The organism is Phormidesmis priestleyi ULC007, from assembly GCF_003003695.1.
GTDB classification, from domain to species: domain Bacteria; phylum Cyanobacteriota; class Cyanobacteriia; order Leptolyngbyales; family Leptolyngbyaceae; genus Phormidesmis_A; species Phormidesmis_A priestleyi_A.
This window is the reverse complement of record NZ_PVWG01000037.1, coordinates 1-46,556: the sequence shown is the minus strand read 5'-3', so window position 1 is coordinate 46,556 and position 46,556 is coordinate 1. Positions and strand designations below refer to the sequence as shown.

Below are 46,556 nucleotides of genomic sequence, written 5' to 3'. Positions count from 1 at the left end.
CGGAGGGGAGCAGGCATAAGGAGGGGTTAATTAGAGGGTCTTCCTATCTTATATTTAACTTCACCCTCCTACTTAGCTGCTCAAAGGTTGTGGTTCTCTGACATACACCATTCACAGGTCATACACGATTGAGAGTTCCACCCCAGCCCAACTTGCTGACCGACTTTGAGTTTTTTGACCGCATTGCCTACTTGCGCGATCCTACCCACTTACTTCATGCCCTGGCACTAATGAATACTGCGACGTTCCCCAGTGGTTGTTGATCATGCTCAAGTCGCTGTGGCAAATCTTACATTATTCGACCTTTATTTCGACCTCTTCGCCTCTCAAAGCTCCTAGATCATATTCAAAAGGGAGACGGTTTTTCTATTAAATGGAAGACCGATCGGAAGCAACATTAACACCTATCGAGAACGATGTCCGAGCGATCGGCGAGGCACCTATGCAGTGCTGACTGAAGCTGGATTAGCGATGCAGCAGCAGATGTGGTCTGTCTACTCTGAAGCAATCGCAGAATACTTTGGCTGTCATCTCAATGATGAAGAACTTCAAGTGATGCAGCAAGTGTTAGAGCGAATGCTGACTAAAGCTTGCAAATGAGAACGAAGGTTGTTTACAGCCACTCCCGTTGGTGAACTGTGAACTAGAATCACTATGTAACAGGTGTACTATACTTCCTCCTAAACCATTACCCTGTCGAATCGAACCTTTGTGCAAATCTTGATCTTCAGGATAAGTCACGGCTGAACTTCGTGTAACCGCCGATCGAGAAACCGCCGTTCGCTGTCATTCGTGACGAGTGCAAGTGCTTGCATGTAGCTCTGCGCTGCGGCTTCTAAGGCTCCAACCCGACGCAGCAGATCGGCTCGTGCGGCGTGAAACAGATGATAGCCATTGAGTTCGGTGGCAAGCCCATCCAGGAGTGCAAGCGCCGTCTGAGGACTGTCTACCATCGCGATCGCGACTGCTCGATTCAGCAACACGATCGGCGAAGGCTGGAGTCGTTCCAGTACCCCGTAGAGTCGAACAATCTGTGCCCAGTCCGTCTCTTCCGCCCGTGCTGCCTGACAGTGGAGAGCGGCGATCGCGGCTTGTATGGCAAACGGACTCGGTTCACCCCGCAATGCTTCCTCAACGAGTGGCAGTGCCTCAGCAATCTGCGATCGGTTCCAACGGCGACGATCTTGATCTTCGAGCAAAACCAGATCGCCCGCCTCATTTAGACGGGCATCGCGTCGGGAGTCATGCAGCAACATCAGCGCTACTAGTGCTGTCACTGCTGCGGGCGGTTGGGGTGACATTAATACCCTGACGAGTTGCCCCAGTCGGATGGCTTCTGCACAGAGATCGGCTCTCACCAGTGTCTCGCCCCTCGTCGCCGCGTAGCCTTCGTTGAAAATGAGATAGATCACCGTCAGCACTGTATCTACCCGTTCGGGCAGATTGTTTGTATCCGGCACTATATAAGGAATGCTTGCGTCACGAATCTTGCGCTTGGCACGCACGAGCCGCTGTGCCATCGTTGCCGTGGGCACGAGAAAGGCACGGGCAATTTCGTCGGTTTCCAGTCCGCCCAGCATTCGCAGCGTTAGAGCCACCTGAGTCTCAATCGCCAGTGCCGGGTGACAGCAGGTGAAGATCAGCTTGAGACGATCGTCCGGAATTTCATCGGTGTCATACTTTGGCTCCTCACGGCTCGGAATCAACCCGGATGCAGCATACCATTCGAGTTTCTCGCTTTCGCGCGATCGTCGTCGGAGGCGATCGATCGCTTTAAATCGCGCTGTTTTGATGATCCAGGCACGCGGGAGATCTGGAATGCCTGTGGCTTGCCACTGATTCACAGCCGCCGTAAAAGCCTCCTGTGCTGCCTCTTCAGCGATGTCAAAATCTCCCATCAGTTGGATCAGGATGGCGACGATTCGCCCCCACTCAGTGCGGTAAACGGACGTAATCGCCTGACTGACATCTGAGTTTGTGTTTGAAACCATAGCGGACGATCAAAAAGTTTCTCAAAAATTTTGCTGAGGTGTCGATTTGAGCGATTGCCGTTCGACTAACTCATGAAAGGAACCAAAGGAGGTCAAGCTCGATCGTACTGGATGATAAAAATTTTTGGCAAAGTGTCGATTTGAATCAGCGCTGTTCGACTTAATTACAAAGGAGGCAACCCAATGAAATACATGATGCTGATTTACATGGAGGAAAATGCGCTGAGCGACACCGAGCGGACGCAGTGTTATGCAGAATCCGCACAGCTTGCCCAACAACTCAACTCGAAAGGACAGTATTTGGCAACTGCTCCGCTTCATCCTGTCGCAACGGCAACCAGTGTCCGGGTGCGCGACAGCAAATCACTTGTGACCGACGGCCCGTTTGCCGAAACCCGCGAACAACTGGGCGGATTTTTCCTCATTGATGCCCAGGATTTGGATGAGGCGATCGCGATCGCTGCCCAGATTCCAGGCGCAAAAGTTGGCACGGTCGAGATCCGTCCCGTGATTGAAGTTGCGGGACTGCCAGAGCCTTAATATTTGCCCTCAACCCCAGACCAAACTAAACCTCAAACCAAGGAGATCCTGCAATGACAACCGCAAGCACCATCACATCCAACGAAGCTCAAATCCGTCAACTGATCACCGATCAACAACATGCCATTTGCACCAAGAACGGGGATCAAATCATGTCCCGCTATGCTGCCGAAGTCATCATGTTTGATGTCATCCCCCCATTTCAAACCAAGGGCAAAGCAGCGATTCGTCAAGCGTGGGAAGCGTGTTTACCCTACTTTCCAGATTCGTTTGAAATGGCAACAAGAGACCTCACAATCATCGTGAATGACAATTTGGCAGTTGCCCATTGGCTGTTTCGCTTTACAGGACAGGAAAACCATCCTGCCATGCAAACCTGGATGCGGGTAACGGCGGTTTGCCAGAAACATCAAGACAACTGGCAGATTGTCCACGAACACCTCTCGGTTCCTTTTGATCCAGAAACGTCTCAAGCCGCTTTCACGCTCAACCCGTAATCCAATTCCTGAACCAACTGGAGGAATACACCATGAAACTCAATCCTTATCTGATGTTCAACGGCAACTGTGAGGCAGCGTTCAAGTTTTATGAGCAATGTCTCGGCGGCAAAATTGTCGCGATGATGACCCACAAAGAAGCACCCTCAGCAGAACATGTGCCTGCTGAATGGCATGACAAGATCATGCACGTTTGTCTCGATTTGGGCGATCGTCTTCTAATGGGATCTGATAGTCCATCGGGGTACTTTGAAGCTCCTCAAGGCTTCTACGTGCAGATCAGCGTTGATGAGCCAGCCGAGGCAGAACGCATTTTTCATGCGCTGGTAGAAAATGGCAAAGTGAAGATGCCGATCGAGCAAACCTTCTGGTCTATCCGGTTCGGCATGTTAGTCGATCAGTTCGGCATTCCGTGGATGGTGAACTGTGAGCAAGCGGCTTGATCTCTCCGTTCAGGCGAAGCTTCTCAAATATCGTGCAACAAATCTTACAAGGAGAAACCATGAGTACTCAAATTTTCGTTAATCTGCCCGTCAACAACCTCAAACAGTCGATCGAGTTCTTTACCCAACTCGGCTTCCAGTTCAATCCTCAGTTCACCGATGAGACTGCCACCTGCATGATTGTGAGTGAGAACATTTTCGTAATGCTCTTGACCCACGAGAAATTCAAAACCTTTACTCCCAACACCATTTGTGATGCCACGAAAAGCACCGAAGTGCTGGTGTGTTTATCTGCTGAAAGCCGAGAAGCCGTGAATGACCGAGTTCGGAAGGCAGTTGCCGCTGGTGGCACAACCTACAACGAACCGCAAGACCACGGATTCATGTATGGACATGGCTTTCAGGATTTAGATGGTCACATTTGGGAAGTGGTGTATATGGAGCCAAGCGCAATCAACTAGGAAGCAATTAACTAAAGAGATTTACAATGATCAAGAACGAAATCGCACGTCCAAAAATTGTTGGACGAGACGAGTGGTTGACTGCTCGTAAAACACTCCTTGAACACGAAAAAGAATATACCAAGCACCGCGATCGCATTAACGCCGAGCGACGCAGGCTACCAATGGTCAAGCTTGAGAAAGACTACACTTTTGAAGGATCGAATGGCTCTGTCAAACTGATCGATCTGTTTGCTGGGCGTACCCAACTCATTATCTACCACTTCATGTTCGATCCAACATGGGATAGAGGTTGTATGGGTTGCACGGGCTATGTCGATGCCCTGGGCGACCTGTCAATGCTGAACGATCGAGACACAACATTCGCGCTTGTCTCCCGTGCCCCACTGCCCAAGCTTGAAGCCTACAAAAGGCTCAAAGGATGGACTGTTCCCTGGTATTCCTCCTTTGGCAGCAATTTCAACTACGATTTCTATGTCACGCTAGACGAGAACGTCGCGCCCATCGAGTACAACTATCGGGACAAAGCCCAGATGGAGGAAAGGAGCGGATCTAATGTGATGCAGGGTGAAAGTCATGGACTCAGCGTTTTCTTCCGCATTGGCAACGATATTTTTCACACGTACTCGACCTATGCTCGTGGCGTTGAATCGCTCACCGATGCCTACAGCCTTCTCGATACGACACCCTATGGGCGGCAAGAAGATTTTGAAGACTCGCCTCCAGGTTATCCGCAGCAGCCGACCTATGGGTAGAAATTCTGCTCACGGCTCAAGGTGCCCATGCTGGAAGCGCGGTAACAGGGAACAGCAGATGAAGCGATGACGACAACCGCAAAACAATCGGAGACAACGATGAATATTAAACCGCAGAAGGAACACCACTGGCTTCAAAAACTCGTCGGTGAGTGGACGTATGAGACTGACGCGATTCGCTTCGCAAAGCTAAGGATCGATATTATCCACCACAAAGACAATCAGCAAACCATCTGCTCAATGTCCGCGCATGTGGGGCGGTTTAAAGCTTGCTAGACCCGTCTGGAGAAAGATCAGGTTAAATCTAGCATCCTGTCGAGAAAGCGACACAAAGCCCGCGGCTGACATTTCCTCGCTGAAGCCGAAGTGTTGCTTGACGAACGTCGCTGATGCTGTGACATCAGCGACGTTCGGTGAAATGGCTGAAGCGGTAATCTGCATGTATTCTCCTCTCGCTATAAAATCGTGCTGCGTTAAATTTGTTGAGTTGGAACCCAAGAAACTAACCCATCTCACCTTCAGGTTGTCGCCGTTTGACCATGAGCAGTGCGGGCCCGTCGGGCGTGATCACTTCGCCAGTCGGGACAAATCCAGCTCGTCGGTAGCATCGGATTGCTTGTTCATTCTCAGGAGCAGGGTCAGTCTGTACCTTAGTCACAGTCGGATCTTGGAAAAGCTGCTCTGCAAAGGCGTGAACCATTGCGCTACCCAAGCCTCGACCCATCTGCTCTGGATTAGATAGAAACTGGTCAATGCCTCTCGCACCCGGATCGGTTTCCTGCTCCCACCATCCCTCACCCGATCCCATGACAATATAGGACTGAATAAAGCCAATCGGTTCATTCTCCAATAAGGCAATGTAGCCTCGTGTGGTCGCTTCGTCGGTGGTATAGGGTAGGTAGTCGTGTTTCACCTCAGCGAATGTTCCAGGATCGCCCCACCATTTCGAGACATGCGGGCGGTGTAACCACTCATGCAGCATCATGAGATCTGAATCAGCCAACGGTCTGAAAGAAATCATTTTAGCGATGTGATTCATGATGTTTTCATCTTCTCCAGTCCCCATCAACACCCTATACCCTAGTCGCAAATCCATGAGAAAGTTAGGGTGTTTCTAGAATTTCTGGAGCAAAAGATGAAGGTAACAATATCATCGGCTTCTCTCTAAAAGATTTAGGTGCAAACCGTAGCGCCTAATCTTCTGGCGTTTCTGCTGCAAACCAGGTATTGTAGTCGCGTCTATAACAGTTTTGAGGCTTAAATTTACACTCTACTCTGACACTTTGAAGAGGATGTGGCAGTATGGGAGAAACCTCCTTACTCAACTACTTCGCTAAAAACCAGTCGCATGAGCAATCCATTTTTCGCTCGACGAACCCAGCGATCGCACCTCCTACAAGTTGCTGAATATACCTCGGCCGCCTTCGCTGTAGGGGGAGTTGTGGTTTCAGCTCTATCGCAACAGGTAGCGTGGGCGGCGGCTCCGCTGTCTCTCTCGCTGTGTCTAAATTTAGTCAATCGGCGACGGTTTGAGCAGCAGACAGAGCAGAGATTTAATGGGGCGATCGCGCAGATCGATCAACGCCTATTACACCTCGACTCACGAGTTTTAGAACAATCTACTCAAAGTCTGACAGAGCGAGTTACTGACCTTAGCGAACAACTCACCGCCTTTGGGCAACGTCAAAATCAGACCGCGATCGATTTAAGTGAGCTACGATCGCAGCTTTCTCAACTACAAGAGCGCTTCACAACAACTCAGCAAGGGCAAAACGCGACTGCGACCCATCTAGGTGAACTGCAAGCGCGATTATCTCAACTTAATGCACAGTTAACGGCGAACCAACAGCGTCAGGCTGATGCGGCAACAAGTCAGACAGGATTAGAAGCCCAATTCTCTCAAGTGCGAGAGAACTTATCTCAAGAAATTCAGGACATTCGTCAACAACTTCAAGCGACGACTCTGAATTTGGGGGAGTTTCGAGCGTTGCAACAAGCATTTCCCAGGCTCGCAGAACAAATTGCTCAACTTCAAGAACAACTGAGGGCGATCGAAGCCCAACAAATCAGCGAACCTGCGGATCTGAGAATCGAGAATCGGCTGCCCACGATTGAGCCACCTCCAACTATCGTCGCACCAGAGTTTGTAGACTTGCCGACTGAACTAGAACCTGAAGTTGAGCAGGCTCCGATCAGTCCGGCTGACGTTGAGGGACTTAGTGATTTAGAAGATTTGGTGCTGAATTTGGGGATTGATTTTGGCACCAGTTTTACGAAAGTTTGTTTTCGAGATGTGGCAAGAGATCGCTCAGAGATTGTTACCTTCACCGACGAAGTTACTCATCTGGAAGAAGCCTTACTGCCGACAAAAATCGGAATTCTGCCCGATGGCACGCTAATGACTGGATTGACCACTTCTGAATGGAAACCTTACGAAGACCAAGTTCAGACAACGGTGGAATTTATCAAAATGCGCTTGGCTGATTTAGATCTTTCTCAATGCAACGAGAGCTGGCGACTTGAAGAACTCCCTGAGCTTGACAATCCTGAAACCGTTGAAAATCTTTGTGCTTATTATCTAAGCCGGATTATCGTTCGCGCTCAAACTTGGATTCGTCAAAATAAACCAGAGCTAATCATCAATCAGCAGATTGGATGGTCTGCCAACGTGGGTGTTCCAGTTGAATATTGTGATTCTAAGGCAATTAACCGCTTTGAAAAAGTTCTCTCTCTCGCCTGGTTGTTGAGTCATGAACCTCAGACTGAGCGAATGACGATCGAGAATTTGCACGATCGCTTAAAACCACTGAGAGCAACACTAGAAGAGGCGGCGATCTATTGCCACGCGATTCCAGAAATTGCGGCTGAAGCGTGGTCGCTAATCAACTCTCTTGAAATCGATGAAGGATTTTATGCCCTCTTCGATGTGGGAGATGGAACCCTAGATGGCAGTTCATTTCAATATCGGAATGAGGCCGGCGAGAAGAAGGTTGATTTCTTTTTCGGTAAAGTCGATCCTTTAGGAGTTACTGCCTTTTGTCAACAATCAGCGAAGGAATTAAACCTTTTAGATACTGATGTTAAAGATACGTTGCGTGGCAACTCAACTCGTTATTCCGTCCAACTGAGGAGTAGTAAAACTCGCAGAGAGATTCAAAAACTGATTGCCAAAGTGATTCTAAAAGGGTGCCGGAGGTATGTTGAGCATGGGGGCACTTTGATGAAGCGGGGGTTTGAGAAACCGCTGAACATTTTAATGGGAGGTGGAGGCGGACAATCCATCTTTTATACTCAAGCAATCAAAGATACTTATAGTGACTTTAAACACAAAGATGCTTTGATTCCTGAGTATGAGGTGCGATCGCTGCCAGCCCCCAAAGACTTGGAAACGAACGGCATCAGCAACCGCGAGTTTCATCGATTTGCAGTCGCTTATGGGTTGTCGATCCCTACTGGAGAGCAGCCAGAGATCAGACTTCCAAGCGAGATGGAGCAAATCAAGCCAGCACCCCCTCAAGGAGAAGATCCGATGGGTAAGGCACCTAAAGCCAACGAACCGAGATGAAGTTACCCAGGAGCAAAGGCGTATAGCCAATGAGTGATACTAGTTGGAACCCGGCTATTTCAGGTCAGGAAGTGCGTGTAAAAGCCAATCCGGGGCATCGGGGCATCACGACCGGAAAAACTCGCGCTTCTGGAACTCGGCTGCTGGTGCAAGTTCAATTTAGCCCAAACGAAAAATCCTACAAGCCCTACAACCTTTTAGAACTTTGTGGAGAACCAGAAGGACTTCTTGATCTGCTAGAACAAGGAAAATTTAGCGGAGCCGATGACCTGCGCCGAATTCTCACGTTTGAGAAAGTAAAAGGACAATTAACCAACATTTTCTATAGTATGGAGTCGAGTCATACTGACTTCTACCCACACCAGTTTAAACCTGTGCTGAAGTTTTTAGAATCTCCGGTGGGGCGATTGTTGGTTGCAGACGAAGTAGGACTGGGAAAGACGATCGAAGCCATCTATATCTGGAAAGAACTGCAAGCCAGAGCCGATGCCCGTCGTTTATTAATCATTTGTCCAGCAATTTTGCGGGAAAAATGGCGCGATGATTTGCAACAACGGTTTAATATCATCGCCAAACTCACCAATGCCCAAGCGCTCTTAGAAGAAGTCAAGTACGTTCTGCAAAGCCAATATCAGCATCCCTTTGTGTGCATCGCCAGCTTAGAAGGGCTTCGCCCCAGCGCTAATTGGGAAGATGCAACCACTTCGGGAGCCAAGGCAGAACTGGCAAGATTGTTAGACAACAATAACAACAATCCTGCTGCCGATGAGTCGAGCGTGTTTGATTTGGTGATTATTGATGAAGCGCATTATCTTCGCAACCAAGCCACTGCCAATCATCGACTGGGGCAACTGGTGCGAGATGCGGCTCGTCATCTATTGCTGCTCACGGCAACCCCGATTCAAACTCAGAACAATAACCTCTATCAACTGCTGAAGATTATTAGCCCAGAAGATTTTTTTGACGAGACAATCTTTCATCAAATGCTGGAGGCAAATGCGCCGTTGATTCGGGCTTTGCGATCGCTCTGGAGTCATCCTCCCGATTTTAAGGCGGCAAAACGCGACCTCGATCGTGCCCTTCAGTCCGATTACTTTCAACATAATTCTGTGTTACGGCAAATTCAACACACGTTGGAAACACCTGACGCGATCGATGCAGAAACGCAAGTCAGACTCGGTTACAAATTAGAAAGTGCTTCATTAGTTAGTCAATATCTCACTCGCAGCCGTAAACGCGATGTGCTGCCCAATCGGGTTGAACGCGCCCCCCAAACGTTGAAGGTGCATTTCTCTGCTTTAGAAAAAGAAATTTATGAGTCGGTGACTCAAGCCATTCGCAAACAAAGCAAAGGCAAGCAAGGCGTTCTGCTCTTTCGGTTGATTGCCCGTCAACGGCAAATGGCAAGCTGTCTTGTCGCTGCGCTAAAAACTTGGTCAGAGCAGGGAATTTTGGATGAATTTCAAGATGAACTGTTCTGGGAATCGGGCATTTCAACCACACAGTCAGAAACCGAAACATTGCCCGATCGTGAGACATTGCCATTAGAAAATATTAACTACGCTCAACTCGAATTTGAAGACACCAAATATCAAGCACTCGTTCGGTTTCTACATCGCGAACTCAAGAAACATCCAGATGAGCAATTTGCGCTGTTCGCCTACTTTCGCGGCACCCTTCACTATCTGCAACACCGCCTAGAAACGGATGGAATTCAGACCAGTTTGATTTTGGGTGGCATGGGCGATCAAAAACAAGAAGTGCTGTCACAATTTAAGCAAGGCAACACCTCCATTCTCTTGTCTTCAGAAGTCGGCAGCGAAGGAATTGACCTACAATTTTGTCGCTTTTTGATTAACTATGATCTGCCCTGGAACCCGATGCGAGTCGAACAGCGAATTGGACGGATCGATCGCTTAGGGCAAAAAGCTGATCGCATTTCAATCATCAATTTCAGTTTGGTAGACACGATTGAAGAACGGATTCTCGATCGTTTATATCAACGTATCAATGTTTTTCAAGAAAGCATTGGCGATTTGGAAAACATTCTCGGAGAGGCGACCGAAAAATTGCTCGTAACCCTATTTGAATCCGAATTAACGGATGCCGAACGACTCAAACGCGCTGACGAAACTGCAAGCGCAATCCTCAAACAACGCCTCCAACAAGACCAATTAGAACAAGAATCCGTCAATTTAATGGCGTTCTCAGATCAAATTCTTGATGCTGTTAGCAAAAGCCGCAATCAGGGTCGATGGCTAACTTCAGAAGAATTGCACTCATTTGTTGAAGACTATTTTGCCCGCTACTATTTAGGCACCACCCTTAAACCGATTCAAGGTAAAGAAGCCGTCTTTGAGATCAAGCTAACCGAAGATGCCAAAGTCGGTTTAGAGTTGTTTCTCAAGCACCATCGATTTGCGACTCAAACTCGCTTACATCGATCGCCTGCGTTCTGTTTGTTTGACCCTCGCCTTGCAGAACAACCGGGCAAAGGCACCGGACAGCCAATCGAACTGCTTGATCCCACCCATCCACTGATTCAATGGATTAGGCACAGCTACGACAATGATGCTCAAAAACTTCACCCGATCTCAGCCGTTCGCTGTGAGCAGTCAGACGTTGAAGTTGCGCCAGGAAAATATGTGTATGTGATTCATCGCTGGCTGTTTCAAGGATTGCGTTCTGAGAGCCGTCTTGCTTACAAAGTTGCTCAATATTCGGATGGTAAATTATTGTCTGATGAACAATCAGAACGCCTCCTCTATCGGGCAGCCCGTTGGGGAAAGGCAAAGCTGAATGCCGCTAATTTACTAGAAAATCTCGATCAAGTCCTGGCACTTTATTGCGATTGCGATGATGCACTAGAAGCAGGCTTTGACCAGGCATCAGCAGAATTTGCTGCCGAGAATGACAACCGTTGCGATGTTCAACAGCGCAGTGCCGAAAGCTACGCCGATCGTCGTCGCCAACAACTCGAAGACCGCATTCAAACCTTTCAACAATCAGGCAAACTCCGAATGCTGCCTGCCACAGAGGGACAACTCCGCAAAGTGAACCAAGAATTAGAAATCAAGAAGAAGTTGATCGGCGATCGTCGTAACACCGAACTGAATGTGATCCAGCTTGCCGCAGGTATCATCTTTGTTGAGCCATGATGTTTAGTGAGTTAACTGATATCAGTTCGCTGCGTTCTTCAGCCCCCTAAATTCCCCAATTCTGGGAGACTTCAAGCCCAGAATTTAGGTTCAAAGTCCCCAATTTTGGGGGATTTAGGGGGCAGCCCGGATTTGCAACCGTAGCGAAAAGATCACGAGGGGCACGACATGTTGTGCCCCTCCATCAACCCGCGTTCTGTACGGGCATCATGCGGATCTGTCGCGTTCACAAATCAAATGGGTATGACATCACGGCTCAACAAAAAGGACGAATAGTATTGCGTACAGAACGGGCTTAGTCTAGTTTTTTGGCTGGAATCTCTTGCCCTGCCTGATGCAAAATTAGACGATTTACTTTTCCCTGCCGATCGCTGATGAATGTAATTTGAGCATCCACTTCAGTGATAAAAAATTGGGTTTCTGTTTCTGCAAACAACTCGACTTTGGGCTGTCCTGTTGCTTGAGCATAGAGGCGATTTTGTTCTTTGGTAATGGTGAGAATAAAGTTGGGAGCCAGTTCATATCGCCCAACATAGGCATCAAACAGTTTAGGATCGACCGCAACCGCTTGACGTTGTTTGGGTGGATTGTGTTTTGCTAACTTGTTGCGACGATCGAGCAGATGCAGCCCAATGTCAGCAATATCATTCTCTGAATTGGACAACACAACAACGCCCAGCCGTTTCTGTTTCACAAAGCCAATAAAGCTGCGAAATCCACCCGTACCGCCATCATGGAAGATAATCTCCGTCCCGTTTTGGTTCAAGCTATGCCAACCGATCGCGATTTTTAGACTGGGTGTATCTGTCTGCTTTTGAACAACATGGGTTTTTTGCAGAGTTGCAGTCAAAGGGGATGAGGTCAGTTCTAGATTAGCCGCCAAGAACTTGAGTAGATCGTTGGTCGTCGATCGCAGTGCCCCTGCCCCTGCCAGTGTGGGTAAGTCCCAGTGAGAAACAGGTTTACCAAGCGCATTATGTCCGGTAGCGAAGCGAGCTTGCTGATCAGAGGTGAGATGAATTCGGGTGTCATTCATCTGTAAAGGTTGAGCAATTTGGGTTTTCACCAGCGTTTCATAGTCCACGCCTGCCTTGAGACTGAGAATGTGCCCTAGTAAGCCTGCTCCCAAATTCGAGTATGCGTACTGAGCGCCAATGTCTCGCGGCAGACGGTAGGTTGATAGAAAAGAATATAGCTGTTCGACTGTGTAATCTGCATAGGGATTGTTCATATCAGCAGGTGCAAAGTTATCAGGTAAACGCGGCAGCCCAGAGCTGTGAGTTGCCAAATTCAACAAGGAAATTTCTTTACCGTTTCGCGTTGGCGTTTTCACAGATTTAGGAAGAAACTTAGAAATCGGATCATTCAGCTTCAGATCCCCTCGCTCTGCCATATTCACCAGCGCCAGAGCCGTAAACACCTTGCTAATTGAGCCGATTTCAAATAGCGTATTGCCATCAACCCGACGGGAATTCGTGCGATCGAGTGTGCCATGACCAATAATGCGGCGACCTTGCTCATCAATCACACCCACAACAATTCCAGTACTTTGCTGCTCTTGATCAATGCGTTGTTGCAGAATTGTCCTGATTTCAGCATCCGATCGCACAGATTGAGCATTGGTCATTGTTCCAAACCCCCCTGAACTGAATAGCACCAAAATTAAGATCAACAATTTCCGTTTCACGATCGCACCTCCTTACCTAAAAATGAGTCTTCAGGCGACAACAGTGCACTGACCAAGCACCCTATCTATCGTGCCCCCATCTGATCAAACTAGGCAAATCGGTAACTTTCCGCAAGGTTTTTTGACCACCAGATTGTTTAACTAAGTTAACGCCAACCTCATCCGATCACTGACTTTACTTTCTCAGGCAGACTTGACGGATAAGCGACCAGTTCACCTTTTCTTGTCAGCTTAAACTGGTGGTCGCGCCACTTGATAGTATTGCCAATAAAACCATAGCACCATAGAGCAAAACTGATCAGATCACGCAGCGGCATAAGCCAAAGCAATTTTTCTGCAACCGGATCGCGAATGCTTTTAACCCCAATAAACCACGCCATCGCTAACCGCATTGTCCAGGTAATGATCAAAATAATCCAACCAAAAAGCGATCCGGCTGTGATTAGCAAAAACCAGAGGCTAGCAACCGTGCCGTAGGTAAAAATTAATCCCAGATATCCCCAGGGGCGCGAGGCTCGGATGCCGACCATCCAACGCAGTTGACGCTGCAAAGCACCCACGAATGTGCTGGTCGCCATGACATGATCAACAATGTGATGAGACAGCACGCCTTCATATCCGGCTTGAGTGGGCAAATAACCGAGTTGAAAGTCATCGGCTAAATAGTCAGCGATCGCTGCAAATCCCCCAATCTCTTCTAGCACCGATCGCCGCATGACGATCGTTTGACCCATCGCAAATTTCACGCCCTCTAACTCGTTGCTTACCAAAACCCCCGCCAGAAACTCAGTCGCCGAACTCAGCGCTTCTAACTCAGTTAACCAGCCTTCAGTGATCGATCGATAAAGACACGTCACTACCCCCACTCTCGGATTATTGAGCGGTTGAACCACCTGTTGCAAATAGTTGGGTTCGACATAGACATCACTGTCTGCCAGCAAAATAATTTCACCGTGAGCTTTGGTGATCGCATTAGCAACGTTACTCACTTTTCGGTTAGTGCCGATTGCCCGATCGCTGACCACTAACTGAATGTCGATCGCCGGAAAATCACGAATAATTTGCTTAATTACGTCAATGCCAGAGTCAGCCCAATCGTGTACGGCAAAGATAATTTGGTAGTTGGGATAGTCTTGACCACAAAACGAAGCAAGATTTTTATAGGCATCGCGATCGCTCCCACAAACAGGTTTTAGAATGCTGACTGATGGATGAAAATTAGGATCGATTGGATCTATTTGAGAAAAAAATCTATGCGCTGCATAAATTGCGTAGCCGTAATAGCCGATCGCTGATAGGCACAAAAACAATGGGAGAAATAACAGATAATCCAAAGATTCAACAAGACGTGTCATAGCTGATGCAGCAAATTTTTAGATTAAGAGCGTGGATTAAATAACCTGTCAATCTTGTCATCAAATCTCTTGATTCGTCATGGCTGAGATCTTCGCCCCCTAAATCCTCCCAATTTTGGGGGACTTTGAGCCAAGATTCCCGGTTTCAAAGTCCCCCAAATTGGGGGATTTAGGGGGCACAAGCCGACTCAAACGGAGCAATCAAAGAACTTATACGCTCTAGTTGAGTCCGAGAAGTTGCACCTTAATAAATCCACGTTCTATCAAGATCGCGGCGTAAGGGCATAGCACTGCCGTGCCCATTGTCACTTCAAATAACCGAATTATTTAACAGCCGCTTGATTGCGCCGTTCTTTCAGGTAAGAAAAGAACTCTCCGCCTTCTCGCAGTCGGCGCATTAGGATTTGGCGATCGCCCAACATTTCGCGCACGATCGGCACAATTGCTTTGGGTCGAAAATAGAATCGACGATACATTTGCTCAACCGCATCTTCGATCTCCGCGCTCGACAGATCGGGGTAATGCAGCGTCGAGGTTTGAATGCCAGAGGTGGCGACTAGTGCCTGGTCGCTAAACCAGCCGTTGGCGATCGCCTGTTGATAAAGCTCGGTGCCAGGATAAGGCGCAGCGATCGACACTTGAATCGTGTGCGGACTGATTTCACAAGCAAAGCGAATAGTTTCTTCGATCGTGGCACGGGTTTCAATCGGCAAACCGATGATAAACGTTCCGTGAACAGTGATCCCCAGGTCGCGACAGTGTTTCATAAACTGCCGAGCTGCTTCTAGTTTGATGCCCTTGTTGATGTTGTTTAAAATCTGCTGATTGCCCGACTCAAACCCGACTAACAATAGGCGTAAGCCATTATCTCGCAGTTGCTTAAGCGTGTCATAGTCCAAATTAGCGCGAGCGTTGCAACTCCAAGTGAGTTTTAATCGCTTCATGTGTTCGCTAATGGCGATCGCGCGATGTTTATCGATCGTGAAAGTGTCATCATCAAACATATATTCGCGGACACGATCGCCAAAAATTGCTTTCGCTTCTGACAGTTCGCGCCCCACTACTTCGGGACTTTTCGTGCGGTATTGGTGCCCCCCGATCGTCTGAGGCCAAAGACAAAAGCTGCACTTTGCTGGGCAACCGCGCCCCGTGTAAAACGAGATATAGGGATGCAGCAAATAACCGATGAAATATTTTGTGATGTCTAAGTCACGCGCATAGGTCGGCAAAACGCTGGGCATAGCATCCCAATCGTGGATTAAGTCACGATCGGGCGTGTGCTGAATATTGCGATCGTGATCCCGGTAGCTCAAACCCTTGATTTGATCCCAAGGCTCTCCGGCTGCCAAATCTTTGCAAGTGTAGTCAAACTCATGGCGACAGACAAAATCAATCACCGGATTGTCGCGTAACGTCTGCTCTGGTAAGACTGCAACGTGGGCACCAATCAAACCGACTGCAACTGCCGGATTTTGGGCTTTGAGCGCTTCCGCACACTTTATGTCATTGGCTAACGAGGGCGTGCTGGTGTGCATGATCACCAATTCGTAGTCTTTGGCAATTTTCAGCACATCGTCTATGGTCTGACCATGAGGCGGTGCATCGACTAGCTTACTTCCTGGCACGAGGGCTGCGGGCTGTGCGAGCCACGTTGGATACCAAAACGAGGTAATCTCACGCTTTGCCTGATATCTCGACCCAGCGCCCCCATCAAATCCGTCAAAGGAGGGAGGGCTTAAAAACAATGTCTTTTTCATAAATAACTCTCGTGATGCCAGAGATAACTACTGTGACTCGTGCCACTAGACTATCTTTAGATTGCTCTAAAGAAAAGACATAACAATAGTTAACTAGAGATTGGTTCCTGCGAAAGTGTTGCACTGTGATGGATCGCCACTCTGAATGCCTTTTTTGAACCACTGGGTTCGCTGGGCTGCACTGCCATGCGTGAAAGACTCTGGCACCACATATCCTCTGGCTCGTTCCTGCAAGCGATCGTCTCCGATCGCACTGGCTGCGGCGATCGCTTCTTCAATGTCGCCCTGTTGAAGAACTTGCCGCGATCGCTGGGCACGATTTCCCCAAACCCCAGCAAAACAATCGGCTTGTAGCTCTAACTTGACAGAAAGCTGATTCGCTTCTACCTGACTTGATTGCTTTTGCAGTGATCGCACTTTATCTGAGATACCCAACAGATTTTGGACATGATGCCCCACTTCATGAGCAACCACATAAGCCTGAGCAAAATCTCCCGGTGCCTGGTATTTAGTCTTCAGTTCACGATAGAACCCTAAGTCGATGTAAACCTTTTGATCGCGGGGACAGTAGAAAGGGCCCACCGCCGATCGTGTAAACCCACAAGCAGAGTCAACCGCATCTGAGTAAAGCACCAGGGTTGGCTCGACATATCTGCCACCACTCTGCCTAAAAATATCGCTCCAAGTATCTTCTGTATCTGCCAAAACCACAGATACAAAGTCAGACATTTTGTCGTTAGCGGCCCCCGTTGTTTGGGGCGATCGAGATTGAGACGATGGAGCCGAACGCTGATTAGACGGAGTGTTCTGGTTGAGAATAACACTGGGATCGCCTCCCAAAAAAGTGACTACAAGCGCCAAGAGAATAGTACCAATGCCACCGCCAATGATAGGAGCAGAAACTCCTCTACCGCGCCGATCCTCAACGTTTGTGCTTCTGCGTCCCTTTTCCCAATCCATTGCTTCAACTCTCCAATATTTAAGATTTTGTCAAGCTCGACCAAACGTAAAAATTTAGCTACTTGCTAATTCGCTCAGATTATAGCTGTGTTATTCACAGATCTCATCCCTCTTTAGAACAACAGTTTGAACAGTTCTTTAAAGAAAATCTGCCAATACGGTTAACGATCGCTGCACCTGCTTCTCCCACGTCCAATCTTGCATAAACTGTGCAGCAGCATTGCCTCGACGCTGTGCCTCAGCGCGATCGCCGTACACTTGTTCTAATTGCTCAACGACTTCTTCGACCTGCGATTCTCCCCAGCCTTCGGTGCCTTGATAATGCTCGTTGCCAAAAATTTGACCCTGGGTGCGTAGCGGATAGCAGCGATCGTCGCCAATCAAATCCAAGTGCCCGGTATTCATGGAGATAATTGTAGGAATGCCACACGCAAGGCTTTCCATCGCGACTAAATTGGTGCCGCCTTCACCGCGATTGGTAAACACCGCGACATCGGCTTCTCGCAAAACTTGAGGCGCGATCGCATTCGGAATCATCCCTACATCTAGTACTGCATCGGCCGGAATGCCGTTTTTTGTAAGCCAGTGAGTAATCTGCAACCGTCCGCGATCATCGACGCTAGGAACGTCAGCCACGTGGTTGGCGCGATCAAGTCCGGTCATAGTGTTGACCCAATGATTGTGCCATGCCGTCAACAACAGCGCTTCAGGATGCCGCGATCGAAAGATGCGGAAGGCAGCCACGACAATATCTTGACCTTTGCGATACTCTAGTTTGCCACCCGAAAAAATGACAAAGCGATCGTGCAACAAGCCCGATCTAGGAGCTGGATGAAACAGAGTTGGATCGATGCCCTGCTGAACAGTTTCAACCTGCGTGAGTCCATAGGTTCGCAAGATTTCGGCATTCCAAGTAGAGCCTGCGATGATGCGATCGTAGCGCTGGGCTTGCTCAACTTCGTGCGGCAGAAAATGTGTGTCTTCTGAAAAAATAACGCCGATGTTATGCGTTCCTTGAATACGACGATTTTCTTCACTAGTCGCAAAGTGATTTCCGAGCGGTTTGAGTATGAGCAGATTTGTAGTTAATACCTTACCTGGGTGCTGAGTAAGCAGCGTCTGAATCTGCTGAGAATAATCAAGCACTGAGTTGAGACGCGATCGCAGCACTGGATTCAACTCTGATAATGCAGAAATCGCCATCAATGACACAGGTTCTAAGTTAGAAGTCTTCCATAACTGCAATGCTAGATTTAATCCATAAACGCCCCATCCAAGATTTCCACCGATCGGAAATCCGATCCCAATTTGTTTTTTAGGTGACGAATTAATCACTAAACTTTGATTCTTTCTAGAATCTGGAATTCGAGCAGAAATTTCAACGCTAGAATCTAAATTCTTAGATTTACTTTTAATCAGAGTCACTAATTCATTCTTAATCGATTCGGTCACATTAGACCAATCTCTAAGAGAACGCTGACGAAACAACCGAGCCGTTGGATACCAAGGGCTATCTGCTCGATCGAGAAACCATCGCCAATCAGGAACCGCGCTCAACAAAATCCAAACTGGTTTGCCTATTGCACCCGCTAAGTGGGCCACTGAGGTATCTACACTGATCACTAAATCTAGTTGCGCGATCGCCGCTGCCGTATCTGCAAAATCTTCAAGCTGCTGATCGAGATCCACGATCGCAATTGTGGGATGCGCCGCCTGAAATTGCTGTAACTCCTCAGATCGACCCTTCTGCAAACTGTGAAACTCTACCCCGGTTAAGCTCAATAGCGGCAGCAACTCGGTGAGGGTGATCGAGCGATCGCGATCGTTGCCATTTTTAGAATTTCCACCCCAAACAATCCCAACTTTCAAAATAGGATTGGTTGTAGAAACTTGAGGAGTCGAGAGATAGGGAATCGCCGCCGGAATCGTGTCTAGCGTCGTACCCAACAGATAGGGCAGACTCAACAACAGCGCATAACAATCAAACGGCGGCATTGTCTCACCTTCGAGCACAAGCTGATCAATGCCAGGAGCAGTTTTAAGCAAGCGCATCAACGGAGCCGAACAGCCCACGATCACCCGTCCGCCCCGTGCTGCCACCAGCGGCGCATAGCGGATGAATTGAATCAGGTCGCCAAAGCCTTGCTCATGGCAGAGCAAAATCGTCTTGCCATTGAGATTAGAGCCATCCCACTCAGGCTGAGGAAACGCAGGTGGAGTCAGAGATTGCCCCGCCCAGCGTTGCTCATAGTATCGAAATCCAGCTTCTAAATCGCCCCTCAACAGCAGTAAAAAACCATAGTTAAGTTGAGCATTTGCATAGGTAGGATTGAGTCTCAAAGCGTCTTGATAGCGATCGCTAGCCTCAACAAACTGCCCACAATAGTAGGAGGCAACGCCTAAATTGTTGTATGCCTCCGCGAAGGTCGGATCAAGTGCGATCGCCTGTCTGAGATGCCCGATCGCCGCCTCGACGCGACCCAGTTTTCGCAAAACCTCTCCTAAACTGTTGTGGGCGATCGCGTGGTCGGGTTTGAGTGCCAACGCCTGCTGATAAGCATCTGCTGCCGCCTCAAACTGCTCCAGATTTTGCAGACACGCCCCTAAATTGTGTAGCGATTGCCGATGGTCGGGCTTTAACTTCAACACTTGGCGATAGGCTGCGATCGCGTCTTCATATTGTTGTTGTGCAAGATAGGCATTGCCTAAGTTGTAGTGGCTTTGATAAAAACTGGGATCGAGGGCAATTGCTGCTTGATAATGCTCGATCGCGGCATCAATTTGCTCTATTTTTGAGAGCGCCGTGCCTAGATTGTAGTGAGCAGACACAGAGTTAGGCACAAGGTTGAGAAAGGAGTGATAGTGCGCGATCGCGCGTTCAAATTGTCCCGTTTGACAATAGACGATGCCCAACATCTCAAGCGTTTCGATCTGCTGAGGGTGTTGTTGAATGATTTGCAAACAAAGTTGCTCTGCGGTTTCCCAATCCTCAGCTTGAAAGGCGTTTTTTGCTGCGGTCAACTGCTTAAAAGCCTCGTTCATTGACATTGCTAAGTGCATGACTATTCACCATTTTGCGTCAACAAACCCGATTTGCAACGTCAGGGTGTGATAACCGACGCTAACCCACTGTTTCCAACCTGCAAGACCAGTGAGAACCCTCTAAAATAGAAGTTAGTGCAAAGACATTTAAGCTGGAGCAAGATCGAGATGACAGCCTCAAACCGTGAGTTTAAAATCACCAAAACAGACGACGAATGGAAAAAGCTGCTCACCCCAGAACAGTTTCAAGTGCTGCGAAAACACGGGACTGAACGCCCTCGCACTAGCCCGCTTGACAAGCAATATAGCCCAGGTATGTACGAGTGTAGTGCGTGTGGATTGCCGCTGTTTACCTCAGACACCAAATTTGATAGCGGCACGGGTTGGCCCAGCTTTTTTGCCCCGATCGAAGGCGCGATCGAAACCACAACTGATAAGTCACTGTTTATGACCCGTGTCGAAGTGCATTGCCGCCGCTGTGGTGGGCATTTAGGACACGTTTTTAACGACGGCCCTGCCCCAACTAGACAACGCTATTGCATGAATGGAGTCTCGCTAAAGTTCGAGCCAAAATAAAGTAGAGATTTGTGTAAGGGCATGGCACTGCCGTGCCCCGCTGCAAGTAACCGATATTATCTAATCCCTGATCCCAACGGTAAAATTCAGCCGTAAGATTGAGGAAATTCTCTGTACGATCGCTAAGCTGATAACAGCCTCGGTACAGGAATTAACTTTATGCCTCAGTTGCGATTTAACTTTCTAGAAAAACTAGCGATCGGGTTTGTCACCTGGTTGGCGATCGTCAGCATCGGTTTCGTCATTGATGGATCGCGGACTGCTTGGGCAGCAGGTCAAACCAACGCTGACTCTAACTTTGTTACCGCAGCCGTCGAAAAAGCAGCGGGAGCAGTGGTTCAAGTCAACGTGTCTCGCACACTGGGCGGCGATATTCCTGGGGCACTCAGACCTTTTTTAGGCAGACCGGGGGCATCGTCGCAATCGGTTTTGCGCGGCATTGGCTCTGGGTTTGTGATTAGCTCAACCAATACGACTGGACAAATTATCACAAACGCCCACGTCGTTGATAGCGCCGATCTGGTTACGGTGTCTTTTCAAGACGGACGCATTTTAGCAGGCAAAGTGTTAGGCAAAGACCCAGTAACCGATGTTGCCGTGATTGAAGTGCAAGCCGATCGTTTGCCTACTGTCACAGTGGGCAACTCAGACAAGGTTCGTCAAGGGCAGTGGGCGATCGCGATCGGCAATCCACTAGGGCTGCAAGAAACGGTGACGGTGGGCGTGATTAGCGGCACAGAGCGATCGAGCGCTGACATTGGGGTGCCTGATAAGCGGGTAGGATTCATTCAAACCGATGCTGCTATCAATCCGGGTAATTCTGGCGGACCTTTACTAAACGCTGAGGGAGACGTAATTGGGGTGAATACTGCGATTATTCGTGGCACTCAAGGGCTAGGATTTGCGATTCCGATTAACACGGCTCAGGCGGTTGCTCAACAGCTCATTGCAACTGGGGAAGTGCAGCATCCCTATATTGGTGTGCAAATGGTAGCGCTGACTCCGCAGGTGAAGCAATATATCAATCAAGCGCCCAACAGTCAGATGCGCGTCGAGGAAGAAAACGGCATTTTAGTGGTGCGGGTCAACAAGGGCACCCCAGCGGCTAAAGCGGGGCTACGGGCAGGAGACGTGATTGCAGAAGTCAATCAGCAGCCAGTCGAAAAAGTCAGCACGATTCAGCGATTGGTGGATCAAGTTGGGGTCACAGGTGAGTTAGAGGTGACGGTGAAACGCAGCGATCGCACGATCGCGTTGAAGATTGAGCCAGAGCAACTTCCTACCGCTGAAATGCCCTAGCGAGTGCCATCATCTAAACCTCCAAGATATAGGCTTCCGTGAAAACTTGGCGACTTATTCCGCTCATTCAGGCATCGGGTCAGATGCAAATGGCGATCGACCAGTGGCTTTTGAAACAACACGCTTCAGGCGATCATCCGCCTACTTTGCGGTTTTATACCTGGTCGCCTGTTGCCATCTCGCTGGGCTATCATCAGCATCGATATCCAGACGAGTGGAAGCAGTTGAGTTGGCACGGTAAACCGATTGAATTGGTGCGCCGACCGAGTGGAGGACGCGCCGTTTTGCATCAGGGAGATTTGACTTACGCGGTGATCACATCCGGTTTGTCAGGCAATCGAATGCAGGACTATCAAGCGATCTGTGAATTTTTAATTGAGGGATGGCGATCGCTCAATGTCGATCTGCATTACGGACAAGCGGGACGTAATTATATTCAAAACCCCAACTGCTTTGGGACGGCAACAGTTGCAGATTTAGTCATGTCAGACGGGGCAAAGCTGATCGGCAGCGCTCAATTGCGGCAGGGAAATGCCATTTTGCAACATGGATCGATGCGATTAGAACCGGATGAGGAACTGTTCGATCGGGTTTTTGATAACGAATCTGCTAACCTGCCAAACTTACCTCTGTCAATGCAAGGAGAAGCGTTAATTCAAACCGTGATCGAGACATTAGTTCAATCAGCCAGTGATTGTTTTGATATTCACTTAGAATCTCAACCACTGACGGAAACAGAATGGCACGCAATTCAGGCTACGAATGTTTGAAAATGCTAGAGCGATCGTCAACTTAATTCTTTTGGACACAGCGTTCTAGAAATGTAGATATTTCATCTTTAGTCATATTTCCTTGAGCAACCTCAATCACGAGTTGATATTCCTCTTCATCAGATAGTGTCAACTCATAATCGTTTAACTCTAGAAAAGCCTCCATCGCGGCACAGGCTGTACGTTTATTACCATCAATAAAGGGATGGTTTCTAGAAATATGATAGAGGTAAGCTGATGCCTGCTCATAAATAGTTGAATGCAAAAACTCTCCACCAAACGTTGCTTGGGGTTGGGCTAAGGCTGAGTCAAGTAGCCCTTCATCTCTCACGCCTGTGGCTCCGCCAAATGCTGCAACCATATCTTGGTGTAGTGCTAAGACTACAAATGTAGAGAGAAATTTAGGCATCAGCAAGGCGCTTAAAAACTTCGCTTCTTTTCTGCTTGACAGACAGGTAAGCTAAAAAAGCTTCTACATCTTCAGAGGTGAACTCAGGATGCAGTTTTCTCACTTGTTCTTTAACAGTGTGTTCATCGAATTTAGTCGAATCATCAATGCCTAGCTGCTTTAGAGCTTCTTGAGATAAGAGGATAGACATAGCGAACATCCCAGAATTGCTTTTCTTTAGTGTAGGCGATCGCGAATCGTAAAGACTGAAGGCTAAAACTTAAAACAATTGAGATAAGCGATCGCATGGGTCGTAATAATTGCTGCGATCGCTTGCTCTTTCACCTCATAATCAGGGTAAATAGAGACGCTACCGAAAGGCTTTTTTGTGATGAGTATCGATTTTGGACGAGAGATCTGCGGCAATCTTGCGGCTGCGGAAACACGAGAATGGCTCGTCACCAACGGCATTGGAGGATACGCATCGGGCACGATCGCGGGGCTGCTCACTCGTCGCTATCACGGCTTACTGGTTGCCGCGCTCAAGCCTCCCCAGCAGCGCACGCTACTCGTCACTAAGCTCGATGAAAGCGTCCGCTATGGCAAAGAATTCTACCCTCTCAGCACCAATCGCTGGAAAGGCGGCATCGTTTGTTCTAATGGCTATCGCAACATTGAGCGGTTTTTTTTAGAAGGCACCGTTCCCGTGTGGCGGTTTGCGTGTGGCGATGCCCTGCTCGAAAAGCGCATCTGGATGCAGCAAGGAGCTAACACTACCTATGTGCAATATCACTTGCACCGAGCTACCCAGCCGCTAACCCTGACCCTCAAGGCACTCGTCAATTATCGCGACCATCACAGCGAAACTCAGGGCGACCATTGGCAACTGGGCGTTGACTCGATCGGCAAAGACGTTTGCATTTCAGCCTACCCAGAAGCTACACCGTTTTATTTGCTGTGTCGGGGCGCAAAAGCCACCCCAATGCACGATTGGTATTATCGCTATGAGTTGGCTGTCGAGCGCGATCGGGGACTCAACGATCGAGATGATCATCTCCACGCTGCGACCTTTGAGGCGACGCTGCACCCCGGCGAGTCAGTGACGTTTATCGCCAGCACTGATGCAACGCCCAATCTTGATGGAGAGACAGCACTGCGTATTCAACACGCCTATGAACAAAGATTGCTCGATCGCTGGAAAATTGACCAGGGCAAACAAACCGATTCTGCACCTGTTTGGATTAAACAATTAGTCTTATCTGCCGATCAATTTATTGTGAACCGATCGCAGCCCAATAACCCCAATGGCAAAACGATCGTGGCGGGCTATCCCTGGTTTGGGGACTGGGGACGAGACACGATGATCAGCCTACCAGGATTGACCCTCGCAACGGGTCGCCCAGAGATTGCGCGATCGATCATTCAAACCTATGCTTTGCACATCAATCGGGGAATGCTGCCCAATCGCTTTCCCGATGCCGGAGAGAACCCGGAATACAACACGGTCGATGCAACGCTGTGGTACTTTATCGCGATTCAAGCTTATTACAATGCAACGGACGATCGTGACTTGCTGCACGATATTTTTCCCGTCTTGGCAGAAGTCATTGATTGGCACTGTCGCGGCACTCGCTATCACATTCACCTTGACCCGGCGGATGGGTTGCTCTATGCCGGAGAAACAGGGACACAACTCACCTGGATGGATGCCAAAGTCGGCGATTGGGTCGTGACTCCGCGCATCGGCAAGCCTGTTGAGATTAATGCTTTGTGGTATAACGCTCTGCGAATTATGGCAAAGTTTGCTCGTCAAATTGGCAAGCCGCACCGAGAATATGACGCAATGGCAGAGCGCGTGCTGGCGAGATTTCCGCGTTTTTGGAACGAGTCTAAAGGCTATTGTTATGATCTGCTAGACAGCCCCGATGGTGATGATTCGGCGCTGCGTCCTAATCAGATTTTTGCGGTGTCTCTGCCCGAAAGTCCGTTGACTGCGGCTCAACAAAAAAGCGTAGTTGATGCCTGTTCACGATCGCTGCTTACTTCTTATGGATTGCGATCGCTCTCACCCACTCATGAACATTATCAAGGACACTATGGCGGTTCTCAACTTCAGCGAGATGGAGCTTATCATCAAGGCACTGCCTGGGGTTGGCTGATGGGTGCTTTTGCGATCGCTCATTTGCGTGTTTACAACAACCCGACTAAAGCGCGTGAGTTTTTAGAGCCAATGGCAGCCCATTGTTCAAATCACGGAGTCGGTAGTTTGAGCGAGATTTTTGATGGCGATGCGCCCATGAATCCGCGAGGTTGCATTGCTCAAGCGTGGACGGTGGCAGAAGTGTTGCGGGCTTGGTTTACGATCGCCCATTCCTAATCTTTGACAGCAAATAGAAGAATTAGATCTTCCTCTTCTGATTGAGCAGCAGTAATTTCTGCTGCTCAATCAGAAGAGGAAAGCCTATTCTTTCGATCGTTCTTACCGTCAAAGATTTGAAAGGCTAACAATCTATTTAGTCTTCGTCGATTGGGTCATCGCGATCGTCATCGATCGTCCCACCCAAAATACTTTTAATTAGCTCATCAACGGTAACACCGCGCTTTTGAGCCATATATTCCAACATAGTTGCAACTTCAGTTTTCTGCTCTGCAACTCCAACACTAATCAAAGCAGCCGCTTGACTTGATCTGCTGCGGCTATAAAGCCAAGCGAGAATTGTTATCCAGTCGTCATCATGTTCGCCTAATGGTGGCAAGGTGATTCTTTTTGTCATAGATTAGGGCACATGATTTCGGACTTAAATCACTGCTTCTATGCAGATTAGTGATTTTTCCCACAAGCTGATCACTGATCTGCATAAGCGTGATAATATTCAAGCAAGCGAAAAGCCAGTGCGTCCCGTGGAAAGTTCAGCACTGGCTAAAGCTCCAAACTCAATGGAGACACTCATTATTATGCCCTATCGAGACCGCCTCAATAGGTGGTTAGTCGTGCGATTGCTTCCCAATATGCAGCGCATTGTCGTCGCGCGTTGTCGCAACCGCTCAGATGCTGATGGATATCTGCACGTTTTGCGCCGACTCATGCCCGACGAAACCTTTATTGTCATGTTTGATGGTGATGCCGATTCTTCATTAACGTGAGTTCGATAGAAGTGGTTCACTCCGATGATGAATTCGGGAAGCCCCCTAAATCCCCCAAAAATGGGGGACTTTGAACCGGAAATTTTGACTTGAAGTCCCTCAGAATGGGGGATTTAGGGGGCAGAAGACGCTGAGAACGAAGCGAAAAAACTCGTCGAACTCACATTTCATCAGAAGACAGATGAGAATGATCAAGATTTTGACTGCAAAAACTCTCGAACCACTTGTTTAACATCTTCTTTTTTGCCATCGACTCGATAGTTTAATTCCTGCATTTTCTTCTCAGAAATTGTGCCGCCCAACTGGTCAAGCACTTGCTTTAACTCAGGATGTTTGCGGAGTGTTTCTTGACGCACGATCGCCGCCGCTTCATAAGGGGGGAAATATTGACGATCGTCCTTTAGCACCACCAAATTTAACGTCGGAATCACGCCATCAGTTGTATTACCCGCCACGAAATCGACCTGCTTATCCGTAAGTGCCCGATAGAGCAACCCCAAATCCATCACTTTTGGAGACTCGGCAAATTTGAGATTGTAAGTTTTCGACAACCCCGGAAACCCGTCTTCTCGGTTGAGAAATTCAAACCCAAATCCAGCGCGCCATTGAGGGGTATATTTCGCCGCTTGTGAAAGAGTTTGCAGATTATATTTTTTGGCATCGTCACCCCGAATCACCATCGCAAACGAGTTGTTAAACCCAAACGGAGCCGTCCACTCTAGCTTGTAGCGAGCAGGATATTCTTGTTTGAGTTGCTCAAAAACTTTTTTGGCATCTGCGATCGCCGGAAACTTCAAAATCGTAGTGTAAGCCGTGCCTGTATATTCTGGATAGAGGTCGAGATCTCCAGAAATCATGCCCTGTTGACAGATCAGCGTCCCGCCAAGATTAAAGCGGCGATCGACCTTCAGACTTGTTTTGCCCTCAATTTGTTGGGCCAGAATTTCTCCTAAAATCACTTGTTCGGTGAAATTTTTAGTGCCGATTACAACGCGATCGCCTCCCGAACTACAGGCAGCAATTCCAGTCACCAGAGCAACCATCAATAGAAAAAACACAAAAAATCGTTTTAAGTTCATTTCTTTAAAGTGAGACGACGCTCAACTAAACCCAGGGCAAAATCGGCCGTTAACGCCATTATCGCAGCCGGAATTGCCCCCGCTAAAATCAACTGACTATCGACCACCGCAACACCACGAAAAATAAATTCTCCCAAACCGCCTGCGCCGATCGCCGCCGCGATCGTTGCCAGCCCCACCCCGATCACGGTGGCAAGTCTCACACCGCCTAAAATCACCCCCAACGCTAACGGAATTTCAACCTGCAATAAAAGCTGACGATCGGTCATTCCCAGGCCCATTCCCGCTTCTCGAATGGCCGGATCAACGCCCATAATTCCTAAATAAGTGTTGCGAATAATCGGCAAAAGCGAGTAGAGAATCAGCGCTACGATCGCCGTTCTCGCCCCAATGCCACCAATGAATGGCACCGGAATCAGAAACCCAAAAATCGCTAAACTCGGCATTGTTTGAATCGCATTAGCAAAGCCCAGCACAGGTCTACTTAACGCGGGTTTGCGAGTAATCAAAATACCTAACGGAATGCCAATGAGAACGGCGATTGCGATCGACGTAAACACCAAAAATAGATGCTGTCCACTGCGCTGTAAGATTTCTTCGCCATAGCGATTTAAGAATTCCATTCGCCTCTCACCCTCAAAAACGCTTGGGCTTCTGGATGGGTCGATTTCACAAACTCTTCGGGCGTTGCCATCACCACAAACTCACCCGCTTGCATTAAGCCAATTCGAGAACCGAGGGTAAAAGCCTCTTGAATATCGTGCGTGACAAACACGATCGTTTTGCCGAGACGCTGCTGCAATTGCCGAAATTCTTGCTGAAGCTCAACGCGAGTGATCGGATCGAGTGCCCCAAATGGCTCATCCATTAACAAGATTGGCGGATCGGCCGCCAGCGCTCTCGCGACTCCGACTCGCTGCCGTTGCCCCCCGGATAACTCGTGCGGATATCGTTGAGCAAAGCGATCGGGTTCTAACCCAACGAGTTCTAAGAGCGCTAACACGCGCTTTTTAATCTGTGACGGCTCCCACTTTTGCAGAGACGGCACGACCCCAATATTTCGCTCGATCGTAAAGTGAGGAAATAGCCCGACCTCCTGAATCACATAACCAATCCGCCGTCGTAGCTGAATCGGATTCCACTCGCAAGTCGAAATGCCTTCAACTCGCACCTCTCCTTGAGCCGGAGTCAGCAAGCGATTGATCAGCCGCAGCGTGGTCGTTTTGCCGCAGCCGCTTCGACCTAGTAAAACCAGCGTTTCGCCTGACTCAATTCTAAAGTTGAGATTGAGTACGAGAGAGCGCTGACCTAAATAATAAGCAACCTGTTGAAATTCAACTGCGATCGGCATAACATCCATCTACAACTTGCCTCGGCTGATTCAGACTTCAAACTTCTTGTTTAAACGTCAGTTCGACAGAAGTGGGTTGCTCCGGTTGTGAATTCGGGAGAGCTACCTAAATTCCCAAGTTTGGGGAACTTCAAGCCAAAATTTCCGGTTCAAAGTCCCCCAGAATGGGGATTTAGGGGGCAGAAGCCGCCGACAACGAAGCGAAAAACCTCGTCGAACTGACGTGGTTTAAAGATACGGTTTATTGAAAGTTAGTAGTCGTTGCGATCGCGCCTCTGTCCCAGAATATCAACGTGATAGCGTTCAGGTGCTAACAAAACTTGCATTCCTCTTTCTCCACACAAGTGCGAAAGGGTTTGCAGCAAAGCCATTTTTTCTTGCTGAAGTGCCGTTAGATTGGGATGCAAGGCTACAATTTTGGCAAGCGATCGTTCAAAGAAAGCATCTGTTTTTAGGGTTTCTAAAAAGCCCTCAAACCCAAGACAACTCAGTCCATAAATTAGCCGCTTGCTGAGTTCGGGTTGGGGACGATTTTGAGAGCTAAAAATATATCCGCCGTGAGTATCAATCTTCCCGCTAAAAAAGTCTAAGCTCAGAGAAACATAATCACTAAAGCTTAGAAATGATTTGCCTAAAGCGCGGCTCACGATCCCAACTTCTTTCTCTTGACCTGTTTTAGGATCATGATACTTTTCTTGATAATTGGTGCAGTCAAAATAGGTAAAAAGTTCAGCGATCGACTTCTGATTTTCCTCTAACCCGACTTGCAGTTGTCTCTCCGACAAAGGCTTTTGCTCACGAATAAATAAATAATCTAAAAAGCCTGCTCCTCTCGCATTCACTAATTGACCGTCTTCAGCTTGGTTGACGATACTCGATGAGGCTGATTGACGAGATTCTCTGCCACGTCCTAACCAGTTTCTAACCATCACATTGCCGAGTCGATAGCCGCCATCGCGGGTTTTCGCCGGAAAGCTAAAATAGTTAGCCGAGGTCGAAGCTAGCTTCAGCGCCATGTCTCCTTCATTGCAAAAGAGATAAGCTTCTTGGAAGCGACGCAGTGACGATCGCAGCGTGTTTGCTCGACCCGACACGATCGCTTCTGCCGGAATGTCGGGCGCAACTAAAACGAGTTTTCCTAAACAAAGTGCGTTGCCAATCTCAGAAGAAGGGCATTTGTTTCGATTGTTAACATCCAAGTTTCCGATCGACCCTGGATCGAAAACATCTGACAAAATTCGGACAGCATTGGTCACTACAAAAGCGCCCATACTGTGACCGATAAAAGACAGACGAATCCGGCGCTGCTCATGATGGGCAGTTTGAGTTTGACGATCGTCAGCTCCGACATTTTGCACTAGGGACTGATCTAACTGCCGAATGAATTCAACTAAATCAGATACCCCATAGTTAGCTGCCCGAAAAGTATCTCGAAAGTAACCAGTGAGTCTCAGAGCCACGATCGTTAAAATCGGCGAGATCGCAATTAAAGAGAGAATTAAAAGAACCACAAAAGCCAGTAGAATCTCTACGCCAAAAGTTAGAGACAGCGCTGCGAAAATGCCTGCGATCGTGCCGATCAAACCCACGATAACTCCAACAATTCCTAACTTTGAAATCAAACTCAACAGCCTGGGTAGTGCCTGCTGAGTAAACTTGATTTTATCTTTAAAATTTCCAGAATCACCTTCAGAAATTTTTTCTGAAGACCAGCGATAACCAACTACTAATAAACCTTTAGGCGCTTTTTGATAATGTTGAGAAATATATTCGCAAGCAGTCTTATACCACCATTCTGCCCCCGACTGACCCGTGTTGTAGCCATGAATCATGATTAGAATTTCTGCATCTTCCCCATGATTTTTTAAGTATTGAGTGATTTGTTGAATAAAGATTTCCGGGTCAGTCTGATTCTTAATTTGCGACTGATCTTCAACGTTGATAGGAGCCGTACTGATGACAAAATAGCCTGGAATTTGGCAGTTCTCCAGATCTAACTTTTGAATAATGAGTAGGGGACTGCTCATAAGTCGTTTGGCAATATAACTGCGATCGCATTATAACAATACCAATTTCAAAAACAATTGCGACCGATCGAACGATCTCGAGAGGGCACGACATTTCGTGCCCCTACTGTACGGACATGGCACTGCCGTGTCCTCTCGCGGATCTATCACATCCACAAATCAAATGGATATAACGTGTCGCATTCCGGTCAATCACAAAAAATCCTCCCTGTTGTTAAACGGGGAGGACATTAGAACTAATTTAAGGCGTTCTAGCAGAACTTAAACTTCGTCATCAACTTCAACGTCATCAACCTCAAGGTCGTCATCCTCTACGTCATCCTCTACGTCATCATCGACCCCATCATCAATCAGATCCTCCTCCTCCAAGATGGGAGAGAAAACATCGGGTTCGGCAGCAGGAGTTGTGCCACCGCCAAAGCTCTCGAAGCTAAAACTCGGACGCTCATCAAAGCTATCTAAGCCATAGCTGCGGGCACTGCGATCGTCAAGCACAACCTCGTTAAGATCGGCTTCGTCATCAAACACTGGCGAACCATCATAGGCGATGTCCATATCAGGCGTGCCAGTCTCTTCATAAGCATTAAAGCCCGTCCCCGCCGGGATCAAGCGACCGATGATCACGTTTTCTTTAAGACCGCGCAACCAGTCAGACTTGCCCTCGATCGCCGCTTCGGTCAACACACGAGTCGTTTCTTGGAAACTCGCCGCCGAGATGAAGCTGTCGGTGTTGAGTGAAGCCTTGGTGATGCCCAACAGCACTGGCGTATATTCCGCAGGGGCACCGCCAGTAATCGACATCGCCTCGTTGACTTGATCGATCTGATAGAGTTCGACCAATTCACCGGGCAGCATCGTAGTGTCTCCACCATCATCGACCCGCCCTTTAGAAGTCATCTGCCGCACGACGACTTCGATGTGCTTGTCAGAAATATCAACGCCTTGAGACTGATAGACTGACTGCACTTCATTCACCAAGAAGGTTTGCACCTCTCGCAAACTAATCATTGAAGCGTCGTGAATTCCCAGAGTTTCTTTGTTGGCCCGGAACAGCACTTCAAGCAACTCGTGAGGGTTAGCTGGGCCGTCAGTCAGTCGTTCTCCAGACAGCACTTCTTGACCATCAGAAATGATCAAGTTTTGACCCGGGCCGATCGGATACTCGGTGACCAGTCCTTCTTTATCGACGACCTTGACTTCTACCGAGTCGTCTTCGCCGTAGACCACTTGTGCGGTGCCCGGTCGTTCAACCAAAACACAGGCTTCTTTAGGTTTCCGGGCTTCCAGGAGTTCCTCAATTCTCGGTAGACCTTGAATAATGTCTCCTGTTTTAGTCCGCTCAAAAATCAGCAGCACTAGGTTGTCACCCCGTTGCACTAAGTCACCGTCATCGACGTGCAGCACCGCACCCGGCGACACTCGATAAGGGCGAGCAATTCGCATCGTCACCTGAGTGTCACCGACCTCAAGCACCTGACCCGACTCTACTAGCTTAAAGCCAGATGCCAGATCAGAACCCGCTACCATCAAGTCGCCTGGTTTGACTGTGGGTTTCTTGTTTTTCGTCTCAATCACAACCTTGTCGGCTTCTCGAACGACCAAGATGCGACGAATCGCCTCGGCTCCTTCACGAATCCCCTGAATTTCACCCGCTTCTTTACACTGAATTTCAGTTCGAGCGATGACTGCCCCCGGCGTGATTTGATCGCCATCGTTGACTAAAACGTGAGTGTGGGTGCTGCCTTGGGTGGTATCTGCCGCAATGTCGCGACGAATCACTAGCGATTCTAGGATCACCAGTTGTAGGCGCATTAACTCAGGATCGGTTTCATCGGGAATTAGCTCAATATCGGCGGCTAACTGAGGCGCGTCTTTATCGATTTCTAGCAGCAGTTGAGTTCGCAGCAAGTCTACTCCTTCTACTGACCGAACCCGCTCACCATCTTTATAAGGTAAGCGCTGAATGGCACGTAGACGAATAGCGCGCCCAGACTCTTCGCTCACAGATTCCTGGCTCGGAACAGAAGGCTCATTGGCAACCTTGAACTCCGTTACCGGACGCAGCAAGATCGCCGGGCCTTCAGGGGTTTCAACATACTCCGCGTAGCGCAATTCATCCACCGTCAATCCAGGCATCACCTGTTGACCGGGATTCACTAGCGTGGCTTCTTTCGTCACAACCGCATCCAGATTGTCGATCATGTGGAGGTCACCCGGCTTAACCACAATCTCTCGAAGAATGTCGTTCTTTTGAGTCACCTCAATTACGCCATTGCTTTGACAGAAGATGTCTTTAACCACCTCGGTGCCTGCCTCAACGTATTGACCATCTTCCACAAGCAGCAAGGAGATGTCTTTGTTGACTTCATGAGCTTCTTCAGGAATCCAGAGCAGAGTGCCGCCTTGAATGACTTCATAACCCTGCTTGGCTTTGCCTCGTTTGGCAATTTCGACCCCTGAATATTTAATGATGCCGCCCGTTTGAGTGCGATAGCGATCGTCCACCAACTCGGCGACGGTTTGACCATTGGTGACCTGACTTCCAGGAGTCGCCTTTAGCAAAAAGGTCTGATTGCTGTTAGTCTCCAGCATATATTGATCGCCGCCACGCCCCTGATGGGTTTCAATCCGCACACGGGCTTCATCGAGCATGACCGAAGCGGTGATGATTTCGATTTCGCGTCCACCTTTGCCTTCTGCCTGTTCAGGTAAACGCACCACCCCACCGTTTTCGGTGACTAGCTTCGTTTCTGCAATCACGCCATTGGCTTCAATGTAGTCGCCGTTTTTGACCACAGGTTCAGCACCCGGCAGTAGGTTATAGACTTCTCCTGAGAGAATCCAGATTAAACCGCCTCTTTGAGCAATCCGAGTCGTGTTGCCCTGCCGATCTTTCTTCTCTTCAGGCACTAGGTCTTCAAACTTGACCTCACCTGCTAGGTCAGAGGCGACATCTTTTGCGGCTTTTTCAGTCGTTTTGCGACCCCGACCCGTCAGCGGGACTTCTGCCATGATCTGTCCGGCTTTCACCGACTGCTTATCCCGCACTAGCAGCGTAGAACCCTGCAAGACAGAAAAGGCTTGCTTCTGGCCGTCTTTGCTCTCTAAAAGCACCTTAGTGTCAGCGCCAGTTGATTCGACAATCAGCGCGTCTTCCCCGTGCCGAGTTCGCAATGGACGAGTTCGCATCAGTTTTGGCAGACGGACTGTGCCATCGAAGTTGGCTTTTTCCTGACGCGCCATTTCACCCGTAAACACCCCACCCGTGTGAAACGTTCGCATGGTGAGTTGGGTGCCCGGTTCGCCGATCGACTGCGCCGCGATAATTCCGACCGCTTCACCGATGTCTACCAGGTGCGCGTGTGCCAAGCTCCAGCCATAGCATTGTTGACAGACCGATCGGGCCGCTTCACAAGTGAGGGGCGATCGGGCGATCACTTGCTCAACTTTGGCTCGACCGATTCGCTGGGTGTCTGCATTATTGATGGACTGGTTGCGGGCAATGATCACTTCACCCGTTTCAGGATCAATGACATCGGCGGCGGCAACTCGACCCAAGAGCCGATCTTTGAGGGGAATCAGCACCCGATCGCCATCCACCATGGGCAGGACTACGATCCCTTTCTCGGTGCCGCAGTCAAGTTCTCGCACGATCACGTCTTGAGACACATCTACGAGACGACGGGTGAGATAGCCAGAGTCGGCCGTTCGGAGGGCAGTGTCTACGAGTCCTTTCCGGGCACCATAGGAGGAGATGATGTATTCGGTGACAGTCAACCCTTCTCGAAAGTTGGTTTTAATCGGTAAGTCGATGATTTCCCCCTGGGGGTTTGACATCAGACCGCGCATTCCCACTAGCTGCCGCACCTGAGAGATGTTTCCTCTGGCTCCAGAGAACGCCATCATATAGACAGAGTTTAGCGGGTCGTTAGCGCGGAAGTGCTTCACCACTTCGTCTTTGAGTTCTTCACTGGTGCCGTTCCAGGTGTCAATCACCTTTTGGAATCGCTCCACCTCGGTGATTTCTCCGCGAGTGTAGCGCTCTTCAGTCTCTCGAATCGTTTCTTCCGCCGCTTCTAGCAACTGACGCTTGGTGGGTGGAATCTGCAAATCATCCACACTGATTGAGACACCCGCCTTGGTTGCATAGCGAAAGCCCAAATCTTTGATCATGTCTGCTACTTGAGCAGTACGGGCGGTGCCATAGTTTGTAAACGCCCAAGCAATGAGGTTCGTCAACTGCTTTTTGTTGACCACCTGATTGCGAAAAAGTTGCTTCTCTGAATTCTGTGCCATCGTGTGCCCCACCTGTGCTGATTTTGGATTTTAGAGTTTGGATTTTGGATTTGAATGGGCAATCCAAAATCCAACATCTCAAATTGCCCTCGCTTACCATTTCGGATTTTGAGTTTTAAATCCTAGATCGCTAAAGCTTCTTGAATGGTCTTGTTGTAGATGATGCGACCCGGAGTTGTCTTAATGTATTGAGAGATCAGGGTGCCATCCTTGTCTTCCCGTGTCCGACGATAGTTGTAGACCTTGGTGACAATGCCATCAGGCGATTCATTTTCTTCAACTAGCTCTTCTTCGATGTCGGGCATATCTACGTCACCGTCAAAGCGCACCCAGATATAGGCATGAAGTTCAACTTGCTTCTGCTCGTAAGCGTTGATTGCATCTTCCAAGTTGGTATAGTAGCCACCCGCACCTTCTTGAGCCGCCGGGTTGTCCGCCGTCAAGTAGTAGCAGCCCAAAACCATATCTTGGCTAGGCGTGATGATCGGACGACCCGTTGCCGGAGACAAGATGTTGTTAGATGCCAGCATCAGCAATCGCGCTTCTGCCTGAGCTTCGATCGAGAGCGGAACGTGAACGGCCATTTGGTCGCCATCAAAGTCAGCGTTAAACGCAGGACAAACCAGCGGATGCAGTTGAATGGCTCGACCTTCGACCAAAATTGGCTCAAAGGCTTGAATGCCTAAACGGTGCAGCGTCGGTGCCCGATTCAGGAATACGGGGTGCCCTTCAATCACCTCTTCCAAAACGTCCCAAACGGTGGGATCGTTGCGCTGGATCAGCTTTTTCGCTGCTTTGATGTTGTTGACCAATCCCTGACGAATCAGACGGTGAATCACAAAGGGTTGAAATAGCTCGATCGCCATTTCTCTCGGCAACCCGCACTGATGAATCTTGAGCTTGGGCCCGACCACAATCACAGAACGACCTGAGTAATCGACCCGCTTACCCAAAAGGTTTTGCCGGAAACGACCCTGTTTTCCTTCGATGATGTCAGACAGAGACTTGAGCGGACGATTATTTGCGCCGACCACAGTCCGACCCCGACGACCGTTGTCAATCAAGGCATCGACCGCTTCTTGGAGCATCCGCTTCTCGTTGCGGACGATGATTTCAGGAGCCAAAATTTCCTGAAGGCGAGCCAGACGGTTATTGCGGTTAATGACGCGACGATAGAGATCATTCAAGTCAGAAGTCGCGAACCGCCCCCCGTCCAACTGCACCATCGGGCGCAGATCAGGCGGGATGACTGGAATCACGTCTAACACCATCCAATCAGGGCTAGAACCTGTGGCGATGAAGTTGTCCATCACCCGCAGGCGCTTGATCAGCTTGGCTCGCTTTTGCCCCTTAGAAGTCGCGATATCTTCCCGCAATTGCTCGGCTTCGGTGTCGAGTTGAATATCTTGCAGCAGCCGCTGTAGGGCCTCTGCACCGATACCAACCTCAATGCCCGACAGCTTTGAGTCTTCGCTATAGAGTTCGTCTTCGATTTCGATCCACTGATCTTCGGTGAGCAGTTGCTTGTAGGTTAGCTGCTCTGCATTGCCCGCGTTCAGCACCACGTAAGCGTTGAAGTAGACAATTTGCTCAACATCCCGTAGAGGCATATCTAGCAGAATTGCCATATAGCTCGGAATGCCCTTAAGATACCAAACGTGAGCCACCGGAGCGGCAAGCTTGATATAGCCCATACGGTGACGACGGACGCGAGATTCCGTCACTTCTACGCCGCAGCGCTCACAGACAATGCCGCGATGCCGCACCCGCTTATATTTACCGCAGTGGCATTCCCAATCTTTAGCAGGTCCAAAAATTCGCTCACAGAACAAGCCATCCATTTCAGGCTTGAGCGTGCGGTAGTTAATGGTTTCTGGCTTGGTAACTTCACCCACAACCTGCCCGTTGGGTAAAGTTCTTTCTCCCCACTGACGGATACGATCGGGAGATGCCAGACCAATTTTAACGTAGTCAAATCGCTGTTCTAGCTTTGGCATCGCGTAGTTTTTCCTCTATTCAATTGATGCTAGAAAAATGTATCGAGAAAGGATGATTCAGGTGCCGAATTCAGGAAATCCTGCCACTCGGCACCTAGCACCCTCTTTAGTCTTCTTCTTCGTCCATCGCTTCTCTAGAAATGGATTCATAAGTCGGTCTAGAAGGCGCGCGACGACTGTTTACATCTGCCATCAAGTCAACTTCCATATCCTTACTGCTGCCGTCTTCCTTGGTTTCGACCTTGTGAACTGCAACATCAAGACAGAGTGACTGAAGCTCACGCATCAACACCTTGAACGATTCAGGTGTGCCAGGGCGAGGAATCGCTTTGCCTTTGACGATCGCGTTCAACGCTTCGTTTCGCCCCTGCATATCGTCTGACTTCACCGTCAACAACTCTTGCAGCGTATAGGCAGCACCAAATGCTTCCAGTGCCCACACTTCCATCTCTCCAAATCGCTGACCACCCTGTTGAGCCTTTCCACCCAGAGGCTGCTGCGTCACCAGAGAGTAGGGACCCGTCGAACGAGCGTGAATCTTGTCGTCAACCAGGTGAACCAGCTTCAGCATATAGGCTTTGCCCACCGTGATCGGACGATCGAAGGCTTCGCCAGTCCGCCCGTCATAAACCTGAATTTTGCCAGGGTTATCGGGGTTAAACAGCCAATAGCCATCTTGTCCACCCGTTGATTTAATCCGCTTGTCTTGTGCTTCGCTGATCTTGGCGTGAACGGTTTCTCTAGACTTCTCTTCGCCGTGCATTTCGTCGAATGGCACAACTTTGAAGCGAACGTTCAGATTTTCAGCCGCCCAGCCTAGCAGACACTCATAGACTTGACCCACGTTCATCCGGCTTGGTACACCGAGGGGATTAAGCACGATGTCAACGGGTTTGCCATCGGGTAAATAGGGCATATCTTCGATCGGCAAAATCCGAGAAATAATCCCTTTATTGCCGTGACGACCTGCCATCTTGTCGCCAACTTGAATCTTACGCTTCTGTGCCACATAAACACGGACGACCATGTTAGCGCCAGGAGGCAACTCGTCACCTTGCTCACGAGTAAACACCCGTACGTCAACAATCCGACCTTTTTCGCCGTTGGGCACTCGCAGGGAGTTGTCCCGCACGTCTCTGGCTTTCTCACCGAAGATGGCTCGGAGGAGTTTTTCTTCAGGCGGTTGGTCAGATTCCCCTTTTGGAGTCACTTTGCCGACCAAAATATCGCCTGACTCGACCCAAGCTCCGATGCGAATAATGCCTGTCTCATCTAATTGACGCAGCGCATCTTCACCGACGTTGGGAATTTCACGCGTGATTTCTTCTGGACCTAATTTGGTTTGACGGGCCTCAATCTCAAATTTCTCAACGTGAATTGAGGTGTAAACGTCTTCTTGAACTAGGCGTTCGCTAATCAGAATTGCGTCCTCATAGTTGTAGCCTTCCCAGGGCATATAAGCCACGAGAATGTTTTGACCAAGCGCCAGTTCACCTTTTTCAGTCGCAGATCCATCTGCCAGAATTTGACCCGCAATCACCTTATCGCCCACAAAGACGATCGGACGCTGATTTAAGCAAGTGTCCTGGTTCGATCGCTGATACTTCTGAAGGGCATAGCTGATATCTTTGCCGCCTTGAGAATCGCGAACTCGAATCCGATCGGCATCCACAAAGGTGACTTCGCCATCGGTACGGCTGACGACTACCATCCCAGAGTCACGGGCAGCTTGCGCTTCCAAGCCAGTTCCCACTAAGGGACGCTCAGGACGCAACAGGGGCACCGCTTGACGCTGCATGTTTGAACCCATCAGCGCTCGGTTTGCGTCGTCGTGTTCTAGAAAGGGAATCAGCGAAGTTGCCACCGAGATGATTTGCACCGGAGAAATTGCTACGTAATCTACCTCTTGAGGAGTCGCAACGGTGAAATCTTGCCGATAGCGAACCGCGACTTCTTCGCTAATGATGTAGCCGTTTTCATCCATCGTGATGTCACCTGCGGCAACCCGCAGATCATCTTCTTCGTCAGCAGTCATATAGATCGGAGGATGATCCTTCACGACTCGACCGTTTTCGACGGGATAGTAAGGAGTCTCAATAAATCCGTAAGCATTCACACGAGCATGAGTGGCTAACGAACCAATCAGACCCGCGTTTGGACCTTCAGGAGTCTCAATAGGGCAAATCCGCCCATAGTGAGACGGGTGAATGTCTCGGACTGCAAAGCCTGCCCGTTCTCGCGTCAGACCCCCTGGCCCTAATGCACTGATACGCCGCTTGTGAGTCAACTCTGCTAGAGGATTGGTCTGATCCATAAACTGCGATAGCTGAGAGGAGCCAAAGAACTCCTTAATCGCAGCAACCAACGGTTTCGGGTTGACCAACGAGGCAGGAGTCAGAGAATCAGCATCAGAGACCGTCATGCGTTCCCGAATGATTCGCTCTAAGCGGTTTAAACCGACTCGCACCTGGTTTTGCAGAAGTTCGCCCACCGATCGCACTCGGCGATTGCCTAAGTGGTCAATATCGTCAATGCTTCCGGTGTCAAACTCCAGGTTGATCAAATAGTCGATTGCAGACAAGATATCCTGCGGAGTCAACACCCGCGTTCCTTCGGGAACACTGAGGCGGAGCTTCTTGTTCAGCTTGTAGCGCCCCACTTTGCCCAAGTCGTAGCGTTTGGGATCAAAGAAACGAGACTCTAGAAGTTGAGCGCCACCCGAAACCGTTGGCGGTTCACCAGGACGAAGCTTACGGTAAAGCTCCATCAAAGCCTCTTCTTCGCCAAACTGACCTTCTTTCTCGATCGTCTTCTGAAAATATTCAGGGTGACGTAGTGCATCAAAAATCTCGCCATCACTCAACCCCAAAGCCTTTAGCAGAACTTGAGCAGAAAGCTTGCGAGTTTTGTCAATGCGAACCCAGACCAAATCATTCTTGTCGGTCTCAAACTTCAGCCATGCACCCCGGTTAGGAATCAAGCTGGCATTGTAGGTACGCCGTCCGTTTTTGTCAGTTTCTGACTTGTAGTAGACACCAGGGCTGCGAACGATCTGATTCACAATCACTCGTTCAGCGCCGTTGATGATAAAGGTGCCGCGATCAGTCATCAACGGCAAATCGCCAATGAAAACTTCCTGCTCTTTAATTTCACCCGTCTCTTTATTAATCAGACGGGTCGGCACATACATTTGTACGGCGTAGGTGCTATCGCGCCGCTTTGCCTCATCAACATCATATTTAGGGGGCTTCAGCTTGAAGTCTTTTCCTAAAAAGTGAAGCTCAAGCTTGCCTGTATAATCAGTAATAGGCGAAAAGCTGTCGAGTTCTTCGATCAAGCCTTCTTCAAGAAACCAGCGAAAGCTAGCCCGTTGAATTTCGACCAAATCCGGCAAAACAAAGGCGGGGGTGGTGTAGGTCTGCTCAGTCATGCGTCTCCTCAGAAGGGTCACGCCCAGCGCGAACCCTGAATTTTATACTATTTGCACAAATAAGTCAATGCAAAAAAGTTTGGAATCCCAAAAGGAATCCAAAAACCTGGATATTTAGTTGTGGGTTGTTGGTTGCTCGCTTCGTTTCCAATTCTTCCAACAATCGATGAGGTGATTTAATTGAGCGTCTGACAGATTCAAGCTTTACTGAGGAAAATAAAACCTGGTAGAAGCTCTCGTTCATGGGGCATGATTTGCACCTTCTAGTATTATGGCGCAGCAAATCGGTTTTGTGGGTTGACGAATCAACAAATTTGTGAGATCTAAACTCTGTCAATTAGCTTGGAGCAGAAAGGCAGGGTTAAGAAATCTTCAAACTAAAGAGTTGGCAAGCATTTTCAGTCGTTTGGGCGGCTAGTTGCTCAACGGGAGTTTCTCTTAGACGAGCCACTTGTTGAGCGACATATTGCACATAAGACGGCTCATTGCGCTTTTCACCTCGTTTAGGAACGGGAGCTAGAAACGGGCAATCTGTTTCGATCAGGAGACGATCGCTCGGCACCATTTTTGCAGATTCTTGAATCTGAAGCGCCTTTTTGAAGGTCACCGTGCCACTAAAACTGATATAAAAGCCCAAATCTAAGAACCACTGAGTTTCTTCGGGGGTGCCGCCCCAACAGTGCATCACGCCCTTCACGGAGCCATGCTGTTGATAGAAGTGACGCAACAACTCCGCCATTGGCTTTGCAGCCTCTCTACAGTGAATAATCACGGGTAGATCAAGCTGTCGAGCGATCGCGAGTTGCGCCTCAAATGCCTCAATCTGCTGCACTCGATTTTCTGCTTTAAAGAAATCTAACCCCATTTCCCCGATCGCTACCACCCGCGGGTCAGACTTTGCCAAGGCAATAATCTGCTGAGAAGAACTTTCCGTCCACTTTTCTTCGACATCCAGGGGATGTAGCCCTACTGCAAAGGAAAGCTCAGGAAACCGATCGGCAAGTGCCTGGATCTCAGCAAATTCGGCAGGTTCGACACAGGAGTGAACTAGATGAACTAGCCCCGCTTCTCGCCAACGAGCCGCGATCGCATCCAAGTCTGGCTTGAATGCATCAAAGTTGATGTGGACATGGGTGTCGATCAGTTGCATGAAATCCTTCAGGACAAACCTAAAATCATCAACCCAATGACAGATTTCTAGGATGCGAGAGCCGTTTGCTTCTTGACTTCTCTAGAAAGGCGAGACTTACGGCGGGCACCTGTGTTGGGATGCAGGACTCCCCGCTTCACCGCTTTGTCAATCTTGCTGAATGCCGAAGACATGGTGGTTTTCACAGCTTCCAAGGCTTCTGGAGACGGTTCAGCCGCGTAAGTATCTGCGGCTGCAATGCACTTTTTCATCAGCGTTCTGACGGCTGATTTGTATGCTTTGTTACGAAGACGGTTCCGTTCTGCAATTTCGACGCGTTTAATCGCGGATTTAATATTAGCCACAGTAAATCCCAGAAGAATAACTATTATTGGACACAAGAATCGCTAGACAAATAACTATAGCATTAACATCTCAACGATCGCATACACCTCTAAAAATCCGGGTTAAGCTAGAGTAACGATGATAGGGTTTGTCTAGCATTGGCAAGGTTGCTAGAAAGGTTCAAGCCCTTTTTTCTAGACGGGTTATCTCAAGTCTGACACTTCTACACTCCATGCTGCGAATCATCACTCAGTGGACTGAGGCTAAAACTGAACTGCGACGAATTTGCGATCGCACTCACGACGATCAAGTTGTTCATAAAGAAGCGACGGTTCGGGAGGTCTTGCAAGCGGTTAAGCGACTCGGAGATCGAGCGGTGTTAGATTACACCTTAGAGTTCGATCACCAAAAAATTAAGCCTGAAGAGCTGCGAGTCAGTGGCTCTGAGCTTGACGCGGCTTATCAGCAGGTTTCTAAAGAACTGCTGATGGCAATTCAGCAAGCCCGTCAGCAAATTGAGGCGTTTCATCGACAACGAGTGCCCAAAAGCTGGGTGCATTTTGGAGAAGACGAAATTGTCTTGGGCAAACGCTATACTCCCGTCGATCGCGCTGGGCTATATATTCCTGGCGGTTTAGCGTGTTATCCCAGCACGGTTTTGATGAATGCCGTTCCTGCAAAAGTTGCTCAAGTGCCTCGCATTGTCATGGTGACTCCACCTGGCAAAGATAAGGTGATTAATGCGGCGGTTTTGGTGGCAGCTCAAGAAGCTGGAGTAGACGAGATCTATCGGGTCGGTGGCGCACAAGCGATCGCGGCTCTGGCCTATGGAACCGAAACTATCCCCAAAGTGGATGTGATCACAGGCCCAGGCAATATCTATGTGACGTTGGCAAAGAAACTGGTTTATGGAACAGTTGGCATCGATTCACTTGCGGGCCCGTCTGAAGTTTTGATTATTGCGGATGAAACGGCAAATCCAGTTTATATCGCAGCAGATTTGCTGGCTCAAGCAGAACATGATTCGATGGCAGCCGCTATTTTGCTCACCACAGATTCTACTTTGGCGCGGAAAGTGGTGGATGAGGTTGAGCGACAACTGATGGATCACCCTCGCAGAACTTTGACCGAGAAAGCGATCGCGCATTACGGTTTAGTCGCGATCGTAGATTCTCTAGAATCCGCCGCCGAACTTTCAAACGACTTTGCGCCCGAACATTTAGAGCTTGAAGTAGACGATCCGTGGGCGTTGCTGCAAAATATTCGTCACGCAGGCGCGATCTTTTTAGGAAGCTCGACCCCGGAAGCAGTAGGCGATTATTTGGCAGGGCCCAACCACACGCTACCCACATCTGGATCGGCTCGATATGCGTCACCTCTGGGAGTTGAAACATTCTTGAAGCACTCTAGCCTGGTGCAATATTCGCCGATCGCATTGCAAAAGGCAGCGAACGCGATCGATATTTTGGCAAAGGCTGAAGGGTTGCCCTCTCACGCCAACTCCGTTCTGTTTCGAGTTCGTGACCAGTTGAACCCAGAGACATGACGCAAATCACGGGAGAAACGAGGCTGCTAGGCGTGATTGGACACCCGATCGCGCATTCTCTTTCGCCCCTGATGCACAATGCCGCCCTTGCGGAAATGGGTGCCGATTTTGTTTATCTGCCCTTTGCGATCGCGCCCGAAAATTTAGAACAGGCAATTAAAGGATTTGCGGCCATCGGCATCCAAGGCTTTAGCATCACGATTCCCCACAAGCAAACGATCATGCCGCTATTGAACGAGATTTCTGAAGTAGCGCAAGCGATCGGGGCGGTCAACACCGTCTGGCGAACGGATCAAGGCTGGAGCGGCACCAACACCGATGCAGAAGGATTTTTAGCACCTTTGCGATCAATGCAGCGAGATTGGAGTCAGTCAGTTGCCGTTATTTTAGGAAACGGTGGAGCCGCTAGAGCCGTCGTTGCGGGATGTGTGGAATTAGGCTGTGCTGAAATTCACATTGTCGGACGAGATGCTCAAAAGCTAGAAGCGTTTTCTCAAAGTTGGAATCGTTCATTTGGCTTGCAGGTTCACGCTTGGGAGACGTTGACTGAGTGGTTGCCTCGTGCAGATCTGTTGGTGAATGCAACGCCGATCGGCATGTCTCCTCACATTGAAAAATCTCCACTCACGCCAGCAGAAGTTGATCAATTAAAGGCCGGAGTCGTTGCTTACGATTTGATTTATACGCCTAATCCGACTCTGCTTTTGCAGCAGGTTAGCGATCGGGGAAGCGTTGCGATCGACGGTCTAGAAATGCTGATTCAACAAGGAGCCGCCGCTCTCAAAATCTGGACTCAGCAATCTGTCCCAGTTGAGACAATGCGCCAAGCTCTACGCCACCATTTGGGATTGAACTAGAATTCAGAATATTCTTTAACGTGAGTTCGACAGACATGGTTCGCTCCGATTATGAATTTGGGAAGCCCCCTAAATCCCCCAAAACTGGGGGACTTTGAACCGGAATTTTTGGCTTGAAGTCCCCCAATTCGGGGGATTTAGGGGGCTGAAGCGCTGAATAACGAAGCGAAAGAACTTCATCGAACTGACGTTAATTTAATTCATGATCCTTAGTAGTTGATAGGGGACTGTGGTTTATGAATTCGACGTAAAAGCCTACGCGCCCAACCAACGAGCCGCATCTTTAGCGTGATAGGTGAGAATCAAGTCAGCACCCGCCCGCTTAAAGCTGGTCAGCGTCTCCATTACGACGCGCTCTTCATCGATCCAGCCATTGAGAGCAGCAGCTTTCACCATTGCATATTCGCCCGACACGTTATAGGCGGCAACAGGCAGATTTGTAGCTTCCTTCACGCGATAAATTACATCCATGTAAGACAGCGCAGGCTTGACCATCAGCATATCTGCGCCTTCTGCAATGTCGAGTTCGATCTCTTTAAGGGCTTCACGAGCGTTGCCAGGGTCCATTTGGTAGGTGCGGCGATCGCCAAATTGAGGAGCCGATTCTGCCGCATCTCGAAAGGGTCCGTAATAAGCGGACGCATATTTTGCCGCATAGGACATAATCGGCGTGTCTTGAAATCCTGCCTCGTCTAACCCTTGCCGCACTGCTTGCACAAACCCATCCATCATGCCCGAAGGCGCAATGATATCGGCTCCGGCTTTTGCTTGAGAAACCGCCGTTTTTTTAAGCAGTTCTAGGGTCGGATCGTTGAGAACCCGTCCTGACAAATCACCGACTTCGAGATAGCCACAATGACCATGAGGCGTGTATTCACAGAGGCAAGTATCGGCAATCACAATTAGATCGGGAACCGCTTCTTTAACCGCCGTTGCCGCTTTTTGAATCATGCCGCAATCGTGCCATGCGCCCGTCGCATCGGTGTCTTTATCGGCGGGAATGCCAAACAAAATAATTGAAGGAATGCCGAGATCGTAGACTTCTTTTGCTTCTTCAACGATTTTGTCGATCGATAGCTGAAACACCCCCGGCATCGAGCGAACTTCTTTGGCGATCGCTTCACCCGGAACCGCAAACAACGGATAGATCAAATCACTGGTAGTCAACACATTCTCACGAACCATCCGACGTAGTTGAGGATGGGCACGCAGACGGCGAGGGCGGTGAGTTGGAAACATAGGACTGATAAAGCTGGCTAACGTTGGCGATATCTTAAAAGTCTAAAACTTTCAGGAGTGCGATCGCTCACTAGACTGATTACGAACTGTAAAGGGTGAGCAGGAATGAGATCGAGAATTCATCCTATTCAACCTAAAATGTTAGCCCTTCAGATGATTAAGGGACGATCGCTTAATTTCCGTCAGCCTTCAAAGAGGTAATTTCGCGATCGTTCCCTTCATCTAGAGTTGAATGATGATTTTGTTCTGCAACTCCTCCACTTGAATCAGTGAACCACTACCGATGACAATGTTGAACTTCGCTAACGATCGTTCAACTTGATATCCCGGCAACACTCGAACAATCTGATATTCCGTCGTCAAGTCGCTCGTGCCATCCCACTTCAGCAATGCCAGTTGATTAGACGCTATCTCACTTAACTGAGACACGAACTCTTCAATCGCACCGCTAATGTTTGGGATAACACCAGAGGACACAAAGATGTAACGCTCCTGCAAATCCAACGTTACACTGACTCGATACCGTCTTTCGGTTGAGCAACGCAACTCAACGGTAAACGAAATCGAGCTAGGCACGATCGTCCTAACTCCCATAGTTTTTGTCCTCTCGATTAATTCAAAGAGGACAAAAACATGGATGTCTCCGATATTCGGTAGAGGTAAAGAACGTATGCGGGATCTTGATTCCAGCCTTTCAAGATCCCATAGCAAAGCCGACGGTGTACAATCATGAACGCCTCCTGAGTTACTCACATTAACTAGGGATGGAAGTCCTCGGAGTCTGATTTGGACGATCAGGGCAAACGCATCTTATTCGGTCAGAATCTTGAGTAAGTAATTCTCATCCCAGCCTGCTCGCAGTCGCTTGTTCT

38 protein-coding genes are annotated in these 46,556 nt (G+C 49.0%); 16 read left to right on the top strand and 22 right to left on the bottom strand.

Going from position 1 to position 46,556, the window contains the following annotated elements; all coding sequences use genetic code 11:
- Positions 1-80 precede the first annotated feature (80 nt).
- A complete protein-coding gene (locus C7B65_RS29680; protein WP_397428430.1) occupies positions 81-209 on the bottom strand; it encodes an alcohol dehydrogenase catalytic domain-containing protein in 129 nt (42 codons plus the stop codon).
- Between the two features lie 238 nt (positions 210-447).
- Between C7B65_RS29680 and C7B65_RS28020 the strand changes: the two genes are divergently transcribed.
- Positions 448-600: a hypothetical protein gene (locus C7B65_RS28020; RefSeq protein ID WP_181314461.1), complete on the top strand. Its 153-nt coding sequence runs from the start codon at positions 448-450 to the stop codon at positions 598-600.
- 137 nt (positions 601-737) lie between these two features.
- On the opposite strand, the gene C7B65_RS20780 is transcribed toward C7B65_RS28020, so the two are convergent.
- On the bottom strand, positions 738-1,991 hold the full coding sequence (locus C7B65_RS20780) for an RNA polymerase sigma factor (RefSeq protein ID WP_073074593.1): 1,254 nt from the start codon (positions 1,989-1,991) through the stop codon (positions 738-740).
- A 183-nt stretch (positions 1,992-2,174) separates the two neighbouring features.
- Between C7B65_RS20780 and C7B65_RS20775 the strand changes: the two genes are divergently transcribed.
- From C7B65_RS20775 to C7B65_RS28510, 6 genes are all read left to right on the top strand, one after another.
- Positions 2,175-2,531 carry a YciI family protein gene (locus tag C7B65_RS20775; protein WP_073074592.1) on the top strand — a complete coding sequence of 119 codons (357 nt, stop codon included), beginning with the start codon at positions 2,175-2,177 and terminating at the stop codon, positions 2,529-2,531.
- Positions 2,532-2,584: 53 nt separating this feature from the next.
- Entirely contained in the window at positions 2,585-3,028 is a 444-nt protein-coding gene (locus C7B65_RS20770) for a YybH family protein (RefSeq protein ID WP_073074591.1), read from the top strand.
- Between the two features lie 32 nt (positions 3,029-3,060).
- Entirely contained in the window at positions 3,061-3,471 is a 411-nt protein-coding gene (locus tag C7B65_RS20765) for a VOC family protein (protein ID WP_073074590.1), read from the top strand.
- 59 nt (positions 3,472-3,530) lie between these two features.
- Entirely contained in the window at positions 3,531-3,932 is a 402-nt protein-coding gene (locus C7B65_RS20760; RefSeq protein WP_073074599.1) for a VOC family protein, read from the top strand.
- Between the two features lie 26 nt (positions 3,933-3,958).
- Positions 3,959-4,687, top strand: a complete 729-nt coding sequence (locus C7B65_RS20755; protein ID WP_073074589.1) for a DUF899 domain-containing protein — start codon at positions 3,959-3,961, stop codon at positions 4,685-4,687.
- Between the two features lie 66 nt (positions 4,688-4,753).
- Entirely contained in the window at positions 4,754-4,963 is a 210-nt protein-coding gene (locus tag C7B65_RS28510) for a DUF1579 family protein (RefSeq protein ID WP_219898676.1), read from the top strand.
- A gap of 226 nt (positions 4,964-5,189) precedes the next feature.
- Here C7B65_RS28510 and C7B65_RS20740 read toward each other — a convergent pair whose 3' ends face one another.
- On the bottom strand, positions 5,190-5,726 hold the full coding sequence (locus C7B65_RS20740) for a GNAT family N-acetyltransferase (RefSeq protein ID WP_073074598.1): 537 nt from the start codon (positions 5,724-5,726) through the stop codon (positions 5,190-5,192).
- Between the two features lie 309 nt (positions 5,727-6,035).
- Between C7B65_RS20740 and C7B65_RS20735 the strand changes: the two genes are divergently transcribed.
- The gene (locus C7B65_RS20735; protein WP_073074588.1) at positions 6,036-8,252 is read left to right on the top strand and encodes a GumC domain-containing protein; all 2,217 of its coding nucleotides are present in this window, start codon (positions 6,036-6,038) and stop codon (positions 8,250-8,252) included.
- Positions 8,253-8,281: 29 nt separating this feature from the next.
- The gene (locus C7B65_RS20730; protein WP_073074587.1) at positions 8,282-11,410 is read left to right on the top strand and encodes an SNF2-related protein; all 3,129 of its coding nucleotides are present in this window, start codon (positions 8,282-8,284) and stop codon (positions 11,408-11,410) included.
- 295 nt (positions 11,411-11,705) lie between these two features.
- Here C7B65_RS20730 and C7B65_RS20725 read toward each other — a convergent pair whose 3' ends face one another.
- From C7B65_RS20725 to C7B65_RS20705, 5 genes are all read right to left on the bottom strand, one after another.
- Positions 11,706-13,097: a serine hydrolase gene (locus C7B65_RS20725; protein WP_083583171.1), complete on the bottom strand. Its 1,392-nt coding sequence runs from the start codon at positions 13,095-13,097 to the stop codon at positions 11,706-11,708.
- Between the two features lie 158 nt (positions 13,098-13,255).
- Entirely contained in the window at positions 13,256-14,452 is a 1,197-nt protein-coding gene (gene hpnI, locus C7B65_RS20720) for a bacteriohopanetetrol glucosamine biosynthesis glycosyltransferase HpnI (RefSeq protein ID WP_073074586.1), read from the bottom strand.
- A gap of 323 nt (positions 14,453-14,775) precedes the next feature.
- A complete protein-coding gene (hpnJ, locus tag C7B65_RS20715) occupies positions 14,776-16,209 on the bottom strand; it encodes a hopanoid biosynthesis associated radical SAM protein HpnJ (RefSeq protein ID WP_073074585.1) in 1,434 nt (477 codons plus the stop codon).
- A gap of 93 nt (positions 16,210-16,302) precedes the next feature.
- A complete protein-coding gene (gene ypfJ / locus C7B65_RS20710) occupies positions 16,303-17,169 on the bottom strand; it encodes a KPN_02809 family neutral zinc metallopeptidase (protein WP_073074584.1) in 867 nt (288 codons plus the stop codon).
- A 138-nt stretch (positions 17,170-17,307) separates the two neighbouring features.
- Positions 17,308-20,229, bottom strand: coding sequence for a tetratricopeptide repeat protein (locus C7B65_RS20705; RefSeq protein ID WP_083583169.1), 2,922 nt, complete (start codon positions 20,227-20,229; stop codon positions 17,308-17,310).
- Positions 20,230-20,379: 150 nt separating this feature from the next.
- Between C7B65_RS20705 and msrB the strand changes: the two genes are divergently transcribed.
- The 3 genes from msrB to C7B65_RS20690 all read left to right on the top strand — a co-directional run bounded on the left by msrB (position 20,380) and on the right by C7B65_RS20690 (position 22,856).
- Positions 20,380-20,787 (top strand): peptide-methionine (R)-S-oxide reductase MsrB, encoded by a 408-nt coding sequence (gene msrB / locus C7B65_RS20700; RefSeq protein WP_073074582.1) that lies wholly within the window; start codon positions 20,380-20,382, stop codon positions 20,785-20,787.
- Between the two features lie 159 nt (positions 20,788-20,946).
- Complete coding sequence (locus C7B65_RS20695; RefSeq protein ID WP_073074581.1) at positions 20,947-22,086, top strand: trypsin-like peptidase domain-containing protein; 1,140 nt, start codon at positions 20,947-20,949, stop codon at positions 22,084-22,086.
- A 38-nt stretch (positions 22,087-22,124) separates the two neighbouring features.
- Positions 22,125-22,856, top strand: coding sequence for a lipoate--protein ligase family protein (locus C7B65_RS20690; RefSeq protein WP_223257473.1), 732 nt, complete (start codon positions 22,125-22,127; stop codon positions 22,854-22,856).
- Between the two features lie 22 nt (positions 22,857-22,878).
- On the opposite strand, the gene C7B65_RS20685 is transcribed toward C7B65_RS20690, so the two are convergent.
- Both C7B65_RS20685 and C7B65_RS20680 read right to left on the bottom strand, forming a co-directional pair.
- On the bottom strand, positions 22,879-23,265 hold the full coding sequence (locus C7B65_RS20685) for a type II toxin-antitoxin system death-on-curing family toxin (RefSeq protein ID WP_223257472.1): 387 nt from the start codon (positions 23,263-23,265) through the stop codon (positions 22,879-22,881).
- Positions 23,258-23,455: a hypothetical protein gene (locus C7B65_RS20680; protein ID WP_073074579.1), complete on the bottom strand. Its 198-nt coding sequence runs from the start codon at positions 23,453-23,455 to the stop codon at positions 23,258-23,260. The genes C7B65_RS20685 and C7B65_RS20680 overlap by 8 nt, the downstream gene beginning before the upstream one ends.
- A gap of 180 nt (positions 23,456-23,635) precedes the next feature.
- Between C7B65_RS20680 and C7B65_RS20675 the strand changes: the two genes are divergently transcribed.
- Positions 23,636-25,621 (top strand): amylo-alpha-1,6-glucosidase, encoded by a 1,986-nt coding sequence (locus tag C7B65_RS20675; protein ID WP_073074578.1) that lies wholly within the window; start codon positions 23,636-23,638, stop codon positions 25,619-25,621.
- Positions 25,622-25,757: 136 nt separating this feature from the next.
- On the opposite strand, the gene C7B65_RS20670 is transcribed toward C7B65_RS20675, so the two are convergent.
- Positions 25,758-26,018: a hypothetical protein gene (locus C7B65_RS20670; protein ID WP_073074577.1), complete on the bottom strand. Its 261-nt coding sequence runs from the start codon at positions 26,016-26,018 to the stop codon at positions 25,758-25,760.
- Positions 26,019-26,058: 40 nt separating this feature from the next.
- Here C7B65_RS20670 and C7B65_RS28890 point away from each other — a divergent pair, with 40 nt between their 5' ends.
- Entirely contained in the window at positions 26,059-26,388 is a 330-nt protein-coding gene (locus tag C7B65_RS28890) for a hypothetical protein (protein WP_223257471.1), read from the top strand.
- Between the two features lie 191 nt (positions 26,389-26,579).
- Here C7B65_RS28890 and C7B65_RS20660 read toward each other — a convergent pair whose 3' ends face one another.
- The 9 genes from C7B65_RS20660 to rpsT form a co-directional block, all read right to left on the bottom strand.
- On the bottom strand, positions 26,580-27,467 hold the full coding sequence (locus tag C7B65_RS20660; RefSeq protein ID WP_073074576.1) for a glycine betaine ABC transporter substrate-binding protein: 888 nt from the start codon (positions 27,465-27,467) through the stop codon (positions 26,580-26,582).
- Positions 27,464-28,090, bottom strand: coding sequence for an ABC transporter permease (locus C7B65_RS20655; RefSeq protein ID WP_073074575.1), 627 nt, complete (start codon positions 28,088-28,090; stop codon positions 27,464-27,466). Before C7B65_RS20655 ends, C7B65_RS20660 begins: the two co-directional genes overlap by 4 nt.
- Entirely contained in the window at positions 28,078-28,818 is a 741-nt protein-coding gene (locus C7B65_RS20650) for an ATP-binding cassette domain-containing protein (RefSeq protein WP_073074594.1), read from the bottom strand. Before C7B65_RS20650 ends, C7B65_RS20655 begins: the two co-directional genes overlap by 13 nt.
- A 251-nt stretch (positions 28,819-29,069) precedes the next feature.
- Positions 29,070-30,845: an alpha/beta hydrolase gene (locus C7B65_RS20645; RefSeq protein ID WP_073074574.1), complete on the bottom strand. Its 1,776-nt coding sequence runs from the start codon at positions 30,843-30,845 to the stop codon at positions 29,070-29,072.
- Positions 30,846-31,106: 261 nt separating this feature from the next.
- On the bottom strand, positions 31,107-35,141 hold the full coding sequence (locus C7B65_RS20640) for a DNA-directed RNA polymerase subunit beta' (protein ID WP_073074573.1): 4,035 nt from the start codon (positions 35,139-35,141) through the stop codon (positions 31,107-31,109).
- Between the two features lie 122 nt (positions 35,142-35,263).
- Entirely contained in the window at positions 35,264-37,138 is a 1,875-nt protein-coding gene (locus C7B65_RS20635) for a DNA-directed RNA polymerase subunit gamma (protein ID WP_073074572.1), read from the bottom strand.
- Between the two features lie 106 nt (positions 37,139-37,244).
- Positions 37,245-40,568, bottom strand: a complete 3,324-nt coding sequence (rpoB, locus tag C7B65_RS20630) for a DNA-directed RNA polymerase subunit beta (RefSeq protein ID WP_073074571.1) — start codon at positions 40,566-40,568, stop codon at positions 37,245-37,247.
- Positions 40,569-40,929: 361 nt separating this feature from the next.
- Positions 40,930-41,718: a TatD family hydrolase gene (locus C7B65_RS20625; RefSeq protein WP_073074570.1), complete on the bottom strand. Its 789-nt coding sequence runs from the start codon at positions 41,716-41,718 to the stop codon at positions 40,930-40,932.
- 47 nt (positions 41,719-41,765) lie between these two features.
- The gene (gene rpsT, locus C7B65_RS20620; RefSeq protein ID WP_073074569.1) at positions 41,766-42,062 is read right to left on the bottom strand and encodes a 30S ribosomal protein S20; all 297 of its coding nucleotides are present in this window, start codon (positions 42,060-42,062) and stop codon (positions 41,766-41,768) included.
- 212 nt (positions 42,063-42,274) lie between these two features.
- Between rpsT and hisD the strand changes: the two genes are divergently transcribed.
- A complete protein-coding gene (hisD, locus tag C7B65_RS20615; RefSeq protein WP_073074568.1) occupies positions 42,275-43,588 on the top strand; it encodes a histidinol dehydrogenase in 1,314 nt (437 codons plus the stop codon).
- Positions 43,585-44,445, top strand: a complete 861-nt coding sequence (locus C7B65_RS20610; protein WP_073074567.1) for a shikimate dehydrogenase — start codon at positions 43,585-43,587, stop codon at positions 44,443-44,445. Before hisD ends, C7B65_RS20610 begins: the two co-directional genes overlap by 4 nt.
- Positions 44,446-44,700: 255 nt before the next feature.
- Here the strand turns inward: C7B65_RS20610 and hemB are convergent, their stop codons facing one another.
- Entirely contained in the window at positions 44,701-45,684 is a 984-nt protein-coding gene (gene hemB / locus C7B65_RS20605; RefSeq protein ID WP_073074566.1) for a porphobilinogen synthase, read from the bottom strand.
- 222 nt (positions 45,685-45,906) lie between these two features.
- Positions 45,907-46,278, bottom strand: a complete 372-nt coding sequence (locus C7B65_RS20600; RefSeq protein WP_073074565.1) for a hypothetical protein — start codon at positions 46,276-46,278, stop codon at positions 45,907-45,909.
- Positions 46,279-46,556 lie beyond the last annotated feature (278 nt).

Bases quoted from the DNA above. Each gene is read 5' to 3' on its own strand.
- C7B65_RS20780 (WP_073074593.1), bottom strand. From the start codon at position 1,991: ATGGTTTCAAACACAAACTCAGATGTCAGTCAGGCGATTACGTCCGTT.
- C7B65_RS20775 (WP_073074592.1), top strand. From the start codon at position 2,175: ATGAAATACATGATGCTGATTTACATGGAGGAAAATGCGCTGAGCGAC.
- C7B65_RS20770 (WP_073074591.1), top strand. From the start codon at position 2,585: ATGACAACCGCAAGCACCATCACATCCAACGAAGCTCAAATCCGTCAA.
- C7B65_RS20765 (WP_073074590.1), top strand. From the start codon at position 3,061: ATGAAACTCAATCCTTATCTGATGTTCAACGGCAACTGTGAGGCAGCG.
- C7B65_RS20760 (WP_073074599.1), top strand. From the start codon at position 3,531: ATGAGTACTCAAATTTTCGTTAATCTGCCCGTCAACAACCTCAAACAG.
- C7B65_RS20755 (WP_073074589.1), top strand. From the start codon at position 3,959: ATGATCAAGAACGAAATCGCACGTCCAAAAATTGTTGGACGAGACGAG.
- C7B65_RS28510 (WP_219898676.1), top strand. From the start codon at position 4,754: ATGACGACAACCGCAAAACAATCGGAGACAACGATGAATATTAAACCG.
- C7B65_RS20740 (WP_073074598.1), bottom strand. From the start codon at position 5,726: ATGAATCACATCGCTAAAATGATTTCTTTCAGACCGTTGGCTGATTCA.
- C7B65_RS20735 (WP_073074588.1), top strand. From the start codon at position 6,036: ATGAGCAATCCATTTTTCGCTCGACGAACCCAGCGATCGCACCTCCTA.
- C7B65_RS20730 (WP_073074587.1), top strand. From the start codon at position 8,282: ATGAGTGATACTAGTTGGAACCCGGCTATTTCAGGTCAGGAAGTGCGT.
- hpnI (WP_073074586.1), bottom strand. From the start codon at position 14,452: ATGACACGTCTTGTTGAATCTTTGGATTATCTGTTATTTCTCCCATTG.
- hpnJ (WP_073074585.1), bottom strand. From the start codon at position 16,209: ATGAAAAAGACATTGTTTTTAAGCCCTCCCTCCTTTGACGGATTTGAT.
- ypfJ (WP_073074584.1), bottom strand. From the start codon at position 17,169: ATGGATTGGGAAAAGGGACGCAGAAGCACAAACGTTGAGGATCGGCGC.
- C7B65_RS20705 (WP_083583169.1), bottom strand. From the start codon at position 20,229: ATGCACTTAGCAATGTCAATGAACGAGGCTTTTAAGCAGTTGACCGCA.
- msrB (WP_073074582.1), top strand. From the start codon at position 20,380: ATGACAGCCTCAAACCGTGAGTTTAAAATCACCAAAACAGACGACGAA.
- C7B65_RS20695 (WP_073074581.1), top strand. From the start codon at position 20,947: ATGCCTCAGTTGCGATTTAACTTTCTAGAAAAACTAGCGATCGGGTTT.
- C7B65_RS20685 (WP_223257472.1), bottom strand. From the start codon at position 23,265: ATGCCTAAATTTCTCTCTACATTTGTAGTCTTAGCACTACACCAAGAT.
- C7B65_RS20680 (WP_073074579.1), bottom strand. From the start codon at position 23,455: ATGTCTATCCTCTTATCTCAAGAAGCTCTAAAGCAGCTAGGCATTGAT.
- C7B65_RS20675 (WP_073074578.1), top strand. From the start codon at position 23,636: ATGAGTATCGATTTTGGACGAGAGATCTGCGGCAATCTTGCGGCTGCG.
- C7B65_RS20670 (WP_073074577.1), bottom strand. From the start codon at position 26,018: ATGACAAAAAGAATCACCTTGCCACCATTAGGCGAACATGATGACGAC.
- C7B65_RS28890 (WP_223257471.1), top strand. From the start codon at position 26,059: ATGCAGATTAGTGATTTTTCCCACAAGCTGATCACTGATCTGCATAAG.
- C7B65_RS20660 (WP_073074576.1), bottom strand. From the start codon at position 27,467: ATGAACTTAAAACGATTTTTTGTGTTTTTTCTATTGATGGTTGCTCTG.
- C7B65_RS20655 (WP_073074575.1), bottom strand. From the start codon at position 28,090: ATGGAATTCTTAAATCGCTATGGCGAAGAAATCTTACAGCGCAGTGGA.
- C7B65_RS20650 (WP_073074594.1), bottom strand. From the start codon at position 28,818: ATGCCGATCGCAGTTGAATTTCAACAGGTTGCTTATTATTTAGGTCAG.
- C7B65_RS20645 (WP_073074574.1), bottom strand. From the start codon at position 30,845: ATGAGCAGTCCCCTACTCATTATTCAAAAGTTAGATCTGGAGAACTGC.
- C7B65_RS20640 (WP_073074573.1), bottom strand. From the start codon at position 35,141: ATGGCACAGAATTCAGAGAAGCAACTTTTTCGCAATCAGGTGGTCAAC.
- C7B65_RS20635 (WP_073074572.1), bottom strand. From the start codon at position 37,138: ATGCCAAAGCTAGAACAGCGATTTGACTACGTTAAAATTGGTCTGGCA.
- rpoB (WP_073074571.1), bottom strand. From the start codon at position 40,568: ATGACTGAGCAGACCTACACCACCCCCGCCTTTGTTTTGCCGGATTTG.
- C7B65_RS20625 (WP_073074570.1), bottom strand. From the start codon at position 41,718: ATGCAACTGATCGACACCCATGTCCACATCAACTTTGATGCATTCAAG.
- hisD (WP_073074568.1), top strand. From the start codon at position 42,275: ATGCTGCGAATCATCACTCAGTGGACTGAGGCTAAAACTGAACTGCGA.
- C7B65_RS20610 (WP_073074567.1), top strand. From the start codon at position 43,585: ATGACGCAAATCACGGGAGAAACGAGGCTGCTAGGCGTGATTGGACAC.
- hemB (WP_073074566.1), bottom strand. From the start codon at position 45,684: ATGTTTCCAACTCACCGCCCTCGCCGTCTGCGTGCCCATCCTCAACTA.
- C7B65_RS20600 (WP_073074565.1), bottom strand. From the start codon at position 46,278: ATGGGAGTTAGGACGATCGTGCCTAGCTCGATTTCGTTTACCGTTGAG.